Source organism: Rhodococcus sp. NPDC057135, assembly GCF_042670865.1.
GTDB lineage: Bacteria > Actinomycetota > Actinomycetes > Mycobacteriales > Mycobacteriaceae > Rhodococcus_F.
In genome coordinates, this window is record NZ_JBHUUU010000019.1 from 1 (window position 1) to 57,671 (window position 57,671).

Sequence of the window (57,671 nt, forward strand, 5' to 3'; positions counted from 1 at the left end):
CCGCGCCAACCGATTCACCCGCACACCGAACTCGGCATACGTCAACACCACATCACCGAACACCACAGCAACACGACCCGACGACACCTCAACCGCAGCCGCCACCAAACCCGCCAACGTCACATCATCAACACAACGATCCGTAACATTCACACCCCCCAACACCAACCCACGCTCAACCACAGACTCCACGGCAAACAGTTCCACTCGCCGATCCGGTTCTGCGACAGCGGTAGTCAAGACCGACTCGAACGCGAACATGAGACGTGAGGCAGTGGATTCCTCGAACAGATCCGTGGCGTACGTCAGCGCAACGACGAGCCCGGAAGGTCGACCGTCGTTGTCGAACTGTTCGGCCGCAACAAAATCGAGGTCGAACTGAGTGCTCACCACCGCAGGTTCGATGCTCTCGATATGCAGCCCGTTGAGAGTCAACTGTGAATCGAGATGGTTCTGTAGTGCGAGGCCGACCTGAAAGAGCGGTGAATACGACTGCGAACGAAGCGGATCGAGTACCTCCACCAAGCGCTCGAACGGAACGTCACTGTGGGCAAAAGCCTGCAGATCGGCGTCGCGGACTCGGGAGAGCAAGTCGGTGAACTGCTCACCTGGGTCGACAGTGGTGCGCAACACGACGGTCCCCACGAACATGCCGACCAGATCGTCGAGCACGCGTTCTCCGCGGCCGGCCGTCGGCGTCCCGACGGCAAAGTCGAGATCGCCGGTGAACCGCGACAGTACAACAGCCAGAGCCGCATGCAACACCATGAACGGCGTAGCGCGGTGCCGCCGGGCCAGTTCGGAAATCGCCTGTTGCAGTGCAGGTTCGAGACGAGCGCTCAGAACCGCTCCACGATCGGAAGCCACCGCAGGGCGGGGGCGATCCAACGGGAGTTCGAGGACGGACGGCAATCCGTCGAGTGTGTCCGACCAGAACGTGAGCTGTCGCGAGATCAGCGAGGTCGACGATTCTTCCGAACCCAACGTCTCGAGCTGCCACAACGCGTAATCCGCATACTGCACCTCCAGCGGCGCCCACGACGGCACCTCACCCCTGGACCGCGCCTCGTACGCCACCATCACATCACGCGTCAACGGCCCCATCGAGAAACCGTCACCCGCAATGTGATGCACCGTCATCGCCAGAACGAACTCGAACTCCGCCAACTGCACCAGCGAGGCTCGAACCGGAATCTCGGACGTGAGGTCGAACGACACACCGAGTACACCGGCCAGCACGTCGTGGAGCGAATCCTTCTCCACCGCAATGATGTCGAGAATGTCGAGAGCGTCAGGTGCCTCGACAACCTCCTGGTATCCCGTCCCGTCATGCTCCGGGTACACGGTTCTCAAGACCTCGTGACGAGCGACCACGTCGGCGATACTTGCGCGCAACGCCTCGACATCCAACGGACCGGCGAATCGAAGAACCACCGGGATGTTGTACGCCGACGAATCGGGATCGAAGCGGTTGAGGAACCACATACGAGTCTGCGCCGGAGAGAGCGGAATCCTTGTCGGCCTCGGCTGTGAGCGCAGCGCGGGTCGGCGCGAAAGCTCGGCGGTTTCCACCACGGCTGCCAACTCTGCGACGGTGGGCGACTCGAAGACCACACGCACCGGCAAGTCGGTGCCTGCGACGGCGTTGATCCGCCCGAGCAACCGAGTTGCACTGAGCGAATTGCCGCCGCGTTCGAAGAAGTCGTCGTCGACACCCACTTCGTCGGTCTTTCCGTCACCGAGGACCTCGGCAAAAGCGACGGCAACCGACAATTCGGCCGGTGTGGTCGGTGCGCGGAAACGACGTGCCTCGAAAACAGGCTCCGGGAGCGCATGTCGATCTACCTTGCCCGTACTCCCCAGCGGCAGGGCGTCGAGTGTCATCAGGACTGTCGGCACCATGTAGCCGGGCAGGGCGGCGCGCAGTCTGGTCAGGATGGTCGACTTCTCGACGGCCGAGCCCGCAGCCGCAGTGACGTAACCGATCAGGTGTTGTTCGCCGGTGTCAGATGTCGTGACTGTGACTACCGCATCCTGAATCGAGGGGTCGGCACGAAGCGCTGTTTCGACCTCACCGAGTTCGATGCGGAAGCCTCGGACCTTGACCTGGAAGTCTGCACGCTCGAGGTATTCGAGACTGCCCGCGGCATTCCACCGAACCAGATCGCCGGTTCGATAGAGGCGCTCACCCGATCCGTTCGGATCGGCGACGAAACGGGTCGCGTTCTGCCCCGGATCCCCGATGTACCCGCGGGCCAGCTGAACTCCCGCGAGATAGAGCTCACCTGCAACACCGACCGGAACCGGGTGAAGGCGGTCGTCGAGTACATGCAGTCGTGTGTTCCACGCCGGAGTTCCGATCGGAACGGTCGCCACGTCGACATCGCTCGTTCGGTGTGCCGTGACACTGACCGCAGCCTCCGTGGGGCCGTACAGGTTGTAGACCTGCGCCGAACTCTGATCTCGCACATGCTTGGCGGTCTGTACGGGCAGGGTCTCACCGATGCACAGAATCCGGGTGAGAGAACTCGGCAGCCGACGCTCGGATGCACTGAGCAGTGACAACATCGAGGGAACGGCATGCAGCGTCGTCACCTGCTCGCGCTCCATCAGCAACGTGAGGTAATCACCGTCCAGCTGTGCTCCTGGCTCGGCGAGAATCAGGCAGGCACCGGTTTGCAACGCCCACCAGTACTCCCAGACGGACAGATCGAAGGTGGCTGCGGTTTTGACGAGCACACGGTCATCGGCACCGAGAGGGAACTGATCCTGCTTCCACAAGAGTTGATTGGTGATCGCTCGATGGGAGATCGCTACGCCCTTGGGCTTTCCGGTGGATCCGGAGGTGTAAATCGCATACGCGATGTTGTCCGGGCTCAGGCCCGCGAGGCGTTCTGAGTCCCGAATCGGCGATCCGTCGATACCGTCCAGCCCGAGAGTATCGATGTTCACGACGTGGTACTGCCCGCCCAGCGAATCATGAGAAGTGTTCAGAACAACTGCGGGCGCTGCGGATTCGAGGACGTGAGCCGTGCGTTCTCCCGGCTGATCCGGGTCGAGCGGAACGTAGGCCCCGCCTGCCTTCACCACCGCGTACATGGCAACGACCAGTTCGACGGAGCGCCGAAGATTGAGCGCGACAGTCACTTCCGGACCGACACCGATTCCGATCAGATACCGCGCCAGGCGGTTGCATTCGGCATCGAACTCGGCATAGGTCAGACGACGGTCACCGAGAACCAGTGCTTCGGCGCTCGGTGTTCTGCGTACCTGGGCGTCGAACAGATCCGCGAGGGTCGTCTCCGGAACGACGGCGTCGGTGTTGTTCCACGTGTCGACGGTGGCCGCGACCTCTTCGTCGCCGAGCAGAGCGATATCGCCCACCGGGACGTCCGGGTCATGACCGATCGAATCGAGAACGCGCAGCAGCCGGTTGGCGAATGTCGCCACCGTGGATTGGTCGAACAGATCTGTTGCATAGGTGAACGACGCCGACATCGAACCCGAGTCCCCAGGGGTGACGGTCAGGTGGAGGTCGAACTTCGCCGTCTCGACTGGGGCGCCAACTGCCGCGATCTGCAGTCCGGGTAGCGCAAACATTGTCGGCGTGAGGTTCTGGAAGGACAGTGCCACCTGGAACAACGGATGGCGGGCTGTCGATCTGACCGGATCGATGATCTCGACGAGCCGCTCGAACGGCAGGTCCGCGTGTGCGAAGGCGGCGAGATCCTGATCGCGGGTGTGGCTGAGCAGTTCCGTGAACGGCGCAGCCGTGTTCACCTGGGTTCGAAGCGCCAAGGTGTTCACGAACATCCCCACGAGTGCGTCGAGCGACTCGTGTCCTCGTCCCGCGATGGGCGAACCGATGGTGATGTCGGCGCTGTCTCCCAGCCTTGCGAGAAGTACGGCGAATGCGGCGTGGACGACCATGAACAGGCTCGAGCCTGATCCGACGGCAAGATCACGCAGTCGATCGGCGGTGTCCGAGCCGATCGTGAAGTGAATCTCCTTGCCGCGATAGCTCTGACGGGGCGGACGCTGCCGGTCCGTCGGCAGATTCAGCAGGTCCGGAATTCCGGCGAGCGTGGACGTCCAGAACTGAATTTGCGCCTGAGCATCACCCGAGGGTTCGGATTCGGTCCCGAGCAGATCGTGTTGCCAGAGAGCGTAATCCGCGTACTGCACGGGCAGCGGCGCCCACTGCGGCGCGTCACCCCGAGAACGCGAGACGTAGGCACCCATGACGTCGGTGGCCAGTGGTCCGAGTGACGATCCGTCGGATGCGATGTGATGCATCACGACGGCGAGAACATGCTCGGTCTCCGAGATTCGATACAGAGCCGTCCGCAGTGGTACGGCAGTCGTCACGTCGAATCCGGTGCCGGCCAGAGCGAAAAGCCGTTCCAACGCTTCGGCTTCGGTGACGTCCTCCGGTATCAGATCGAGATCCACCGAAGACGTTGACAGGATCTCCTGACGGGGTCCGTCCGCGGTATCGGGATAGTAGGTGCGCAGGGACTCGTGGCGTTCGGCGACGTCGAGAAGCGCGAGCGCCAACGCCGGCGCGTCCAGGGTTCCGCTCAGGCGAAGCGCGAGCGGTAGGTTGTCCGTGGCTGCCGCGGTGTCGAATCGATTGAGGAACCACATCCGAGTCTGCGCCGGCGAGAGCGGAATACGTTCGGGTCGCGGTCGCGCTTCCAATCGAGGCTGATCATCGCGTTCTGCCGAGGCCGCCAGCAGAGCGAGTTCTGCGACTGTGGGTGCCTCGAACAGCGAACGAACACCGAGTTTGATCCCGAACGAGGTGTTGACGCGGGCAATCGCCCGAGTGGCACTGAGCGAATTTCCACCCAGCTCGAAGAAACTGTCTTCTGCTCCGACGGCGTCGGTTCCGAGAACGTCGGCAAAAGCGCTGGCGACACGAATCTCTGCATGTGTGGTCGGCGCCCGGAATGTCGCCGAGGCGATGAACTCCGGAGCGGGAAGTGCTGCGCGATCGAGCTTCCCGGCCGGAGTCAGGGGTAGCGATTCCAGCAGGATGACAGCGGTCGGCACCGTGGCACGGGGCAGGATCGCGGCGACGGCGTCGAGGATGGACTCTGCCGACACCGCGTCCGCGACGGTCACGTAACCGACGAGTTGATCGCCGAGAGAGTCGTGACGATGAACGGCGGCAGCGGCGGCACTCACTCCACGGACGGAGGCGAGCGCTGATTCGATCTCCCCCAGTTCGATGCGGAGTCCGCGAAGCTGAACCTGGGCGTCGGATCGTCCGATGTACGCCAGTTCGCCCTGGTCGGTCCAGGTGACCACGTCGCCGGTCCGGTACATCCGCGCGCCCGGTACACCGAACGGGTTCGCAACGAAGCGTTCTGCGGTCAGCCCCTCGCGTCGGTGGTACCCGCGTGCCAAGCCGGGACCCGACAGATACAGCTCGCCCCTGACCCCGACGGGTACGGGTCCGAGGGCGGAATCGAGGACCAGAACGTGGGCACCTTCGAGCGGAGTACCAATCGTGACGGGCGAGAGTGAACGGTCACGGTGTTGCACACCGTCACCCACCGGAGCCGTGGTACCGAGAAGCGCCCCGGTCTTGGTGATGACGATGGTGCTCTCGGTCGGCCCGTAGCTGTTGAAGAGTCGTGTCTTGCTGTGAAAGCGACCCAGCAGCTGTGGTGGGAAGACGTCGCCACCGAGCACGACGGTTTCGAGGTCGGAGAGCGTGCCTGCCTCGACGGTGGTCATAGCCGCCGGCGCTGTCACCACGTGGGTGACGCGGTGACGGCGGATGACGTCGGTGAGTTCGTCGCCGGCGATGACCGATGGCGGTGTGATCACCATCGTCGCACCGGCGGTGAACGCGAGGATCATCTCGAACATGGAGGCGTCGAAGCTCGACGACGAGAGTCGCAGCACCCGTGAGTGTCGAGATGCCGCCAGATCGGTGCGGGTCCGAGCGGAGAACACAGACAGTCCGCGGTGGGTGACAGCGACACCCTTCGGCAGACCGGTCGAGCCTGACGTGTAGATCAGGTAGGCAACATGATCCGCATGTAACGTGCGGATCCGATCGGCATCGGTGACCTGCGCCGCGGAGTAGCGATCAAGATGGAGATCGTCGATCTCGATCGTGTCGATACCACTCGGAAGTGTTGGTGCTGTCTCCGAGTCGGTGACGATGACCAGCGCGGCTGAGTCTCGAAGCATGTGAGCAATGCGCTCGTCGGGGTACGTCGGATCCACCGGAACGTACGTTGCGCCGCTCTTGGCAACGGCCCACAGCGCGAGAATGGACTCAGCCGACCGCGCAAGAGAGACAGCTACGGCCATTTCGGGGCCGGCGCCGCGCTCGATGAGGATCCGCGCCAGCTGGGAGGACCGCGAATCCAGTTCGCTGTACGTCGTCTCACCGCACGACTCGGAGACGATTGCCACATCTGCGGATTCCGAGTGTGTGGTCAACAGATCCGCGAGAGTGAGGATCGGCGTGGCTGCCGGACCGGATACGGAGGTGAGCCTGGTGTATTCGTCCTCGTCCAGTAGGTCGATATCCGCGATTGCCGTCTCGGGGGCCGCGACAATCTGCGCGAGAATCCGTCGGAACCGCTGTGCAAATCCGTCCACGGACGCGCCGGTGAAGAGATCTGTGGCGTACGTCCAGGTGAGATTCATCGAATCAGCGTGCTCGACCATCGTGATCTGGATGTCGAACTTTGCCGGAACGACTGCGGTGTCCACAGCTTCGATCTCGAGACCGGGCAGTGCGAACGCAGCGGTTCCCTCCTGCTCCTGAGAAAGCGCCACCTGAAAGATCGGCGCGTGGGCCTGGGATCGAGCGGGCTGCAGTATGTCGATCAGCCGCTCGAAAGGTAGGTCCGCATTTTCGAATGCAGCGAGGTCGGTGGCTCGCACCTGCGCCAACAGATCCAGGAACGACAACGCCGGCGTAAGACGGCTACGCAGGGCCACCGTGCCAACGAACATTCCGACCACGTCGTCGAGCGCCGGTTCGCCGCGTCCGGAAATCGGTGTCCCGATCACCACGTCATCGGTCGCACCGAGGTTGGACAGAAGCACCGCGAGGGCGGCATGGAGCACCATGAAGGTTGTGGCGCCGTGTGTGCGGCCCACCTGCTGGAGCGCACTGACCATCTCGGGCGTCAACACCAATTCGGTGCTCGCTCCGCGCAGCGACGCAAGCGCTGGGCGCGGGAAATCTGTGGGCAGTTCGAGAAGCTCCGGCGCTCCGGCCAACTGGTCACGCCAGTACTCGGCCTGCGCGGAAGCAACACTGGTCCGGTCACTTTCCGAACCGAGGACCTGGTGCTGCCAGAGGCTGTAGTCGGGATACTGAACAACCAACGGGGCCAGTGACGGCTCGGTTCCCGAACGCCGTGCCGAGTAGGCGAGAACAAGATCCCGGGCGAGCGGCGCCACTGAGGCACCGTCCGCGGCGATGTGGTGAACCACGGCGACCAGGATGTGCTCGTCAGCCGAGAGTTCGAACAGGTTTACCCGCAACGGAATTGCTCGGGTGACGTCGAAGCCCTCACGCACAGCGTCGACAATCCGCTCGGCAACCTGTTCGGGAGAAACCACCGTGTGATGGAAGGGTACGTCTACGGCTCCGAGAATGGACTGGTAAGGCCCAGCGGTATCTTCGGGAAAGATGGTTCGCAGGGACTCGTGACGAAGAACGATGTCCGACAATGCTTCTCGGAGAGCACGGGAATCGAGCCGCCCTCGCAGACGAAGGACGAGCGGGATGTTGTACGCAGGTGACTCTGGATCGTATCGATTGAGAATCCACATACGCGATTGCGCCGGCGAGAGCGGGATACGCTCTGGTCGAGGCCCGGCCGTCAGAGCGGGCCGGGTACCACTCTGCGCACCGTCGACTGCCGCGGCAAGGGCAGCGACCGTCCTGGCGTCGAAGAGGACCCGAACCGGGAGGGAAACTGAAAGTTCGGTGCCGATCCGTCCCATCACTCGGGTAGCACTGAGAGAGTTTCCACCGATGTCGAAGAAGTCGTCCACCACGCTCACCTGGTCGACGGCCAGAACGTCACCGAAGATCCGGCTGATCACCTTCTCCGTCTTCGTGATCGGTGCGACGAACGCGTTCCGGCGCGCCGTCGGCGCCGGCAGTGCGCGGTAGTCGACTTTGCCGGCCGGCGTCAGCGGGATTTCCTCGAGAACGATCACTGCGGCGGGAACCATGTGTGCAGGAAGTCGGCCGGAGACGAAGGTGCGTACCTCCTCCGGATCCAGATGCTCACCGACCACGTACGAGTTCAGCCCGACGGTGTCGTCTGCAGTCGTCACCGCAGTTCGCACTCCCGCGTGGGCGGCGAGCACCGCGTCGATCTCTCCGAGTTCGATGCGGAATCCACGAATCTTGACCTGTGAATCGCTGCGGCCGAGATACTCGAGTTCCGTTCCACGTCGTCGCACCAGGTCGCCGGTGCGATACATTCGCAGCCCCGAACGTGCGGGATCGGCAACGAACCGAGCAGCCGTCAGGTCGCCGCGATGGTGGTAGCCGCGGGCAAGTCCACGACCGCTCAGATACAGCTCACCTGTCACACCGTCCGGAACGGGACGAAGGCGAGAGTCGAGAACATGTGCGACGGTACCGAGAACGGGAGTACCGATGGTGATCCGATCAGTCGCCGACATGGGCCCAGCGAGGGTTGCCATGACGGTGGACTCGGTGGGACCGTACGCGTTGAACATCTTTCGCGTCGGCGCCCACAGCGCGACCAACGCGGCGTCGCAGGCTTCGCCGCCGACGATCACGACACCGAGATCGGGAACATCTGACGGCTCGACCGTGGCCAGAGCTGCCGGGGTCACAAACGCGTGGGTGATCTTCGATGCCCGCATGAGATCTGCAAGCTCACTGCCACCGTAGATGCCAGTGGGGACAACAAGCATTGCGGCACCAGCACCGACAGCCATGGCCAATTCGAGGACCGAAGCGTCGAAGCTGGGCGAAGCGAAATGCATCGTGCGACTGTGGTTGTCGAGTTGGTATCGCTGAATCTGTTCGTCGACCAACGCCGCCAGCCCCGCATGCGAGACGGCGACGCCTTTGGGGGTGCCGGTCGATCCCGACGTGTAGATGACGTACGCAGTGTGATCCATCCGAATCGGTGACGTGCGATCGGAATCGAGAATTCCAGCGTCGCTGACGTCGGCGCGATCCAACGACTCAGCCGTTTCTTCCGTCAGCGTCAGGGCCGCGCCCGAATCGGTGAGCATGTGATCGATCCGCTCGGCCGGATAGCTCGGGTCGACGGGTACAAAAGCGGCTCCGGTCTTGGCGACGGCCCAGGTCGCGAGAACGGACGTCGCTGATCGCGGAATGGCGATCGCCACTACAGATTCGGGGCCGATTCCTTGCGCGAGGAGTGCCCGCGCCCACCGATTGGTTCGCCGGTCGACGTCGTCGTACGAGAGTTCGAAGTCGCCGTACAGCATGGCCGAACCGCCGTTCGACTTGGTAACCCCGGCGGCAAGAATCTCGGGCAGCGTCAGTTCCGTCAGCGCGACCGTAGAGGCAGCTCCCTGACGTCCGATCTCTGGCATCGTCCGCAGATCGAGGTCGCCGACCACTGATTCAGGTTCGACAACAACCGTGTCGAGAATGGCGGCAAACCGAGCCGCGAGCTCGCGCACAGTCCGCTCTTCGAAGATGTCGACGGCATAGGTCCACGTCGCGGTCGCCGATCCGTCCGGGCCTGGCGACGAAACATCCAGTTGAAGATCGAATTTCGAGATCGGCATGTCCAGCTCAACCTGCGAGACGACAAGGCCCGGAAGCTGCACGGATGGAGTCGGAAGATCGCCGGTCGCGAGTACCACCTGGAAGAATGGGTGGTGCGCCGTCGAGCGAGATGGGTCGAGTACCTCCACCAGACGCTCGAAGGGAATGTCGGCGTGGGCAAATGCCGAGAGGTCTGCGTTGCGGGTCGCCTCGAGCAAAACACGGAAAGTTGCAGCCGGATCCACCTGTGTCCGAAGAACCACGGTCCCGACGAACATGCCGACGAGGTTGTCGATGGCCTGATCCCCACGTCCACTGACCGGGGTGCCGATCGCGATGTCGGTCTCCCCCGCCATCCGAGACAGCAACACCGACAGGGCAGTGTGCAACACCATGAACGGTGTTGACCGCGCGCGACGAGCCAGAGATTCGACAGAACTGTACGTCTGCGCGGAAATGACCGACGACACCGTCGCACCTCGATAGGACGCGACCGTGGGGTGCGGCCGATCCGTCGGGAAATCGAGGCGGGTCGACATGTTCGCCAATGCACCGCGCCAGTAGTCGATCTGGCGCGACGCCTCCGATTCCGGATCGTCCTCGGCGCCGAGAGAATCGATCTTCCAGAGCGTGTAGTCCGCGTAGTGGACGCTCAACGGCGACCATTGTGGTGCAATGCCCGCGAGCCTTGATGCGTACGCCGCCATCACGTCCGCGGCCAGTGGCTGCATCGACCATCCGTCGCCACCGATGTGGTGGACGACAAGAACAAGAATGTGCTCCGACGCAGCAGTCCGCAGGAGCGCGACCCGCAGGGGGACTTCAGCGGTGACGTCGAACCCGGCGCCGACCAATTCCCCGATCGTCGCAACAGGGTCGCTGACATCAACCGGTTCGAGCACCACCGGCACATGCTCGAGAATGTGCTGGTACGGCCCGCTCGAAGAATCCGGGTAGAGAGTGCGCAGCACCTCGTGCCGGTCGACGACGTCACTGATCGCCTGGCGCAGAACATCGATGTTCACGTCGCCGGACAACGAGAGCGCTGCCGCGATGTTGTAAGCACCGGAATCCGGATCGAATCGGTTGAGGAACCACATTCTCTGCTGAGCCGGGGAGAGCGGAATCCGTTCCGGTCGCGGGCGCGGGCCGAGACCGGGCAATCCGGGTCGGTCGCCGTCTGCGACCAATTCAGCCAGCGCACCGACCGTCGGAGCATCGAACAGTTCTCGAACACCCAGCGAGGATCCCAGCGTCGAATTGATTCTCGCCACGACCCGCGTAGCCATGAGCGAGTTGCCACCGAGCGCAAAGTAATCGGCGGTGACGCCGATGTTGTCCACTCCGAGCAGCTCGGAAAAGATTGCGGCAATCGTCTTTTCGGATTCGGTGGACGGAGCAACGTAGTCGCCCACCGCCACATCCGGTTCCGGCAGTGCTCGCCTGTCGAGTTTTCCGTTGGGGCCGAGTGGCATCGAATCCAGGAACACGAAGACGGAAGGAACCATGTAGGCGGGCAGCTTCGCCTGCGAATGACCGGCGAGACGCGCTGTGTCGGTTGCCGAATCAGCCGTGACGTAGGCGACGAGGCGTTCCTCACGTACGACGGTGACGGCGGAGAGAACTCCCGAGAGTTCCAACAGGACAGCGTCGATTTCGCCGAGCTCCAAGCGCTGTCCGCGAAGCTTCACCTGAAAGTCGGTACGGCCCAGATACTCGATCTCGCCGATGGGATTCCACTTGACCAGGTCGCCGGTCCGGTACAAGCGCCCGGAACCGAAAGGGTTGGCCACAAAGCGATCTGCTGTCAGATCAGGACGGTCGACATAGCCACGAGCGAGCTGCACTCCCGCGAGATACAGCTCCCCCGGAACGCCGATCGGACTGGGCGCCAGGCGGCGATCCAGCACGTAGGTCCGCGTGTTCCAGACCGGAGCGCCGATCGGCACCGGGCCTGCCACGGCGGAATCCGTCTCGTGGAACGTCACGTCCACGGCAGCTTCGGTGGGACCGTAAAGATTGTGCAGACGTGCACCGATTCGCTCGTGGAAACGAACGACCGTCGCACGCGAAAGTGCCTCGCCGCTGGCGAACACCTGACGAACGGAGTGAAGCTGCTCGAGGTCTCCGTCGACGAGGAAGACGTCGAGCATCGACGGGACGAAGTGCAAGGTGGTGACACCTTCGCGAGCGATCAGCTCGGACAGGTACCGAGCATCGCGGTGTCCGTCGGGTTCGGCCACGACCAGTCTCGAACCGGTGACGAACGGCCAGAACAACTCCCACACCGAGACGTCGAAGGTGGCCGGTGTCTTGTGCAGCACGACATCGCGCGGCGCGAGCGGGTATTGATGTTGCATCCACAGCAGACGATTGACTATCGCACGGTGCGATACTGCAACGCCCTTGGGCTTCCCGGTGGAGCCGGACGTGAAGATCACGTAGGCGATGTGATCCGGAGATACGCTGCCGAGGTGCTCGACGTCTTGGATCTGCCCGGTGGAGTACCGCGAGAGATCGATCTCGTCGAGGAGCACCGGCTTGATCCCCGCAGGCAGAGAAGCCGCATCCTCTCTCGTCGAAAGGACTACCGACGGTGCTCCGATGTCGAGCACGTGCCGGATCCGCTCGCCGGGATGCTTCGGATCGATCGGAAGATAGGCTCCGCCGGCTGCGATGACGGCGTGGACCGCGACCACGTAGTGTGCACTCCGTTGCAGGGCGATCGCGACCAGAGACTCGGGTCCGACCCCACAGTCGACGAGGTGACGAGCGAGGGCGTTGACCTGCGAACGGAATTCGCGGTGGATGACTGTCGTGTCTCCGAACGTCAGTGCACCATCAGACATCTCGACGACGCCCGCGTCGGCGAAGAGTAGATCGAGCAGCGTAGCGTCAACCAGGGTGTGGGACGTGTCGTTCCACTCGTCGAGTACGAGCCGACGCTCGGCATCGTCGAGATAGTCGATGTCGCGGATGCGGATACTCTCGTCGGTCATCGCAGCGAGAATCAATGCGAGGCGCCGGCCCAGACGCTTAGTGGAGTCGCGGTCCATCGCATCGGGTGCGTACTCGATGGTGAGACGAAGGCTCGGTTCGAGGACGGTGACCAGCGCGAGCGGGTAGTGAGTCGCGTCTGCGACCTCGATGCCCGTGACACGCATACCTGCGATATCAGTCGCGGATTCGAGCGCCGAACGGTCCACTGGGTACGACTCGAACACCGTCAACGTGTCGAACATAGCGCCGGCACCCACCGCCGACTGCACCTCGGCAAGGCCGACGTGATGGCTGTCGAGCAACCGAACCTGCTCGGACTGAACTTGTTCGAGCAGTTCGGATACCGAATCATCCAGGTTCGCTCGAACTCGAACCGGAACAGTGTTGATGAACAACCCGAGAATGTCCTCGACCCCGGTCAGCGACGCGGGTCGACCGGACACGGTGGCGCCGAACACGACGTCGTCGCGCCCGAGCATTCCGCCCAGCAGCAGGCCCCATGCAGTCTGGACGACGGTGTTGACCGTGACCCCGGTGCGCCTTGCCAACGCGACGATCGCCTCGGTCGACGAGGCTGCCAACGGAACGTCGACGTCCACGGGAACTGCGTGCACGGAGGACTCTGCGCGCTGTGGTGCAATCACCGTCGGTTCGTTTGCCCCCGACAGCGCGCCGATCCACCGTTCCAGTGCCTCGCCGTTGTCCTGTTCGGCAAGCCAGTCCAGATAGGTGCGGTACGAGCGAGCGGGAACCGACAGCGATGTGTCGGCGGCGTAGAGCGAAAGCAGGTCGCGCACCAACAACGGCATGGACCAACCGTCGAAGAGAATGTGGTGATTGGTGACGATCAGGTGCGCGGAGTCCACACTCGCGCGAACCAGAACTGCACGAAGCAGCGGGGGCGCGCTCAGATCGAACGGCGTTGTGCGCTCGAGTCCCGCGACCGCGTGCGGATCACTGCCGAGCACCTCCCGCCATGGAGTCGTCACGGAATCGAGAACGAGCTGTGCTGCAACGCCGTTCGAGTCGTACACGAAGGCGGTCCGAAGTGCGGCGTGTCGCTCGAACAATCTCGCGAGCGACCGGTGAAGTCGTTCGCTGTCGACGATCCCGCCCAGGGAAAGAACGATTTGCCCGGTGTAGACATCGACGGTATCGGCGGTGAGGCTGGCGTGAAACTGGAATCCCGCTTGCAGCGGTGACAGCGACCAGATGTCCTCCAGGTAGCCGAACTGCTTCTCCCACAGTTCTATTTCGTCCTGTGACGCTGAGACCAGGGGAACGTCGGACGGTGTGAGACCGGCATGATCTCCGACGGAGGCGACAATCTTCTCCAGTTCGACGCGCCACGCCCGCGCAAGCTCCTCGACTGCACCGGGTTCGAAGATGCCTTCGGGGAAGGCAAATGTCGCCGAGAGGAACTCTCCTTGTGGTCCGTCCATGACGGCGGCATTGATGTCGATGGCGTGGCTGACCGCGAGATCGCTTCCACTGCCGTTGTTGAGATCGATTCCGGCATCGGGAATCCAGCCGGCTGCCCTCAGTTCGTCACTGAACTCGGCGGTGGACATCTTGCCCAGATAGTTGAAACCGATCTGCGGCTCCGGACCGGTCAGCAACCCTGCGCGTCGGAGCAGCCCGTAACCGATCCCGGATCCCGGTGTGGCTCGCAGCTGTTCCTTGACGGATTTCACGACCGCAACTGCATCTTCTCCGAGTCCGGTGAGATCCATGCGGACCGGGTACGCCGCCGTGAACCAGCCGACGGTCCGGGACAGGTCCGAGCCGGGCAGCACGTCTTCGTCTCGTCCGTGGCCTTCGAGCGAAACGAGCACTCGCTGCGATCCGCTCCACGTGCGAAATGCCAGGGCCAGTGCGCTGAGTAATCCGTCGTTGACACCGGCCCGATAGTGCGACGGTACCGAGCGCAACAGGTGATCCGTCGTGTCATGGTCGATGTCGACCCGCACGCGGCGGAGGGACGATCCCCGGTCCCGGTCCGAATCGAGAGTTCGTGAACCGATGGGTGACACATCGGTGGCGACGATCTCGCGCCAATATTCGAGCTCCGCCGACGGTGTCACGTCGGTGAGTCCGTGCGACCAGCGGCGCAGCGAAGTCCCAACCGGCATCAATTCCGGAGTGGCACCGTGAATGATCTGTAGCCACACAGCGGCGAAGTCGGGAAGCAGAATCCGCCAGGAGACACCGTCGACGACAAGATGGTGGATGACGATGACCAATCGGCCCGAATCGTGCGCCGAATCGAGCCAGACGATCTGCGCAGTGACGCCGCGGAACGGATCGAGCCGCGAGGCGGCGTCTGAGGCCGCCGAGGTGAGGGCTTCCTCGAACTCCGAGGTACCGGGTTGCGCTTCGGTGACCGTTCGCCGAACCCACGTGTCGACGACACAACTGGGGGCGATGTCGAATCCGGAGTTGTCGGGCAGCAAGCGCGCGCGAAGAGCGTCATGTCGATCGACAACCACTTGAAGAGTCGCGGCGAGGCGCGAGAGATCAAGTCCGGCAGGAATACTGACCGACACTGCCTGATAGAAGGCATCGATGCTGCCCGCCATGCTCAATATCTTGGTTGCGATCGGGGTAAGGGGGACAAACCCCACTCCCCCACCCGGCAGTTCCTCGAGTACAACGGATTCATCTGCCGGGAGCGCAATTTCGGCCAATCGAGCCACCGTCTTGCGTTCGAACACATCGCGCGGCGTGAAGACGACTCCGGCAGCTTTTGCGCGTGAGACGAGTGAGATCGCGACGATGCTGTCTCCGCCCAGCGCGAAGAACGAATCGTCGACACCGACTCGCTCGACGCCGAGGACAGACGCAGCGGCATCGGCGATGATGCGCTCAACCGGGCCGCTCGGCGCCCGGTAGTGCTGAGCCTCCGAACGAAGGTCAGGCTCCGGTAGTGCTCGGCGATCGACCTTTCCAGCCGGGGTCAGTGGTACTTCGGCAAGCGGTACCAGCTGGGAGGGAACCATGTGAGCGGGCAGGAATCGAGAGGCGTGCGCGGTCAGAGCCTCTTCGTCGAGGCTGTAACCCGGCTTGATCTTCACGTACGAGTACACGGTGACGCGGGCCAGCGTCACGACGAAATCGACGGATTCATGTTGTGCAAGTACTGCGTCGATCTCACCGAGTTCGATCCGAAGTCCGTTGACCTGCACCTGAAAATCAGAGCGGCCGACATACTCGAGGGTGAGCTCCCTGCTCCAGCGCACTACGTCACCGGTACGGTACAACCGAGTTCCACCACCGAGCGGATCGGCGACAAAACTCGCAGCGGTCAGAGCCGAACGTGCGTGGTAGCCCTGAGCCAATCCGGGGCCACCGAGATACAGTTCACCGGCCACCCCAACGGGCACGGGTCGCAACCAGCGGTCCAGAACCATCAGATGTGCGCCCTGAATGGGTGAACCGATCGTGATTGCATCATCAGACGACAGCGGAGGCGTCGTGGTGATGACGATGGTCGACTCGGTAGGGCCGTAGCTGTTGTAGAACCGGCAGATCGGGCCGAAGCGCCGAACCAGATCCGGCGGGCACACGTCGCCACCGACAACCACCGCTTCGAGATCCGGCAGACCTGTGGCGTCCACGGTGCTCAAAATTGCCGGTGCACTGATGATGTGGGTGACGCGCTCGCTGCGCAGCAGTTCGGTCAGTTCGTCGCCGCCGTAGACATAGGCCGGAGCGATGACCATCGTCGCCCCGGCACTGAACGCCTGGACCATCTCGAAGACGGACGCGTCGAAACTCGCCGAGGAGAATCGCAGAACGCGCGAATGCACGCCGACCCCGAGTTCGGGACGACCCCAGGCAGTGAAATCGACCAACGCATTGTGCGTGACGGCAACACCTTTCGGCGTACCGGTGGAACCGGACGTGTAGATCAGATACGCGGTGTGATCACTTCGCAGAGGCGCCGTGCGGGCGGCATCGTCGACAACGGACTCGTCACCGACATAGCTGAAACCGTCGATCGAGATCCAGTCCAGATCACCGGTCAGCGCCTGACGGACAGTCGAATCAGTGAGTCCCACAACGGCATTACTGTCGCTCACCATGTGAGCGATTCGTTCGATCGGGTACGTCGGATCAACCGGAACACAAGCGGCGCCGGTCTTGGCAACGGACCACCACGCTATGACGGCATCGATCGATCGGGGTAGCGCGATCGCCACGCCGGCACTGGGGCCGACTCCGCGTCGGACGAGTATTCGAGCAAGGACATTGGAACGTCGATCGAGTTCGCGGTAGGTGAGTTGCTCAGTACCGCAGCGCAGTGCGATCCCCTCCGGCGACGCCGTGACACCGCGGGCGAGAATCGAGGGCAGTGTCATCGGCTTCAACGCTGCCGATCCGCGTGCCGGGACGAGCGACATCCGCTCTGCTTCGCTCAGGATCTCGAGATCGAGAACGCGAGTGCCTGGCAGCGTTTGGTTGTACCGAGTCAGCAGGTCGACGTATCGGCGAACATGCACGCCCAGGTCATCGGCGTCGTACAGATGGGGATTGGCTTCGAAATCGATTCGCGGTGCCTCGCCCGAAGCACTCGGATAGATGTTGACCGACAGGTCTTCCACCGGACCCGTCGACAGCACGTGGAATCGACCGGTCACCGACCCAAGAACCACTTCGGGGTGAAAGTTCATGATGTTGATCGCGGGACCGAAGAATCCACGCTCGGCGCCGACGCCTCGATCACGTCTCATGTCTTCGGTGCGATATCGCTGATGCCTGAGCGCACCGGTCAGTTCCAGCTGGACTGCCGCGCTCAGTTCGGCAACCGTGGTCGTCGCAGTCACCGAGACTCGCAGCGGAACGACATTGGAGATCATTCCACCCGAACCACGAAGAACCTTGTTCGTTCGCGCGGTCACCGGCAAACTCAGGACGACGTCTTCGGTGCCGGTCACCCGGGCGAAGTAGAGCGCGAAGGCAGCCACCGCTGCCGCGGAAGAGAATCCGTCCGCGCTCACCACCGCACTCGCGCCGTCAAGTGGTCGGCCGACCACGACCGCACCCGCCGTGGCGTCCATTCGCCTGCCGGCCAGGCTCCCCACTTCCGGAAGCTCTGCCGTCTTGGCTGCCCAGTAATCTCGATCCCTGACGAATCGCGGCGAGCGCTGATACTCGGCCTCGGTCGCGTACACGGCACCCAGATCATGCGCCGAGGATTCTCGGACCTCGAGGCCGGCGACATCGGCTGAGTACAACTCGGCGATGCGCGTCATGAAGTTCATGGCACCGTAGCCGTCGAGGACCAGGTGGTGGATTCGGCAGTACCAGAAGTGGCGGTTTACGCCCACGCGCAGGACGGCAGACTTCACCAATCGGTCGGTCAGAAGATCAAAGGGGCGGGTGTACTCGTTCCGCATCCACTCGTGTGCAGCAGTTTCCGGCTCGAGCTCACCGCGCAGATCGACGACCTCGACGCTCTGGCTGAGCTCGGGATCGATCTGCTGAAAAGGTTCACCGTCCACCTCGAGCAGTTTCAGCATTCCGGAGCCGAACTCGTGCGCTGCTGTGACGCAGGCCTTTTCGAGCACCGTCGCGTCGAGGGACCCGTCGACGACGACGTACTGCGCGATCGTGATCGGCACATCACTGCTCAGTAGCTGGGCAAACCAGATTCCGCGTTGCGCGCTGGTCAGCGGAAAGGGCTCGAAACGTCGATCAGCATGCACAGCGTCGTTCTCTCATCTGCCGAAAAAAGTACCGACGGCCTGCGTCGATTGCTGTGGTCTTGCGGCGCGAAATGACCGAACCGGCTGCCACTCGACACAGTCCGCCGATTGATCAAAGATAGGGTTGCATAACCTACTCAGTCCGTCAAATGGCAGCGCGAGGTTCCCGAGAAATTCCGCAAAGGATTCCGCGAGGTTTGTTTTTGCTGTTCAGGCCTGCGATCCGCGCGCCGCCTCGAGATTCGGCGAATCATGCCCCGGATAGGCGTGAACAAGGGCAGTCGTGAGCTTGGGCACCGCGTGAGTGAGCGAATGCTCGGCGCTATGCGCGATTGCATGGGCTTCTGCAAGGGTTGCCCGGGGATCGATGTCGAGTTCTGCATCGGCATGCAATCGGTGTCCGATCCACCGCATCTTCAAATCACGTACGCCGAGAACCCCGGGCTCGCGCTGTAGCGCATGTTCGGCATCGTCCAACAACTCCGGTTCGACACCGTCCATCAGTCGCCGGAAGATGTCTCGTGCCGCGGTCCGCAGCACGGCCACGATCGCCACTGTGATGACAAGACCGATGATCGGATCTGCCAACGGGAACCCCAGAGCGACTCCCCCAGCTCCCAGAAGGACTGCGAGCGAGGTGAATCCATCTGTCCGGGCGTGCAGTCCATCAGCGACCAATGCAGCTGAGCCGATCTGCCTTCCGACTCGGATTCGATACAACGCCACGAGTTCATTGCCGATGAAACCGATCAACCCTGCCGCCGCTACCCAACCGAGATGCTCGATCTCTACCGGATTGATCAATCGCCGTACCGCCTCCACACCGGCAATCACCGCCGACAGCGCGATCATCGCAAGCACGAACAATCCGGCCAGGTCCTCTGCACGCCCGAAACCGTAGGTATAGCGCCTGGTCGCAGCTCGCCGACCGAGTGCAAACGCAATCCAGAGTGGAACTGCCGTGAGCGCATCGGAGAAGTTGTGAATGGTGTCCGCCAGCAGGGCCACCGAACCCGAAATTGCCACGATTGCAACCTGAGCCACCGCGGTGACACCGAGAGCGACAAGACTGATCTTGACCGCCCGGATGCCGATCTCACTCGATTCCAGTGCATCGTCGACGCTGTCCGCGGCGTCATGACTGTGCGGAGAGAACACTTCCCTGACTGCCGATCGAAATCCCTTCGGCCCGTAACCGTGACCATGACCATGACCGTGACCGTGACCGTGGGATGTTCTGGGCTCGTGCGTCATGACGCACCTTCTTCTCGATCGGTCCGCTCGGCCTTCGCGGAGCGCTCCGGGTGCATCTCCCGAAGCTCACCCTCACTACGATGATGGCCCGGCAACCCAGGTCCGGCATGCTCGGCATTGAACACCGCATCCGTAACCAGTTGGCGCACATGGTCGTTCTCGAGACGATAGAAGACCGTCGTACCGTCGCGGCGTGTTCGTACCAACCTCGCCATGCGCAGCTTTGCCAGGTGCTGCGACACCGAAGGCGCCGGCTTGCCGACGCGCTCTGCCAGTTCGTTCACCGAGCACTCTCGGTCGATCAATGCCCACAACACCTGCACACGGGTTGCGTCGGCCAGCATGCGGAACACCTCCACAACGAGGTCGACTTGATCATCGGGAAGTTTTCGGCGACAAACACCACTATCTGCGTTCATACGTAGATAGTAGATCATCAGAGGCTCGAAGATGACCTCTCCTCAATTCACCAGTTGTGCAAAGCTTGGCGGCAAAGCACTTCTCCACTCGCAGACAGGGAGACAACAGAGATGAGTCCTGACGACTGGAACGCCGGCATCATTGCGGAATTCCGCGCGAACGAAGGCAAAGTTGGCGGACCTTTCGAAGGTGCGCCAATGGTGTTGGTCCATCACACGGGACGCAAGTCGGGACGCGAGTTCGTGAGCCCGATGATGTATCTGGCAGACGAGCAGGATCCGAACACCGTTTACGTCTTCGCGTCGAAGGCCGGCGCCCCGACCAACCCCGACTGGTACTACAACCTTGTTGCCGCTGACCAGGCCGAGGTCGAGGTCGGCACCGAAACGTACCCGGTCTCCGTCAGCGAAGTAACCGGCGAGAAGCGCGACCGAATCTACGACGAACAGGCCGGCCGATATCCCGGATTTGCCGAATACGCGGAAAAGACAGCCGGAATCCGCACCATCCCGGTTGTGGCACTGACTCGCGTGTAAATCCTGCGATGCGCCGCCCTGCCGTTTCCATCACGAAACGGCAGGGGTCGTTCGACACGGAATCACGACACTGACGACGCTTTGACCTCAGCCTTCGCATGCCGTCCGAGCAGCACGTATCCCACCCAGGATCCGACAACCACCGTCGCCGCGAGCGCTTGCACAAGGCCTTCGATACTCACTGGATAGAACACACCGGTGATGTAGTGCGAGATGAATCCGGTGGACGGCAATTCCGCGATTCCGGCCATCCGGCGGGCCCAATTCTCGAGATTGGTCAGCGGGCAGTCATATCCGACCGCTATCGAGCCGGCTCCCCAGACAACCGCAACAAGATGGAATGCAATGGTACGACGCCACTTCCACGCCACGAATCCACCCAGCACCACATAGAGAACAAACCCGAAGTGGACGAACACCGTCACTACTTCGATGAGCCGATACACCATCGTCGTCTCCGCTCGTGGCGCGGAAGTCCCGCAACAACCAGACTATTCCGATGTTAGTCCCCGTAGCGGCGATCTACCCGGTGTATGCAGCCGTCGTGCGGGCAGCGGCGGCGCGGGCGGCATCCGGGTCGTCGCCCGATGCGATTGCGGCAGCGGCCCATGATTCGCTGCTTCCCGCGATGAATGCCTTGGCCTCGTCACTCGCCGACCATTCGGGTGTCTCGAGCGGCGTCGCAATCCCGAGTTCCACGTGTCGAGCCAACCCGAGCAATGCCATGTCCCAGCCGACGCCGACGGCGCCAGGACCGTACTCGGCCCACCGATCCGGCTCGACGTCCGCGGCGTGTTCGAAATCGAACAGTGTTGCACTGCCGTCTTTTTCGGTGAGGTTCACCGTCACATAGCTCACGTCACCGCCGTATTCCCAGGTGATGCGGAGGGTTCGCAGAGCATCACACACCAGAATTTCGCCGCCGGCGTTGCCGTCGAGTTGGTAGCGCCCGCCGATCCGAGCCTCCCCCGACACCGGCATGAACCACAGCGGGATGCGGTCGAACTCGGTCACCGCCGCCCACACCGTGCCGATGGGTGCCGCGAGCGTCCGCGACATGCGGAGGGTGCGTGTTTTCCCTTCGTCACCGCCGAACGGACTCAGTTCTCGCGCCACCAACTGCAACGAATCAACTGCTTTGTCGACCATGAGGCTCCTCGGTTCGAGCGAAACTTCAGCTCAGTCGCTGCTGTAGATGTACTGATACTTCTTCTCCAGCGGCGCTCTTCCCGATCGCCTTGCAGAGTGCCACGCGCAGCGGAAGCCAGTGAGGTCCGTCGCCGGAGGGCATCAGCGTCGCCTCGAAGGGATGCTCACCATCGAGGGTCCCGACCACTTTGACAGCGCGTCTGGTTCCCAGAAGTTCCGCCGAGCCGGGCACGGTCAAGAACGTTGCGAACGCCCCGTCTTTCTCGATGGGTGAGGTGAACGAGTAGTCGAGCGGTTGTGGAGTCTTGTCAGTGGCCATCTCGCGTCACTACTGAGCGGCGAGCAGGACGTCGGTGTCGAAACACGTGTGAGTGCCGGTGTGGCATGCGGCGCCCTCCTGATCGACGATCAGCAAGACGGAATCGCCGTCACAATCAAGGCGCACCTCGTGTACGTACTGGGTGTGCCCGGAGGTCTCTCCCTTGACCCAGTACTGCTGCCGCGAGCGCGAATAGTACGTCCCCTTACGGGTTTCCAGTGTTCGCGCGAGCGCTTCGTCGTCCATCCACGCGACCATCAGCACATCACCGGTCGACTTCTCCTGCGCAACCGCGCTGAACAGTCCGGCGTCGTTTCGCTTCAGCTTCGCCGCGATTGCGGGATCAAGGCTCATATGACGTTTATACCTTCCACCTGTGACTTCCGTGGAATTCCCCTGCACGGCCGCCCTAGAATGGAAGTTCCTTCGCCGTCACCGTGGAAGAAGATCCGACATGAACCATCAGCATCATGACGGTCCGCACCCGGAGTACACCTGCCATCTCGCGAACCCGAATACCGATCGCGTCCGAACCCGCCACATCGTTCTCGGCATCGGCCCAGGTACTACCAGCAAGAATGTACTCAGCTACGCACTGACGCTTGCCGCCAAGGAGGATTCAGCCCTCCACGTCGTTCACTGCATCACGTCCGAGGACCTGCCTGTCGAAACCGACTCACCACAATTCGAAACACGCCTGCACGACGAGATGGTGGCGCAACGCGAGCAGACAACCTCGACACTCGCCTCACACACCGACACCTGGACGTACGACTGCACCTACGGAGATCCAGCCGGTGTCATCCTCGCGACAGCGGACAAGTACGACGCCTTCACGATCGTGATCGGCTCACCGCGAAAAGGCGCTGCCTCCGCGGTGAGCCAACTGATTCACAGTTCGGTCTCTTCCCGGCTGAACCGGCAGAACCGCTATCCCGTGATATCGGTTCCCGCCGGCGTCAGATCAGCCAGATAGCCGAACGTCGGCACGTGTCCGCCTAGACGATCGAATAGTCGTCGAGCGGAAAGCGTTTCGCTTCGATGAAAGCGTTGCGTGTCGATGTGGGCCGCAGGATCGCAGCCTCACCGTGCTGATTGAAGTAATAGCTTCGCGCGGTCTGGCAACTGCCGCCGTAGAAGACGGAGTCCGCCAAGTTCTCGGTCATCCGGTCGAGGAACTCGGCGTTGGCAGTTTCGGTGACCTCGAATGTTTCCGCGCCGCGCCGTTTCACCTCGCCGAACAGTCGATCCATGTGCTGCATCTGGGATTCGATCGTCGTGAAGTAGGACAAACCGCTGTACGAGTACGGACTGGCGAGCGTGAGGAAATTGGGGAAGTAAGGAACCGCGACGCCTTCGTAAGCCTGGAAACGGTTGTCACGCCACCACTTACCGAGGTTTCTGCCCTCGCGCCCGATAACCTCGATGGCCGGAAAGTTCACGTCCCAGAGGTTGAAGCCTGTTGCCAGCAGCAAGGTGTCGATCTCGGTCTTGCGGCCGTCGGCCGTGACGATTCCGTCGGCAGCAATGTGGTCGATCGACGTCGTTTCGAGATGCACGTTGTCTTTGGTGAACGTACGGAAGTAGCTGTTGGAGAACGTGGGCCGCTTGCACCCGAAGTCGTAGTCCGGTGTGAGTTGCTTGCGCAGGGTCGCATCTCGGACCTGGGACCGCAGGAATGCGCGCGATGCGGCCGACGCACCCTTGTTCAACAGTTTGACCTGCTTGTAATGCAGGACTGCGCTGACCATGATCATTTCGAGAATCGACGAACTGACGGCGCGGGCGATTCGCTGCGTGAGCGGAATGCGCGAGAACAGCTTCTGCACTGCATTCGGGATGGGGACGTCGATCTTGGGTACCACCCAGATCGGCGTGCGCTGGTAGACGGTCAACTCTGCGGCCTGACGTGCCACCTCGGGAATCAACTGCACAGCGGTAGCACCGGTTCCGATGATTGCGGTCTTGGTGCCGGACAGATCGTAGGAATCGTCCCAGGCAGTGGTGTGAATGATCTTGCCGGCGAAGTCGTCGATACCGGAGATGTCCGGCCGATGCGGTTGCGACAGGAAACCCGTCGCAGTCAGGAGGTACTTGGTAGTGATGTCCGGCGCCCCCTCGACGGATACGACCCAGTGCGAGGAATCCTCGTCCCAGCGGGCTCCGTCGACCACGGCACCGAACGTCATGTGCTTGCGCAGGTCGTATTTGTCTGCGACGTGATCGGCGTACTTCTTGAGTTCGGCGCCCGGCGCAAAGAGCCTGGACCAGTTCGGATTGGGCTCGAACGAATACGAGTACGTGACCGACGCGATGTCGACAGCCAACCCGGGATAGCGGTTGACGTGCCACGTTCCACCCAAATCGTCCTCGCGCTCGAGGATCGCCAGCTTGTTCAGGCCCAGCCGCTTGAGTTGAATGGCCGCACCCATTCCGCCGAAGCCCGCCCCCACCACTACTGCGTCGTACTGCACTGCCATCGGAGAATCCCTCTCATGAACTACGCACTCATGAACTGCACATCAGAAAATGACATGCCATTCCGTTATGGAGAACGGTATCATTCCTGACGTGACGAAGGCCATGACCAGAGCGGAACGAAAAAAGGCGGAATTACGCCGCGAGATCATCGACGCATCGTTCGAGTGCTTCGCCGAGCGCGGCTATCACGCAACCGGAATTGCCGACATCGCAACAACTCTCGGAATCGGCCACGGGACCTTCTACCGGTACTTCGAGAACAAGCGCGACATCATCGACCACGTCATCGACGACCTGATCGCCAAGATCATCAGCGCACTGGCCACCGAGAATTCACCTGACGCAGCAAGCACTCTGGACGAGTACCGCGCTCAAGTGGGACGGATCGCCGAAGCGCTCCCCCGCATCTTCTTCGACGACCCACGCATCCCGCGGGTTCTGCTTTTCGAGACGACGGGCGTCGACGCCGATCTCACCGGCCGGATGCTCGATCTACTCGATCAGTCGGCATCGTTGACAGCGGCGTATCTGCATCACGGCGTCGAATGTGGCTATCTACGCGCCGACCTCGACGTCGACAACACTGCACAGGCCGTCAACGGCATGATGCTGGCAAGTGCGATTCAAGGATTGCGAGCCGATTCGTCCGTCGACTGCACGGCATTGAACCAGGCCATCAGCCGCCTCATGTTCGACGGAATCCGCGCCGAGAACGCCTAGCGAACGACGATTCCCTCGGCACGCATCGCATCCTTGACCTGCGGGATGCTCAGATCGCCGAAGTGGAAGACGCTTGCTGCGAGAACTGCGTCCGCGCCCGCTTCGACAGCCGGGGCGAAGTGCTCGACCAGGCCGGCGCCGCCGCTGGCGATCACCGGTACGTGAACCGCTGCACGGACAGCGCGGATCATCAGCAGGTCGAACCCGGCCTTGGTGCCGTCCGCATCCATCGAGTTCAGCAGGATCTCCCCCACCCCCAATTCCGCGCCACGCTCGGCCCACTCCACCGCGTCGATCCCGGTGCCGCGTTTGCCTCCGTGCGTGGTGACCTCCCAGCCCGACGGAGTATCCGGCTGCCCCTGGGGAACGGTGCGGGCATCGACCGAGAGGACGATGCACTGCGAGCCGAAACGCTCACTCAGTTCCTTGAGCAGTTCCGGGCGCGCGATCGCCGCGGTATTGACGCTGACCTTGTCGGCACCGGCACGCAGCAGACGATCGACGTCCGCGACCGTGCGCACTCCGCCGCCGACGGTGAGGGGAATGAAAACCTGCTCGGCAGTACGACTTACGACGTCGAGCATCGTGCCGCGATCCGACGTGGATGCGGTCACGTCCAGGAACGTCAGTTCGTCGGCACCCTGAGCGTCGTACGCTGCCGCGAGTTCCACGGGATCTCCGGCGTCGCGAAGATTCTCGAAATTGACACCCTTGACCACTCGTCCGGCGTCGACGTCGAGGCACGGAATCACACGAACTGCGAGGGTCATGACTGTGGTCCTCCTGAGGACGAAGCGCGCGGATCACCGAGCGCGTTGAGGATATCGAGAATCTCACCGTGGATGCCCGGAGCGGCGGCGAGCACCGACTCCGATTCTACGGTCCACGGATTGCCGGCCAGATCGGTGACCACCCCGCCTGCACCGCGAACGAGCGCGACCCCGGCCGCGTTGTCCCACGCGTTGCGGCCGTAGACGATCGCACCGCCCAGGATGCCGGCCGCGGTGAAGGCCAGATCGACTCCGGTGGAGCCGTGTATCCGGATCCGCGAGGATACCTTGCTGATCTCGGCGAGCAGGTCGAGTCGGAAGCTACCGGGAATCCGGCCACGGCTGTTGACGTTGAGTGCGCCCAAGCCGACGATCGACGACGCCAGATCGGTCGGCTCCAGTGGCGGTACGGCGATTCCGTTGACCAACAACGGACCGCCTGCGCGAGTGGCGTACGTGTGACCGATCAACGGAAGCCAGGTCAATCCGAGCACCGGGACACCGTCGTCGAGCAGCGCCAACAGCGTTCCGGCAGTAGGTAATCCGGCCGAGTAGTTGAAAGTGCCGTCGACGGGATCGAGAACCCAGACAAGTCCCGAACCGACGTCGGGGCCACCGAATTCCTCGCCGTGCACCTCGATGCCGGTCTGCTCGAACAACTCCGCGCTCAACCGCTTCTCCAGCGCGAGATCGACCTCGGTGGCAAAATCGCCCCAACCCTTGCGGACCGCGCTCGGGGCACCGACACCGGAGACGAACTGATCGTGGACGCCGTCGAGAAGCCGACCCGCAATCGCGAGAAGTTCGTCGAGGTCACGCGTCGGAGTCATCTGGAAAATCTATCCGGAAACTGCTGCCAGTGCTTCGGGGAGAGTGAAGCGACCCGCGTAGAGCGCCTTGCCGACGATCGCGCCCTCCACACCCTGATCTACCAGGCTGGAAATAGCGAGGAGATCCTCGATGGTCGACACACCGCCGGAGGCGACGACGTGCGCGTCGGTGACCGCGCAGACCTGGCTGAGAAGTTCGAGATTGGGCCCGGTGAGAGTGCCGTCCTTGGAGACGTCGGTGACGACGTAACGGGTGCAGCCGTCACGGTCCAAACGCGCGAGGGTCTCCCACAGATCCCCACCGTCGGTGACCCAGCCGCGACCACGGGTGCGGTACTGGCCGTCGACGAGACGAACATCGAGGCCGACGGCGATCTTGTCGCCGTACTTGGCCAAGGCACGTGCACACCACTCGGGATCTTCGATTGCGGCGGTACCGAGATTCACGCGAGCACAGCCGGTGGCCAGCGCAGCTTCCAGGGAGGCGTCGTCGCGGATTCCTCCGGAGAGTTCCACCTTGACCGTCAGGTCGCCGATGACGCCGGCCAGCAGTTCGCTGTTGGATCCACGCCCGAAAGCAGCGTCGAGGTCGACGAGGTGCACCCATTCGGCACCGTCGTTCTGCCAGGCAAGAGCGGCGTCGCGGGGCGACCCGTAACCGGTCTCACTTCCCGCCTCTCCTTGCACGAGGCGAACAGCTTCACCGTTGACGACATCTACAGCAGGCAAAAGGACCAGGCTCACGTGCGGTAACCCTAGTAGGTCAGGACCTCGAACCGTCCTCCGGGTCACCGAACGCTTTTCGGGTCATCCGCTTGGATACGACGCCCATTGCCGCAATCGCGGCGACGACCCCCACGAGACCGATCACGAGGCCGACGCCCGGCGATGGTTTGAGCACAACGATGACGACCGTGGCGACCGCCAGCGCAGCCACCGCGGCGCCGAGCGAGAACAACGCCAGACGAGCGAGGGAGAAATCGTCGCCGCGGTTCGATCCGGATCCCCCGGTCACAAACTCTGCACCCAATTGCTCAGCAACTCGGCGCCTGCATCGCCGGACTTCTCGGGGTGGAACTGCGTCGCGGACAACGCACCGTTCTCGACGGCAGCGAGGAACTTTCCGCCGTGATCGGCCCACGTCAGCTTCGGGGGCGCAATGTGCTCGGACGGCGCGAGTTCCCAACTCTGCACGCCGTACGAGTGGACGAAGTAAAAGCGGGTATCGGCGTCGATACCCTTGAACAGGGTGCTGGACTCCGGAGCCTCCACGGTGTTCCAGCCCATGTGCGGCAGGACCTCTGCTTGCAGCCTCTCGACGGTGCCGGGCCATTCGCCGCAACCCTCCGCCTCGACACCGAATTCGACCCCCCGGTCGAACAGAATCTGCATGCCGACGCAGATGCCCAGCACCGGTCGGCCACCGGCCAGGCGTCTGCCGATGATTCGGTCACCCTGGACTGCACGCAGACCTTCCATGCAGGCCGCGAACGCGCCGACGCCGGGCACCACCAGACCGTCCGCCGCCAGTGCCACCTTCATGTCGTTGGTCACCTCCACCTGCGCCCCGGTGCGCGCCAAGGCGCGAGTGGCCGAATGCAGGTTGCCGGAGCCGTAATCGAGTACAGCAATCGTGGAAGCGCTCATGCCCCAACTCTATCGGGCAACCCTGGCGCCGATCACTTTGCCGCCTGCGGCCAGTGCCGGGAGGAGAGCAACAACTACCGCGGACACCGCGAACACCCACGCATAGCCGGCTGCAGTAGCCACGAATCCCAGCGCCAGCGCTCCGATTCCGGTGCCGGCGTCATAGCCGATGTTCCAGATCGCGCTCGCGGATCCGAGTTGCCTCGGGCCGGCAGCCTGAAACGCCATGACCAATGATTCGTTCTGCACCGCACCGAAACCGAGCCCGAAAAGGACCGCCGCGCAGAACAAGACCGGCGTCGAACCGCCGTCCACGTTGATCGCGAACAGCACCAATCCGATGGTCGATGAGGCCAGTGCCGGTGCGAGTGTCCGACCACTGCCGAGACGGTCGGCGATCAGCCCCGCCGAGTATCGGCCGACCAACATGGACCCACTGGCCGTCGCCAACACCACACCTGCAACGGCCGCGCGCTCCGAAATTGCGATCGGCAGTAGCGACGACAATCCGCCGAACGATGCGGACACGCACGCCAAAGCAAGCACCGGAACCAGGACTGCGAACACGCTCAACCGAGCGGATTCCCCGGTGGGCTGGGCGAAGATCTTCGGTAACCGGGCAATGGCCACCAGTGCGAGTGCCGGGATCAGCGCACCGAGAACGAACACCGGTGTCGCCGACCACCGCTCCATGAGCGCAAGCCCCAGCGGCAGCCCAGCCATCTGCGACGCTGCGATCGCGATCCCCTGAGCGCCAGTGGCACGGCCGAGAATTCGCTTGGGCGCCAACTCCGCCACCAGTGCACTCCCGGCCACCGTCAGCATGCCGAAACCGATGCCACGCACAGCCGAAACGGCCAGGACAGGACCGGCGTCTGCCGAGATCAACAGCACCAACGACGGCGGACCGAGGAGCAGACACCCGACCGCAAGTACGCGTCGGTAGCCCTGCGTCCGCAACAACCGAGGCACGAGCAGTTGCGTCAAGACCGTGGCCGCCATGAAGACACCGGTCACCGATCCGGCAAGCGCATCCGATCCACCGGACTGCGCAACCAGCAACGGCACCACCGGCAACAGCAACGACCAGCCGCCGAAAGCCGCTGCCGCCATGATCAGGACACCGACCATGCCCGGAGTACGAAGCAACCCCGGCGATGGAGCAGGTTTTCGCGTCACAGACGCAGTAACTTTTCGCGTCACAGACGCAGTGCGCCCGCTACCGCCGCCAGAACCGCCATCGCGAGGAGGATTCCCGACGCCAACTTGTTGACCTTGAACATCGAGTAGGCGCCGCCCACAGCAATTCCCGCACCGATGAACAGCAGATAGGTGAAGAGGACGCTCACAGTGTGCCCTTCGTCGACGGCACGCCGCTCACGCGCGGATCCGGCTCGACCGCCTCACGCAGAGCGCGCGCAACGGCCTTGTACTCGGCCTCGGTGATGTGGTGCTGATCGCGACCGTACAGAACCCGAACGTGCAGTGCGATACGCGCATTCAAGGCGATCGACTCGAACACGTGGCGATTGATCACCGCGTGATACGGCACGCCCGGGTACCCGCCGATGACGGAATGCACCATGTAGTCGGGCTCGCCGGTGTGCACGCAGTACGGGCGACCGGAGACGTCGACCGACGCGTGCGCCAGCGTTTCGTCCATCGGGATGAAGGCGTCACCGAAACGACGGATGCCCTTCTTGTCGCCGAGAGCCTGGCCGAGCGCCTGGCCGAAAACGATCGCGGTGTCCTCGACGGTGTGGTGAGCGTCGATCTCGACGTCACCCTTCGCCTTGACGTCGAGATCGAAGCTGGCGTGCGTACCCAACGCGTTGAGCATGTGGTCGAAGAACGGAACGCCGGTGGAGACGTCGACGATGCCGGTCCCGTCCAGATTCAGTTCGACGACGATGCTTGATTCCCGAGTTGTCCGTTCGATCCGCGCGATGCGATCGCTCATGCCGTCTCTCCTGAATTCGTGTCGACCAGCTGGGTGCCTGCGATCTCGTCGCTGGCCTTGATGAACGCGTCGTTCTCGGCCTCGAGCCCCACGGTGGCCCGCAGATACCCGGGGATGCCGATGTCGCGGATGAGAACTCCGCGGTCGAGGTATTCCTTCCATGCCTGCGCACTGTCGGTGAACTGACCGAACAAGATGAAGTTCGCGTCGCTGGGAATCACCCTGAAACCGGTGTCCGCCAGTGCCTTCGACACCCGATCACGCTCGGCGGACAATGCGTGGACACTGCCGAGGGTCTCGTCGGCATGACGCAGGGCGGCACGTGCCGCCGCTTGCGTGACCACCGAGAGGTGATACGGCAAGCGCACCAGCAACAGTGCGTCGATGAACGCGGGCGAGGCGGCGAGGTAGCCGAGTCGGCCACCGGCAAACGCGAAAGCCTTGCTCATGGTGCGGGTGACAACCAGCTTGGCCGGGAACTCGTCGATCAGCGTCATCGCGCTCGGCGCAGCAGAGAACTCCGCGTACGCCTCGTCGACGATCACGATGCCCGGCGCCACGTCGAGGATGCGTCGCAGTTCCGCGATGCCGACGCTGTGTCCGGTGGGGTTGTTGGGGCTGGTCACGAACACGACATCGGGCCGACGTTCACCGATTACGGTGACGGCAGCATCCACGTCGAGTGCGAAATCGTCCCGACGGAAGACCTCGACCCACTCGGTATCGGTCCCGTCGGCGATGATCGGGTGCATGGAGTACGAGGGCACAAATCCCATCGCGCTACGTCCCGGACCTGCAAACGCCTGCAACAACTGCTGCAGAATCTCGTTCGATCCGTTTGCCGCCCAGAGGTTGTCGACGGTGACCGGCACTCCCGTCTGCTTCGACAGGTACGCAGCGAGATCCGTCCGCAGAGCCACGGCATCGCGGTCGGGGTAGCGGTGCAGTTCTTTCGCGGCCTCGCGCACGGACTCGGCGACGTCGTCGATGAGCGCCTGCGTCGGCGGATGCGGGTTCTCGTTGGTGTTCAGCTGAACCGGAACCGTCAACTGCGGTGCGCCGTACGCCGACTTGCCACGCAGGTTCTCACGAATCGGAAGTGCGTCGACCGAAATCGATCCTCCAGGAGCACTATTCATCGCAGAGCTACTCATCGCAAAGCCTCGAATCGCAGGCGCACAGCTTCACCGTGCGCGGGCAGGTCTTCGGCATTGGCAAGCGTGATGACGTGTCCGGCAACATCTTTCAGAGCCGACTCGGAGTAGTCGATCACGTGGATCCCGCGAAGGAACGTCTGCACACTCAGACCGGAAGAGTGACGCGCACACCCAGCAGTCGGCAGAACGTGGTTGGAGCCGGCGCAGTAGTCGCCGAGGCTGACCGGCGCCCATGGGCCGACGAACACGGCACCAGCACTGGTGACCTGAGCGGCGACACCGGTTGCGTCCTCGGTCTGGATCTCGAGGTGCTCGGCCGCATAGGCGTTGACGACGCGCAGACCGGCGGAAACATCGGAGACCAGCACGGTGCCCGACTGACTGCCGGTCAGTGCGGTAGTGACGCGCTCGCGGTGCTTGGTGATCTCGAGCTGCGCGGCCAGAGCCTTGTCGACGGCGTCGGCCAATTCGACGCTGGTGGTGACGAGGACGCTGGCGGCCATGACGTCGTGCTCGGCTTGGCTGATGAGATCGGCGGCAACGTGAACCGGATCAGCCGTGTGGTCGGCGAGGATCGCGATCTCGGTGGGTCCGGCCTCGGCGTCGATGCCGACCAGGCCACGGCACAGACGCTTGGCGGCGGTGACGTAGATGTTGCCGGGACCGGTGATCAGGTCTACCGGCACCAACTCGGAGCCATCGGTATCGGTTCCGCCGTAGGTCAACAGGGCGACGCCCTGGCCGCCGCCGACAGCCCACACCTCGTCGACACCGAGCATGGCTGCGGCGGCAAGGATCGTGGGGTGCGGCAACCCACCGAAATCAGCTTGAGGGGGCGAGGCGACTACGAGCGATCCGACGCCGGCAGTCTGAGCCGGTACGACGTTCATGACAACGCTCGACGGGTACACGGCATTGCCGCCGGGGACGTACAGCCCGACGCGCTCGACCGGAACCCACCGCTCGGTGACCGTGCCGCCGGGGACCACCTCAGTGACGGTGTCCTTACGACGCTGATCGGCGTGCACCTTGCGGGTGCGCTCGATCGCAACCTCGAGGGCTTCCTTGACGGCCGGGTCGAGTTCACGAAGTGCGCGCTCGAGCTCTGCGGCCGGAACCCGAACCGAAGACGGACGAACACCGTCGAACTTCTCGCCGAATTCGAGCGCGGCTTCTGCACCGCGATCACGAACGGCTTCGACCATCGGGCGAACCTGATGCAGTACCGCGTCCACATCCACTCCACCTCGGGGAAGCGCGGCGCGAAGTTCGGCCGTGGATGGGGTACGACCACGCAGGTCGGTGCGGGCAAGCATGAGAGTTCCTCTCGTACGCAAACGGGGTGCCTGTGCAAGCGGCAGCAAACCGGTCCGGCATTGCAGGCCTGAACAACGGGCCCGAAACACAGAACTGACGTCAATTATCCAGGATAGGCGCACCCCATTTTTCACCGGTACACCTGCGATGCTCACTGCAGGTCCGGCGCCCGCCGCCTGGCAAGTTCGATCAGCTCGTCCCTTCGAGGTGTCGCCACCGCGATTTCACGGCCGTCATGCAGACGAAAGCGGACCCCGTCGCCGGGAGACGCGAGAATTACCCGCATCCCGGGGCCGGTCATCCGATAACCGATCCCGGAGCCCATCCCGATATGGACCGCAGTTGCCGACACAACTTCGTCCCACCGAAACACCTGACGCAGCCCTGGAGACAGCGCGATCGTCACCCGTTCGGCGTCTGTGGTGATGATCACGCGCACCTTCCACATGTACGTGGCCAACCCGAAGCCCAGGATCGCGGACAACACAGCACCGACGTAACCCGCCGGGTCGCCTTCCACGATCGCCGCGAACCCGCAGACAATCACCATGATAATTCCGAGAACGACGCACAATGCGACCGTCGACCGCCGCAGTAGTGGGCTCAGCGGAATGGACTCGTGAACTTCGTGCACAGCACCCCCGCCTCGATCGCCGACAACCTCACCCCGAGAAACGACACCGGGAACACGACCATCGCATTACTCCCGCTTTTATAACAAATACGTCACGCACAGATAGGGTCCAAAGTCGTGACAGACAGTGACGTGGCCACGACCGCACCTCCGGCCTTGCCGACCCCCGAGCGATCCAGCGGACCGAACCGAGCGCGGATCGTTGCGATCGTCGCATCGATCCTCGGCATAGTTTTATGCGGATCGGTGCCGTTCCTGCCGATCGAACAGGACACCGCCGCCGTCAACTGGCCGCAGTCCGGATCGACGGCGAGCGTCGAGGCGCCATTGGTCTCGTACACACCGCTGCGTTTGGAGGCATCGATTCCGTGCGCGTCGATCAACGAGTTGACCGCCGCCGGCGGAACACTCGTCTCGACTGCTCCCCCGGGTGCCGCCGACGCGCGGCGCTACGGCTTTGTCGCCACGGTCTACCCCGAATCCGCTGACGCCCCCGCCCGGGTGGACGTGGTCCTGCGCGATCAAGTGTTGCTCTCGACGCCGGTCACTGATCTGCCGAGTGGATGCGCGCTCACACTTTCAGCCGAGCCGACTCGAACCACCTTCGATGCCACCGGTTCCGAACCACGCGTCATCGAGGGCGACAGCCGGCCACAGGTGGTCGGCGTCTTCAGTGACCTCGATTCGGCAGCAGCCGGTTTGAACGTCTCGATCGAGACAGACTCTCGCTTCACGTCGAGCCCGTCGGTGATCAAAACCCTCGCCATGATTCTCGGGGCGCTCACGGCTGTCGTTTCCCTCGTCGCTCTGCACCGTCTCGACAACCGCGACGGCCGGGGCACACGCAAATTCCTGCCTGCCCGGTGGTGGAAGTTCACCGTCCTCGACGGCGTCGTGGTCGGAACTCTGGTGCTGTGGCATTTCATCGGCGCTACCACGACCGACGACGGCTACCAGTTCACGATGGCCAGGGCCTCCGAGCAATCCGGCTACATGTCCAACTACTTCCGGTGGTTCGCAGTCCCCGAAACCCCGTTCGGGACTCCGTACTACAACATCCTCGGACTCTTGGCGCACGTCAGCACTGCGAGCCCCTGGGTCCGCCTGCCTGCTCTGCTGGCGGGCATCATCACCTGGCTCGTCATCAGTCGGGAGGTCGCGCCTCGACTGGGCGCCGCAATCCGCGGAAACCGGCTCGCCCTCTGGACCGGTGCGCTCGTCTTCCTCGCATTCTGGCTTCCCTTCAACAACGGACTTCGCCCCGAACCGATCGTCGCTCTCGGCGTCCTGCTGACGTGGTGCTCGATCGAACGCGCCGTCGCGACGAGACGCCTTCTACCGGTCGCTGTCGCGATTCTGATCGCCGGATTCACCTTGACTGCCGGGCCTTCCGGTCTCATCTGCTTCGCCGCACTCATCGCCGGCATACGCCCGATCATGCGCATCATCATCGAACGTGCGCGCACCACCGGTTATGTCGCAGCTGTCGGGCCACTGTTGGCTGCCGGACTCTCGATCCTCATCCCCGCGTTCGGCGATCAGAGTCTGGCCGCCGTCATCGAGATGCAACGCGTCCACTCGATCTCGCCGAATCAGCCCTGGTTCGACGAGTACCTCCGCTATCAGTACCTCTTCAACATCTCCGTCGACGGTTCCCTGACCCGCAGATTCGGTGTGTTCGTCATGGTTCTGTGCCTTGGCGTCTGCACCGCGATGATGCTGCGCAAGGGCGGCCGGATTCCCGGTTTGGCCGCCGGTCCGTCACGCCGCGTCGTGGGGCTGACGATCGGCGCACTGCCACTGCTGATGTTCTCGCCGACCAAGTGGACCCACCACTTCGGAATCTTTGCCGGACTCACCGCAGTTCTGGCGATGATGACGGCCGTCGCCGTGGGAACGAAACTCCTACGCTCGCCGCGCAATCGGGCCCTCTTTGCGGCGGCTGTCCTGTTCCTGCTGGCGGTCGCGTTCACCGGCAGCAACAGCTATTACTACGTGTCCAGCTACAGCGTTCCGTGGTGGGACAAGCCGGTGTCGATCGGCGGACTCGGTGCGAGCACCGTCCTCCTCGGATTGACCGTGCTGATGCTCGGCGTCGCCGCGTGGTACTTCTTCCGTGAGCCGTACACCGCCGGGAAGGAACCGTCCGCGAAGCACGCTCGACTGCTTGCCATCTCGCCACTGACGATCGCCGCAGGCGCCATGGTCCTCTTCGAGGTGCTGTCCATGTCCAAAGGCGTGATCACCCAATACCCGGCCTATTCGGTGGGCCGCGCGAACGTCGACGCCGTTCTCGGCCAACACTGCGGACTCGCCAACGACGTTCTGCTCGAAACCGATCCGAACTCGTCGATGCTGACCCCACTCTCCGGCAATGTGGCCACGGCGCTCTCCGCAGGTGGGGCGACAGGATTCGATCCGAATGGTGTCGCCTCCGACCTTCGAGCCGACAAGGAAGCCACGGCTACCGGCGGCGCGAACACCGTCGACACCTCCGAGGACACCGCCGGTAACTCGGCCGGAACCGGTGGTGGCGCCGGACAGACCGGAGTCAACGGCAGTTCGGTCGCGTTGCCGTTCGGCCTCGACCCGGCGACAACACCGGTCATGGGCAGTTACGGTCAACCCTCCCCCGGCACTCTGATCAGCGACTGGTACCAACTCCCCGACGTGGGTGAGGACGCAACCCGTGGCGACATCATCTCCATTGCAACGGCTGGCCGTGTCCGATCGGTCGACAAGGACGGAATCGTCACCTACGGCCAGAACGTCGAGGTCGAGTACGGCACAGCGCGCGGCGTCGACGACGCAGAAGCAGACGATGTGGAAACACTCGGAAAGATCGCGCCCCTCGACATCGGGCCGGCACCGTCATGGCGGAACCTGCGTGTGCCGCTGGATCAGATTCCCGTCGAAGCCAACAGCATTCGACTTGTCGTCAGCGACTACGACAGCAAGGCCGACCAATGGGTGGCCGTTACCCCGCCACGCGTTCCGAAGACCCAGAAGCTCAACGACGTCGTCGGCTCGCAGACGCCCGTCATGCTGGATTGGGCTGTCGGCCTGGCATTCCCGTGCCAACGCCCCTTCGATCACCGGGTCGGAATCGCCGAGGTCCCCGAGTACCGGATCCTTCCCGACCATTCCGGCGCGCTCGTGACCAGTGCCTGGCAGGACCACTACGGCGGCGGACCGTTGGGGTGGATCGATCTGCTGCTCAGCGCTCAGACCATTCCGTCGTACCTCGACAACGACTGGGCTCGCGACTGGGGTTCGATCGAGAAGTACACACCGATCGATCCGAGCGCAGTGCCTGCCCAGATCGACGAATCGACCGTTCAGCGCTCCGGGACGTGGAACCCGGGATCGATGACCATGGTTTTCTGAGCGGCAGAGTGACTGAGTGACGCGGTCCAGTCGCGGGCGGATCGGACGAAACGCCTGCGACTGGACACTTGTATGACTTAGTCTCCCAGGCATGGGAGCCCTGTCACGGTCTATCGCGCCTGCGCTGATGGCACTGACGTGCCTGCTCGGGGCGCTCGCCCTTCCCACTCCCGCCTCGGCTGAGGTCCCGGATGACTTCCTCTGGGGCGTTGCCACCTCCGGATTCCAATCGGAAGGATCGTCACCGGACAGCAACTGGTCCCGATACTCCGACTCCGGACGAACCCACGACAAGATCGGCGATTCGGTCGACTTCCGCCATCGCTACGCCGAGGACATCGACCGGGCGGCCGATCTGGGGTCGAAGGTTTTCCGCTTCGGCGTCGAGTGGGCTCGGGTTCAGCCCACCCCGGGAAACTGGAACGAGACCGAATTCGCGTACTACGACGACGTGGTGACGCACATCCGCGCGCGAGGCATGACTCCGATGATCACGCTCGACCACTGGGTGTATCCGGGATGGGTTGTCGATCAAGGCGGATGGACAAATCCGAAGACCGAAGCCGACTGGCTGGTCAACGCAGAGAAGGTAGTCGAGCGGTACTCCGGGATCGGTGCGCTGTGGATCACGATCAACGAGCCGACTGTGTATGTTCAGCGCGAATTGACCTACGGCGGAATCGCTCTCACCCAGGCACCGTCGATGTTCGACTCATTGGTTCGGGTTCACCGGGCGATCTACGACCGGATACACGTTCTCGATCCCGGCGCTCGTGTGAGCAGTAATTTCTCCTTCATTCCCGGCGTGTCCGAGGCGATAGATTCGGTGTTCACGGATCGAGTGCGCGACAAGCTCGACTTTCTCGGGATCGACTACTACTACGGTGTGGCCCTGAACAATCCGAGTGCCGCGTACGCCGCACTCGACGAGTTCTACAACGTCACACCTCAACCCGAAGGCCTGTACGACGCGTTGATGCGTTACTCGGGCAAGTATCCCGAACACCCCCTCTACATCGTCGAGAACGGCATGCCCACCGACAACGGAGCGCCGCGCGCCGACGGATACACACGCTCGAATCACCTACGAGATCACATCTATTGGATGGAACGCGCCCGAGAAGACGGCGCAGACGTGATCGGCTACAACTACTGGTCCATCACCGACAACTACGAATGGGGTTCGTACCGACCTCGATTCGGCCTCTACACCGTAGATGTTCTCGACGATCCCACCGCGGCCCGAATCCCGACCGACGGAGTCGACACCTACCGCCGGATCATTCGCGACAACGGCGTCGGCGCCGACTACGTGCCCGTCATGGCCCCGGCTTTCTGCTCGCTCGTCGACCCTCCACGCAGCTGCACGGCGACTCGATGACAGCCGTTTTCCGAATTTCCACCACTCCTCGTCGTTAGGATGCCCCATGCGAACACTGCAAAAGATCGCCGGAACTGCTGCTGCCACTGCTGCCCTGATCCTGGCTGCGGGAGGCGCTGCGACGGCAGCCCCCAACCCGGCCGATTCGCCCCGTGAGGCGCAGGCACGTGCCTACATCGACGCCCTCGTCTCCCATGACGTCTCCGATGTGCATTTCGCCCCGGACGCGACGCGCGTCGAAGCCGGAATCAAGACCGGATTCTCCGGACCGCAGATGACCGCCGACCTCGAAAACGGCATCCAGTACCGCGTCATCCAGGGCATACGCGACCTCGAGATGTCGGAAGCCGGGGACATCGTCTCGACCACCTACCTGCTGGACGCGGGAATCGGTGACACTCGCCTCATGACCGTCGAGATTCGTGAAACCTTCGAAGTCCGTGACGGACTCATCCACGACGTCGTCGCCCACATCATCCCGGTGTCGGTGTCGTGACGCGCGCCCGATAGCTACTGGGCGGTGCACCCGAGACCCGGGTGCACATCGCCGCAAAAGCAGCCGGCGTCGAGTATCCGAGTTCAGACGCAACGGACGTCACACTGACGCCGGCGGAGAGTTTCGGAAGCGCATGAAGAATGCAGGCACGCTGCATCCACGACGACGCGCTCATCCCCGTTTCCGAGATCAGCAAGCGGTGCAGCGTTCGTTCACTGATGTGGAGTCGCCCGGCCCACCGCGCGGGCGAGTCGTGAATCGACGGGCCTGCGAGATACCGCGTGCACAATGCCCGCAATCCCGGGTGCCGAGGCAGTGGGAGTTCCACAGGTAGGGGTGCAAGATCGCGAAGTTCGTGGAGGATCAGCTGAACTACTGCGGTCTCACGTCCGTGAGCAGAGAAGTCGTCCTCCACGTTCAATTCGACATCCATGTCGACCGCAGCGACAAGTAGCTCGCGCAGTAGCGGCGAGACCGCGACCACTCGGCACCTGACCGGAAACCAGGGAACTGCGGACGGTTCGATGTAGAGGCTTCGTGTGCTGACGCCGTCCATCGTCACCGCATGAACGACACCGGCGGGAATCATGACCGCATTGGACGGCAGAACCGTCCACTCACCGTCGTCGGTTTCGACGTTCATCGCACCGTTCACAGCGAAGAGGAACTGGGCTCGCCGATGATCGTGGGCAGCCAGCGCGTGGCCGCGCGGGTAGTCGGTTCCGATGGCGAGAACACTGCGACGTGAGTGATCGACGCGCTTGATCGCAATGTTGCGCACCCGAGAGAACCTACCGAGTCGGTGTCCGATTGACAATGGAATCTGGCGAACCTTCGAATGTGAGCCAGCAGGGAAATCGCTACCGTTCATCACGTGCTTCACTACGCCCTCATCCTGCTCGCTTTCGGCGCTCTGACCGGAGTCACCACTGTTCTGTTCGGATTCGGTGGCGGGTTCGTCACCGTCCCAGTCGTTTACGCTGCGTCCGCACTTCGGCCGAATGTCACCGATCCGATGCACGTCGCCGTCGCGTCCTCAGCTGCAGTGATGGTGGTCAATTCACTCAGTGCCACAGTGGCATTCAGGAAATCAGGACGACTTCGGACGGAGTACATCCGACCTCTGATCGGACCCGTCGCAGTCGGAGCAGCGCTCGGAGCGGTCGCGGCAGGCCACGTCGATGACGGTATCGTCCGGATCCTGTTTGTCCTCTACCTCGTCGTGACGATCCTCGACAGCCTTCTGCGGCAAGGGTTTCTGACGCCTCCCGAACCTTGCGACCGTCTCGGCCCCAATGGGGTCCGCACAGTCGGGATCGGAATCGGTGCCGTCGCAAGTTTCCTCGGCGTGGGCGGCAGCGTCATGACGGTGCCGATGATGCGACGCGGCGGAGTTCCGATGGCCGACGCCGCCGCGAGCGCCAACCCGTTGAGCCTGCCTGTCGCCGTCGTCGCGACTGCGGTGTACGCGGCGGCATCCGGACACATCTCTGCTTCGGATCTGTCGGCGGGCAGAGTCGGCGCTGTCGACCTTCTGGCCGTCTGCGCGCTTCTCGCCGGCTCTCTGCCTGCGATTGTGCTGAGCCGGCGACTAGTCGGTGCTATTGCGGACCGCGTCCATGCCGGCGCGTACATCGCTCTACTCTGCGTCGTCACGGCAGTGATGATCGCGGCCTAGCGAACGGCGTACCGCAGGTAGATCACGCCGCCGTCGAAGGTTTTCTCCTCGAGCAGTTGCAGATCAAGCCGCCTTTCCGGGAGAGCTCGCAATCCGCCGCCGATATTGACCGGACACAGAAACAGTCTCACTTCATCGACCAAACCCGCCGCGAAAGCACTAACCGCAACCGTCGGTCCACCGATCGAGATATCTTGTACCGCTTCACTCTTGAGCAAACGGATGGAGTCTTCATCGAAGCGCGGGACGATCCTGGTGCGCGCAGTCGACACCTCGTTCAGCGTCGTGGAGTACACGATCTTGTCGATTCCACGCCAGATCTGAGCGAACTCGACGGTCGCCGCCTCGATACCGGCAAACTCGTCCGGAACCGACGAACCTCCTGGCACTGACGAACGCCCGAGGTCCTCGGCTGCCATTGTTTCCCAGGGAATCATCGTCTCGTACATCCGGCGCCCGAGCAGGTATGTGCCGACTCCCCTCTCGAGCTCGTTGACAAACAAATGGACCTGCGCGTCGGGAACAGCCCAGTCGAAGTTCCCGTCCCTGTCCGCCACGTACCCGTCGATCGAGCAGATCGCCGAGTAGATCAGGCTCACCATCGGTCCACGTGCAGCACGTTGTCGACGGGTTCGCGCGCGGCAGGTTTGAACGTCTCGCCGGTGAAGTACGCCGTCGGGATCAGAGCCGCCTGATGGAATCCGGACGGAATGCCCAGCAGCTCGGCAACTTCCGCCTCACGCTGCAGGTGCAACGTTGTCCAGGCCGTACCGAGTCCACGTGCCCGCGCTGCCAGCGCGTAACTCCACGCGGCCGGCAGTAGCGAACCCCACAGACCCGCCTGGTTCCCCTCCGGCAACGTCTTACCCGCCTTGATGCACGGAATGAGGAGAACCGGTACCTCGCCCATGTGCTCACCGAGCCACGCGACGCTCGTGCCTACTCGCTGTTGGATCGGCGCGCGATCGGGGTCGTCGGCGAAGAGCTTTGCCGCCGAACCGTGAGAAGCAAGGTACTCGTCGGTGACTTCCTTGTAGATCTGCCCAACTGCTGCTCGCAGTGCCGGATCTGTCACAACCATCCACTGCCACCCCTGGCGATTCGAACCGGAGGGCGCTTGCAGGGCGATCTGGAGACACTCCTTCACCAGATCCAAGGGCACCGGACGGGTCAGATCCAGACGCTTTCGAACCGTTCGCGTTGTGGTCAGTAATTCGTCGGGTGTCAGGTCCAGCACGGGATACGACGTCATCCCCCGATCATTGCACTGTCGCGAGCAGTGAGCAGGGCAGTCCGTCTACACTTTTCTGATCCCGTACGTGGCTGGTGTGTCGGGAGCATTCACGGATCAAAGGACTTTCGACATGAGTTGGCACGTCTGGTTGGCGTTCTTCGGAGCAAGTTGGGTGATCAGCCTGTCACCAGGGGCCGGCGCCATTGCGTCGATGTCGTCAGGGCTTGCCTACGGTCTGCGGCGCGGATACTGGAACATTTTCGGGCTGCAGTTGGGATTGTTGTTGCAGATCGGAATTGTCGCGGCCGGCGTCGGCGCCGTTCTCGCCAGTTCGACTGTGGCCTTTTCCTTGATCAAGTGGTTCGGTGTCGCATACCTCGTCTACCTGGGGATCAGGCAGTGGCGATCGGCGCCCACCGAGGTGGAGACCGACGAAGCCGCCGCGAGCAGTTCCGGTCCGATGATGATGCTTCGCGGATTTCTCGTGAACGCGAGCAACCCGAAAGCCGTCGTTTTCATGCTCGCAGTGCTCCCGCAGTTCCTCGATCCGTCGGCGCCGCTCCTGCCGCAGTATCTGATCATCGCTGCAACCATGTGCGCCGTCGACGTGATCGTGATGACCGGGTACACCGGGCTGGCCGCACGGGTGCTCACCTTGATGCGCTCCCCCAAACAGCAGCGAACCACCAATCGAGTGTTCGCCGGTCTGTTCTTCGGCGCTGCAGGCTTTCTCTCGAGCATCGGCCGTGCGGCGGCTTGATCGGTCACACGGCTTGATCGGTCACACGGCTTGTTCGATCACAGGCCCGCAATCAAGTTGACGACGGACGCCACGATCACCGAACCGAACAGGTACGACAGCAATGCGTGCCCGAGCGCCATCGCACGCATGTCCGACGACTTCAAGTTGGTGTCGGAAATCGCGAAGCTCATCCCGACCGTGTACGCCACGTAGGCGAAATCGCTGTACCTCGGCGGTTCTTCCTGATTGAAATCGATTCCGCCGTCGGGGCCGGAGTAATACAGCCGTGCATATCCGAGGGCGAAGAGCGTGTGGACCGCCAACCACGAGATCACGACGCTGCCGACTGCAACCGATGCCGCCACGACTTGGTAGTGATGTCCGTCGGGTGCCGCCAAGAGCAGGAACGCAATACCGACCAAACTCGCGACGGCGGCGCCGAGAATCAGCAGGTGCGCGACATTGCGGGCCGGCTCTTCGCGCGTTGCGTGGCTTGCTGTGAGCGTCGCATCGAAGGGCCAGACCAGAATCCACGTCCACACCGTGAACACCATCGCCGCCACATCCCAGCCGATCAGAAACGCGAACCGGGGATAGCCGACCAACGCCGTGACGACACCTGCGGCCACACCGAGCAGCAGACCCGTCGACACTCTCAGCGCCGGCCCGGCACCCAGGGCGCTCCGCGGAACCGGGTTGATCGGAAGGTCGTGCGGTCGATCGTTCACGGGCTCAGTCAACCATCGTTCGCAGTCAGACGGTGGTTACGCCGCAGGGCTATTCAGAAGCAGGGTTATTCAGAAGCAGGGTCACTCAGGCGTTGCACGCGCCGACTATCGGCTTGCCATTGAATCTGTCCAGCACGTACTGCAATCCGACGCCGAAGTCCGCCACCGCCGGTGCGAGATGATTGTTGCCGCTCCCAGGATTCACCGCGGGCAGGGTGTCGGTGAACAACGTCGCCTCGGCCCCACGCGCACACCAGTCCTGAACCAGGCGCCGGGTTTGCTCGTACGGGATGAAATCGTCGTTGAGCGCTCCGTTGACAAGGATCGGCGAGGCCGGGGTTCGACGCCCGATGCGTTGTTCCTCGATCACCTGCTGGATCTCCGGTACCGACTCCACCACGTCTGCAAGGGGTCGTCCGTCCGTGGTCCATGACGCCGTCGACTGCTTCCCGTACTTGGTTCGGGAATCGATGAGGCATTGCCCAGCGACGTCTGCGAGCACGGACCGACCGTAGTCGTTCAGTCGAGATTCGATCGGTTCTCGGGCAGCTGGATAGCGGTCGAGGACGCCGTTGATCGTGTAGCCGATCGCGGCCATCAGACCGGTACCGTCGATATGACGCAGAACGCTTGCCAGGTCGGCCGGGGGCGCGCTCGCGTAGCTCCCGACCAGATTCACCTCAGGCGCGTATTCGGGCGCAAGTTCGGTTGCTGCGGCAGTGGCCCCGCCGCCCTGAGAATGCCCCCAGAGCGCTATCGGATCGTCTGCCCCTGCCTTCGCCAGGGTTCGGGCAGCGCGTGCACCGTCCAACATCGCGTGGGCTTCCTCCGCGCGATTGACGTAGGTGTGGACGCCTGGCGTTCCGAGTCCGATGTAATCGGTGACAAACACGCGAACGCCCTGGGCGAGGAAAGCGAATGCGAAGGCGGACTCGTAGTTGACACCGACACTGTCCACACCAGCACCGTAGTTCGACGGATTCCCGGGTTCCGCCAGGCGGAGCTGACCGGCAGTGGGGAACATCCTCGACGGAGCGCACTGATCACCTTGGCCTTGCGTGCCCGGACCGATCACGACTGTCGGGCGCGGCCCCGCCCCTGACCACGGGGCGGCCGGTTCCAGGTACGAGCCCGACACGGCCACCTTGGATCCGTGGGTGTCGGTACTCGAATACAGGATCCGAGTCCCCACACCAGGCACTGCGCCGACGGCGCCGGCAAGCGGAAGGGGTTCCGTCCGGATCACCGATCCCGGATTACCGACGTCGTCTGGACTCGCGTCGTAGAAATCGCTCACCGGTTCGGCATTCGATATCGGCGTGAACAGCAGCGACGTGGGCAACAGTGCCGAGATCGCCACGGCTGAAATCTTCACTGCCGCGAGGACGACCTTTCGGGTGCTCATGGAAATCCAACGTATAGGCCTCAGTCGATGTGCGGACCGGTTTCGATCTGCGGGACTTCAATCGATCGGTACCAACTCTTACGCGAGCGGGCCATACCGCTGGCCCCCCGATCCCCTGGTTTCACGGCCAGAACCTGATGAATCGTAAGCCTGTGTGACTCCTCGAAACCCAGCGCACTGGCAGCGAGGTACAGCAACCAGGTACGCACCCGGGGAGCACCGACCTGTAGGACTGCCGCGTCCCAGTTCTCGCGAAGGTTCTGCACCCACGCTCGCAACGTCAGTGCGTAATGCTCACGCAACGCTTCGCTGTCACGTGTCTCGAAACCTGAAAGTTCCAGCGCATCAATGGTTTTACTCAGCGGAAGTATCTCGCCGTCCGGGAAGATGTAGCTGTCGATGAAACTGGGTCCGTCTTCGGCCTTGTCCGACAACGACTTCACCGCTGCGATGGCGTGATTGAGCAGACGCCCCTGCGGCACGAGAAGGTCGTAGAGTTTTGCCGTGTACACCGGCAAATTGACCAGGCCCACATGCTCGGACATCCCGATACTCGAAATCGCGTCGTACGGGCCGTCATCGACGTCGCGGTAGTCCTGCACCCGAATCTCGATACGGTCGGTCAAACCTGCATCGGCAACTCGCCCTTTGGCGAACTCGACCTGCTCGTTACTCAGTGACACCCCGACGACATCAACCCCGTAGTTCTGGGCAGCGTGCAGTGCCATCGATCCCCAACCACAGCCGACGTCGAGCAGTCGCATTCCCGGCTTCAGATCGAGCTTGCGGCAAATCAGGTCCAGCTTCGCGAACTGAGCGGCTTCGAGGGATTCGACCCCCTCCGGCCAGTATCCGCACGAATAGACCATGCTCGGCCCGAGAAACAGTTCGTAGAAGCGATTCCCGACGTCGTAGTGATGGGAGACAGTCGCAGAATCGCGCGATTTGCTGTGCCGTTTGCCTCGCTTACGACGCATCTCGATCGACGGGGGTGATGGCGGTAGACCCAGCGCCCCCAAGCCGGCAAAAGTACCGGCGGCGCGCACGATCGAGCGCAACGGCAACGCCGACAATCGATTCTCACCGAGCCGCGTGACGAGGTCCGGGACGTCGAGGAGCGCAAAGATATCGCCGTCGACGTCAAGATCCCCGGACACGTACGCCCTCGCCAACCCCAATTCGTTGGGAGAGTAGAGGACTCGCCGCAATGCACGCCGATTCCGGAAATGCACCTGTGCAGCGGCGTCCGGCGGACCCGCCTCGGAACCGTCCCAACAACGCACTCGAATCGGAAGCGGAACCCCGATCGTGTCCTCGAAAACTGTCAGAATCTTGGTCGCGGCGCCAGTCACAAATCAACCCTCCGACAAAAGATGGTTAGCCGATGACAGAAAACTTACGCCCGATGCGCGAATCTTTCGCGCCATTTGTCCGAGTTTAGGCAGTGTTCATCACGGTTTCGGTATTCGTCGCTGAGTTCAGGGCTCCACCAGTCCGGCGAGAAACTCCACCAACAACCGCTTGGTTACCTCGCGTGGCAACGATTCCACTGCCGCCAGCACCGCCGCCATGTCCAGCGGAGACTCGGAAGAGCCCCGCGGATCCAGCCCCGCCGACGTCAAAGCAGCCGCAACTGCGTCACTGGGCAATGCAAGTACATCGGCGACGGTGACATCGCCACGTTCGAATGCTCCGGCCAACTCTGCCAAGGCCGGCGGTGCCTGCGCTGCCACCAACCCTCGAACGTCGTCGGCGCCGAGGACGAGCGCACTTGTCAACTCGCCGAGCACCGACTCGGTCACCGGAGTGACGGTGAGGTGGGTTGTTCGAGGCAACGTCGTCCCGTCGGATTGCGTCGACGCCGGCTGCCCTTGAAGGACGAAACCCCGGGCACCGACAGCGCTCACCCAGCGATGCGGATCCACTCGCCGTTCGAGCGGCACGGAATCGTCGGTAGCGACCGCGAACAGCGGTCCCACCGGCGAGCCCACGACGCGAAGCCCGTCGACGCTCTGGACCGTGTCGATGAGAGCACGGGTCGCCCGCTGCGCGCGGGACACCAATTCGGCATACCCGGGTTGACCGAGGACTTGCGAAATCGCCCACGCCCCGGCCAGGGCAGCAACGGATTTGGAACCGAGAAGAGTGGGATTGACCACCGGATAGCCAGGCCAGTCCGTGAGTCCGAAATACTGCTTGCGATGCAGATCGCGCCCACGGTGCAGCAAAACGGAGACGCCTTTGGGTGAGTATCCGTACTTGTGGAAGTCGACCGACATGCTGGTGACACCGGCCACCCGGAAATCCCAGGGCGGCAGATCACCCCACCACGGCAACGCAAGTCCGCCGATGCAGGCGTCGACGTGCAATGGAATCGACCGTGCACGAGCAACTTCCGCGACTTCGGCGATCGGATCGAGCGCCGCGAACGGGTAATTGGGCGCAGAGACGACGATCAGTACCGTGTCGTCCCGCACCGCTGCCGCAATACCTTGTGCGTCGACGCGCCCCGACGTGGGATCCACCGGCACCAGGATCAGTTCCAATCCGAGCAAGTGCGCCGCCTTGTGGAAAGCAGCATGCGCGGTGGTCGGAAGAACCAGCGAGCCCTCCCCCGGCGGGAGACCACGGAAGTCGCGAGCGGCCTTGACTGCCAACACACAACTCTCCGTTCCGCCGCTGGTGACGTTACCGACGACCACTCCTTCTGCTCCTGCATCTGTATCCGTCGCCGGGGCCGAAGTTCCATGGAGGAAATCGCGCGCGAACGCCACCAACTCACGCTCCATGACCGCAGTGGAGGGAAACACCGTCGGGTCGAGACCGTTGACGGGCTGAACCAATCGAGCTGCGTCCGCTGCCAACTCGTCGAGGGCTGCGAGGCCGCTGTCGTACACGTATGACAGAACCCGGCCGCCGTGCGTCGGAGCATCCTGTTCACGGAGCGAACGCAACCGGCCCAAGATGTCAGCGGCTCGGCTCTCGAGGTTCGCGCTCTCGAGGATTTTGCCCTGAAGTGCCTCGGACTGAGTGGAACTCATCGTTCATCTGCGTTCTCGTGAGTGGATTCTTGTTCGGTGTGGTAATTCCGTAATACGACCAGGCTTATCGCAACCAGGATGGCCGGCACGATCGAGAACCCCAGGGCGATACCGGTGAGCGCCGATTCAGGTTGTACGACGCTCTCCCCCGCTGTTTTCGAGACAAACCCGGTAACTGCGAGAACACCCAAGAACACCGCGGGTCCGAGGGCCAGACCCGCGGTTTCCGAGGCGGTCCAGATACCACTGAGCGAGCCACCACGCTGGCGACCACCGATTCGCGCGTCGTCTTCGATGACGTCCGGGAGCATCGCCAGCGGGAACACCTGCATCCCGGCATAGGCAACGCCGGCAAGGGCCACGGCGCCGTAGATCCACGGGCCGGCGTCGAGCGCCGCGAGCGTCAACAACGCCGTCGCCACGACAAACAGAACCGAAGACACGACGTAACCGCGAAGCTTTCCGTACCGATGAGAGAACCGATACCACAGCGGCATCACGACGAGGGCCGGTCCGACGAGTGCGACGAACAGCCCGGTGAGTGCACCTTCGTTGCCCATCACATACGTCGCCAGGTACTGCGCACCCGCCAACATCACCGCGGTCGCAAGAGCTTGGAGCACGAACACGATGACCAGCAATCGGAACGCGCGTGTCTGTCGTATCGCGTCGAACCCGTCCCGATACTGCGAAAGCAACGAGCCGGTCGGGGCATCCGCGTGAGTCACCGTGTGGCGCGCTGCTCCGCGAACTGCCCAGATCATTGCCCCGCACATCAACGCCGACACCCCGATCGCCATGACGAGATAGCCGCGCGCCCCGCCCCCGGCGGCATCGCGGAGCTCGGGGCCGCCGGCACCGATGACCAGAATGGTCAGGGCCAACACCGCAATTCGAACCGATACCAAGCGGGTGCGCTCGTGATAGTCGCCGGTCAACTCGGTCGGCAACGCGATGTACGGAACCTGAAAGAGACTGTAGGCACTGGCCGCGAGCAGGAAGAAGGCGAGCACCCACAACGCCCCGACTCCAGGGCCGGCAGACACGGGAGCCGAGAACGTGAGAATGAAGAGCAAGGGCAGAGCCAGAGCACCTGCGAGCATGAGTGGCACTCGCGTACCAGTTCGATGAGAGCCTCGATCGCTGATCGACCCGATCAGCGGGTCGATCAGGACATCGGCGATTTTCGGAACGATGACCACGAGCGACGCGAGCGCCGCGGCAACGCCGAGCGTGTCGGTCAGGTAGTACGCCAGTACCAGACCTGGCAGAACACCGAATCCACCCGTACCGACGCTTCCCGCTGCGTATCCGGCCACCACACCACGCGAAAGCCTGTCAGGCGATCTACCTTCACGAAGACGTACCGGTTTGTCTGTAGTCACCGTCCACACACTAATGTCACGACTCCGTACCGCGAGGGCAAAAGAATCTCGATGACCAGAAGTCGCCTACTCGGACAGTCCGGGCATGCCAGACTGTGACCCGATTCGCACACGAACGAAAGTCTGAGCACGATGGTTGATCCACTGAGCGAGATCTGGCCTCCGTACGGAGTAACGATCACGTGTGGGCCCGTCACCTTGACCGCTGTGCGCGACGACCATTTCCCCGAACTCGACGCGCTGGTTCGAGCCGGCATTCACCCTGCCGAACAGATGCCTTTTCTTGTCCCCTGGACAGTGGGCACGCCTGACGAGGTGTCGCGAAGGTTCATCCAATATCACTGGTCGGTCCGCGGAGCGATGAGCGTCGCCGACTGGAAATTCGAAACAGCCATCGTTGTCGACGGAGAAATCGTCGGCTGTCAGGCGTTTGCCGCGACGGACTTCCCCAACAGTCGTACCGGTGAAACCGGCTCGTGGATCGGGCGCGAGTTCCAAGGCCGGGGTATCGGCACTCTCGCCCGCCACGCAATCTGCGCATTCGCATTCGACTCCTTGGGCGCACGCAGCGTCGTGTCGTCGGCGTTCACCGACAACCCCGCCTCGATCACGGTGTCGACCAAAGTCGGGTACCGCGCAGACGGCACGATAGAGGAGTTGGCTGCCGACGGCCGAATGACTGTGCGGCGCCTCTTCACCCTCGGTCGCGAAGACTTTGTCGCACCGCCCTATCCCGTCGAAGTGACAGGCGTGCGCGAGCTCAAGCAGATGCTCGGCATCGACTGAGCGAGATACCCGTGGCACTGCGACAACTTGTGTCGAGGCCCCCGGTTCCGACCTTCTGGTGCCCGCAAAACTCCCGGCCAGTCGACCACAAGATCGGGCTCACCAGTACCGCGGACGTGAATGACGATGTCGCATCTTTGATGGCGATCACATATCAACAGAACGGCCGCTAAGACTCTCAGTCACCAGCAGGCAGCCACTCCGGCAGACAACCACTCACCGGCAGGCAACACGAAAGTCCCTGTTCTCCTCGTCGGAGAACAGGGACTTCTTCACCGCGGGGGAAGGTCGCTGCGATGTGTCAGCTCAGGCCGAAGATCGCGCCGATGATGGTCCGAGCAGCCTCGAAAAGCGCGTCGACGGACGGGACACCGATTTCAGAGCTGATGGAAAAAAGGGAACCCAACATACGATCCTCCGGAGATAGTTTCTGAATGGCTTACTGCCACAAGGAAAATGCTACGGGTTCTACTTGCGGAACGGAAGGACGGAGGACCCCGGGTGTGACAACTCCGGACCAAAGTCCCGGCGCCGCAGATCTACTGCACCCCAGTATGATTGCGCTCCCCCGCTTCGGATACGACGCTTCGGCGACTGTCGACGAGAACTTTCGCGACGCTCGCCAAAACCTCCATGCTCGACATTTCCGAGTGAGAGCAGTCGACCAGATACGTTCGCAACGGGCCCACCAGTTCAGACCACTTTTCGACCAAGTGACGATGTTCAGGCAGATCATGCTGCGCCACAAAGAGTTCCACTGACCCCGAAAATGGTCTCGGCCGGTGATCCCGGACGATTCGCGACAGTTTTTCCACCCGGCCCACAACCGATTCGAGAACCGTATCGGTGAGGAAATCCATACCGGTCTGCCTTCGGATCTCTGCTGCGACGTCCACGAAAGTCACTGCTGCAGTCGCCGTTTCAACCTCAGTCAGCCCGATCTGCGCGAACAGTTCGGAAGGCTCCGGGGCTGCTTGTACCGACGGCATCATCTCCGGCAGCAGTGCGTCGAGCATGGCAACCGAACCGACCAGGTCGCCGGCCTCTTCGAGCTGGCTCGCCATCTCGAGCGCGATCGTTCCGCCGGCAGACCACCCCAGCAGATGGTATTCACCCGACGGTTGCACCATCCGTACGGCATCGACATACCCCGACGCCAACTCCGCCACCGTGCCGGGTAGCTCACCTGCTCCCGTTGCCTGGATGCCGTACACCCGTCGACCTTCGAGCCGACCGACGAGTCCGGCGTAGCACCAGGCAATTCCACTGACCGGATGCACGCAGAACAACGGCGGCCGTACGTCGTCAGGATTGCCGCCCAACATGACGATCGTGTCCAGCGGATCCGAACGAGACGAATCACCCTCCAAGATATCGGCATGATCGAGATCCAACCGAGAGGCAAGCTCGGCCACAGTTCGTTCGGTGAAAATCCATTGAACAGGGAATTCCCTGTTCAGAGCCTCACGCACTCGCGAAGCCACCTGAACGGCTCCCATGGACGTACCGCCGAGTTCGAAGAAGTCGTCATGACGACCCACCGATACCGCGCCTGTGACACTCTCGAATGCCTGTGCCACTTGACGTTCGGTAGCCGAGACGGGTCGATCTGCACTCGACCCTACCTGCGGTGCAGGAGCAGGAAGAGCCGCGACGTCGATTTTCCCCGATGCGAGCAACGGGACCCGGTCCACCACCGTTATCGAGGAAGGCAGCAGGTGTTTCGGCAGCGAGCCGGAGACAAAATCGCGCAGCTCCCTTTCCGTCACAGAATTGTTCTCTGCCAGAGTTACATACGACCGAAGCTCAGCGGGCCCGCGCCCGTCGTCGGTGACAACGGTAGCCGAGAAGGTCACTGCTCCATGGCTTGACAGAGCCGCGTCGACCTCCGCCGGTTCCACGCGAACACCCCGGACCTTCACCTGTGCGTCGTTGCGGCCCAGATACTCGAGCGCTCGGTCGTGACGCCGACGACGAACGAGGTCACCCGTGCGATACATCCGAGTCCCCACCGCCGCGGGATTTGTGACAAAGGGATTGGCCACGAAACGATCAGCGGTCAAACCTGGGGATGCGACATACCCCCGCGCCAAATTCTCACCGGAGAGGAAGAGTTCTCCCGTCACCCCATCCGGAACCGGACGTAGCCTCTGGTCGAGAACAAGTGCCGTCGTACCAGGTACCGGAGTGCCGACAGTGACGTCTCCATCGATGATCGGGTGCGAAATCGATGCCGCGACCGTTGATTCGGTCGGTCCGTACCCGTTGACGATGTGATGTCGGCTCGACCAGGCCGACGCAAGGCGCGCAGAGAGCGGCTCACCCATCGATTCGACGATCAACGGTTGCACTGAATCCGGAACGACCGTGGCCAGGACGGTCGGCGTCACGATCAAATGCGTGACGTCGGCAGTCACCAGCAGACTCGTGAGTTCCTCTCCCCCGTAGACGAAGTCGGGAGCCAGAATCAACGTTCCACACCCCGCAGCCGCCAGAAGAATCTCTATCACCGACGCATCGAAGGTCGACGACGCCAATTGCAGGACACGGGGGCCGCGATCGAGCTGGGCGATCTCGGCGTGCGCGGTGTAGACATTCATGATTCCGCGATGCGAAACCTCGACGCCCTTGGGTCTTCCCGTCGAACCCGACGTGTAGATGACATAGGCAAGGTTGTCGGGACGAGCCGGCGTTGCCGATACCTCGGTAGCCTCACTCGCAGTGCGTGATTCATCCATCGACAACCACTCGACGCAATCGGGCAAACTCTCGGCTGCACCTTCTGCTGTCAAACCGACAACCGAACCGCACTCCTCGACCATCGTCTGCCGGCGCACTGTCGGCAGCGCCGGATCGAGCGACAGCCACGCTGCGCCTGCCCGCGCCACTGCCCACAACGCAACGATCCACAGATGTCCGCGACCGAGCGCAACGGCGACGACGTCGTCAGGCCCGATTCCCCGGCCCACCAACTCGCGCGTCCAGTGCGACGACGCCTCGTGCAGGTCGCGGTAAGTCCAGATTCGGCCGTTCTCTTCCAGCGCTACTGCATCGGGTGCCTGACGCAGAGCACGTTCGAAAATGTCGGCAATCGTCAAAGGATCGACGTTGCGGGGATTCGCAACGGTCAACGCCGAGCGTTCGGATCCGGACAACAATTCGATCTCGCCGACCACTATCTCGGGTTCGGCTGTCACCGATTCGGCGATACGTGTCACCCGCTGCATGAACAGTTCCGCGGTCGACGTCCGGAACTTGTCCGTGGCGTACAACAATCGAATGGTCAGACTGTCACCGGCGTCGACCAGATCCCACGTCAAGTCGTAGCCCGTCGATGCCCCTGCGATGTCGAGGTCGAAGACAGATACCCCGTCGATCTGCGGCAACTCGAGCGCTCGTCGATATGCCAGCATGACCGTGAACAGTGGATGCTCGTTCATCCTGCGCGGCGGATCGACCTTCGCGACTACATCGTCGAACGAAACGTCCGCGTTCGCCATCGCTTCCAGATCGACGCGGCGAACCTCGTCCAAGACTGCCGTGAAGTGGTCGGCGGAGTTGATCCTCGTGCGCAACGCGACGGTGCCCACCATCATGCCGGCGACATTGCGAAGCGCCGGATCGTTGCGCAGACTCACCGCTGCTCCCACAACGACATCATCCGTGACGCACTCACGAGCGAGCAGCACGGCAATCACGCTGTGGACGACCATGAATACCGTGACGCCGTGCGAGCGGGCCAACGCCGACAACGCGTCGTAGGTGGTGCCGTCGAGGACTTCCATCACCATCTCGTCGGATCGTGAGGACAGCGGACTCCGGGGTGTGTCGACGGGTAGAGCCAACACATCCTCGACGCCACGAAGGACGTTCGACCAGTAGTCGAGCTGCCGGTGAGCCACGCTGAGAGAATCCTCGGGATCACCCAAACTCTCTCTCGCCCACAGACTGTAATCGCCGTAGCTGATCCCGTCGGCGGAGCGATCCCATTCTCTTCCAACTGCCTTGGCCTCGAAGGCTGCCGCGAAATCGGCCAGGATCGGGCCCATCGAGGCACCGTCGATTGCGATGTGGTGAACAACGATGACCAGGACAGTCGATCCTGCAGAGACGACTCCTGCATCCTCGGTGAATACACGCACTCGGAACGGAAGGTCTCGTTCGAGATCGAACTGCACATTCGCGAAGGCTCGAGCGCTCGCACGGATATCGTCGACCTGCACCGGGGTGAGATCGAATGCAACAGAATCTATTTCGACCTGTTGTGGACCGAATTCACCTGGAACCAACACAGTTCGCAGTACGGCGTGGCGATCGACGACGTCACCGAGTGCGCTGCTCAAGACCAAACGATCGATGCCGTCTGCCAGGATTACTGCAAACGTCAGGTTGTACGCGGTCGATTCCGGCTGCAGCTGATTGATCAGCCAGAGTCGCTGTTGAGAGGGCGCCAGCGGCGCGGGCGTCCCGGGATCGCGTCGAGTCAATTCGCGGCGCGTGCCGTCGGATGCGCTCGACGAAAGCCATTGAGACATCGCTCGCGGTGACGGATTGTCGAAGACCGCTCGAACAGGCACGTCCCGGGCGAAGATCGAGGCGAGTCGACCTGCCACCGCGGCCGCGGCCAACGAATCACCACCCGATTCGAACAGGTTGTGCAGAGCGCCGAAGCTTCCGGACACGTGTTCCGACATGACAGCGGTGACGAGTTCCTCCGAAACCGTCACTGCTGCGTCGGGTACCTGGCTCTCGAACACATGGCGCCGCAACGCGTCTGCGTCCAGCTTTCCGTTCGACGTGAGCGGGATCGACTCCAGCACGACTACTCGGCCGGGCATCAGATATGCAGGCAACATCGCTGCCAACTCGATTGTCAGCTGATCCGACTCCAATGACTCACCAACCGCACATGCCACAGCGATCTCGTCGACGAGGACAACCGCAGCGGCCTCGACGCCGAGGCACCGACGCAGGGCCGATTCGATCTCGGCAGGCTCGACGCGGATTCCTCGCACACTCATCTGGCGATCGGAGCGTCCGACAAATCCGAGCGTGTCATCGGTGCGGCGGTGAACCAGATCACCGGTCCGATAACGGCGGCGCCCACCTGGTGCAGCGACAAACGAACTGGCGGTGCCGGCGGGATCTCCGGCGTAGCCCATCGCCAGCCCGGGTCCGCTGACGTACAACTCACCGATCCCGGCCCACGGCACCGGATGCAGTCGCGTATCCAGTACCTCTGCACCGATTCCGGTGAGCGGAACTCCGATGGTGACCCGATGATCCACCTCGGCGACAGTCGTGACGACGGTGCATTCAGTCGGTCCGTACGCATTGAGCATTCGTGCACGGCGACTCCACGCGCGCGCGGTGGAAGGTGAGAGCACATCGCCTCCGACTGCCACTACCTCGAGCGAGTCGAACCGCTCCGGTGCCATGGTGTCGAGTACGGCCGGAGTCGACAACATATGGGTAACGCCGCGTTCTGCGACAAACTCTTCGAGTGCCCTTCCGCCGAAAGCCTCACGAGGCGCGACCGCCAAGGTAGCCCCGGCACCGATCGCCAGCATGATCTCGAGGATCGCTGCATCGAACGTCAGTTTGTATCCGTGCAGCACAACCGAGTCCGAAGTCACCCCGTACTTCCGGATTGCGTCGTCGGTCAGAAGGCCCAGTCCTCGGTGGGTGACTGCAACGCCTTTCGGTTCACCGGTCGACCCGGAGGTGTGAACGACGTACGCAACTGAATCCGGATACTGCCGGCCGGGAACGACGCTGCGGTCGGAGAGCACTGTGCGTAGCTGCTTCAACCGTGCCGTCGGCAGGTCAGGGTCGATCGGCACGAATGCCGCGCCCGTTTTCGTGATGGCCAACATTCGGACCAGGTAAGCGATAGTTCGCACTGCCGGAATCTCGTATACAGCGCCCGGCCCTGCTCCCCGAGCCACGAGTTCCCAGGCTTGAGCATCCGAGGCAGAGTCGAGTTCGGCATACGTCACCGTGCTCTGTCCGTCGTCGAGAGCAATGTTGTTCGGGAATCGCGCCGCTGTGGAGGCAAAGATCTCGGTGAGTGTCCGAGACGAATCGACCTCGACAGCAGTCCAACTGGGCGCCGCGCCCACCGCGAGATCCGAAACGAGTACTGGCACATCCTCGGCAATCGAGGTGAGCACTCTCGACAGATGTCGAGTGACCGCGTCGGCGCTCGACGGATCGAACGCGCTCGCGGCATAGACGACAGCGCCGGTCAATGATCCGTCGACAGCGGGTGCGAGCGAGACATGCATGGGGAACTTCGTTGTTGCGGTCTCGATTTCACGAGCCTCGATCGTGAGACCGGCCACCTCCACGGCAGGGACCGCAAAATTCTGCAGACCCAGCGCAACCTGGGGAGTTCGTCCACCGAGCAACTCACCAACCAATTCGGCAGGAACAGAACTGTATTCGAACGCTGCCACGTCAGCATCGAAAGCTGTAGCCAACAGAAGATCAATCGGCATGTTCCCATCGATCCGCAGGCGCAGAGGCACCGTATCCACGAACATTCCGACCACGCCGTCGAGTTGGGGCGTACGCCGTCCGTCGACCGCGGTCGCGATCACGACGTCGGGATTCCCGCTCAGCTTGGCAAGCACCACGGACAGCGCCACGTGAACCACCGCGAACAGCGAGACCTTCAACCGGTCCGCTCGCGCCTGCAGTGCCGAGGTGACGACGGCTGGTATCAAAAAGTTCACTCGCTGCGCCGCGGAAATCGGTCCGTCGTCAGTGTGATCCACCGTCAGCGGAGACACAGATGTCACGCCGTCGAGTGCCCGGCGCCAGAACTCTTCGACGACAGGGGAAACGTCACTCGCTGCCTCCCACGCGGCAAAATCCCCGTACTGGATCGGCAGCGGAGGCCACTGCGGGTCCAGTCCGGCTCGGCGCTTGCCGTAAGCGGTCAGGAGGTCGCCGACCACAGTTCGCATCGACACCCCGTCGACTGCGATGTGGTGAAAACTTACCGCCAGAACATGTCTGACCGGCGACAGTTGGAGCAGCATCCAGCGCACCGGCAGGTCTGCGGCTACGTCGAAACCGCGCGAGCCGAACTCTCGCAGCAGCACTTCGACCTCGACGTCGCCGACCAGTCGCGTTTCCACTGCCACCGAAGACGGAGGATCTACGACCTGAACCGGTGGAGTGCCCGGATACCGGGTTCTGAGGACCTCATGCCGGCCGACAAGATCAGTCGCGGCTTGACATAGCGCGGACACGTCGAGTTCACCGTCGATCTCGATGCAGATCGGCAGGTTGTACGCACCGCTCGCTGTGTTCCGCTGATTGAGTACCCACATCGCACGCTGGTTTCGTGACAGGGGTGCGGGCGTGGGATCGCGGCGCGGCTCCAGTCGGACAAGATCGGTCACCGAGTCGTTCTGCTCGAGCGAATCGAGCCGGGCTGCCAACGCCGCAACCGTCGGATGCTCGAATACGGTCCTCAGCGGAACAACCTGTCCCAGAGAACTACTCAAGAGTGACGTGACCTCCGCGGCCGAGAGCGAATTGCCCCCGAGCGAGAAGAAGTCTGCATCACGATCGTCCCCGTCTCCGCCCAAAACGGCGACAAAAGCCGCAGCAACCAGGTGCTCAGTGTCAGTCTCTGGGCCCTCTGTGCGGGAAGCGTCGAGTGCCGGCAACGGTAGACCGGCGAAGTCGACCTTGCCGTTCCGCATCGGAATGTCGCCCTCGATT

37 protein-coding genes (1 of these 37 running past the window's edge) are annotated in these 57,671 nt (G+C 62.8%); 9 read left to right on the forward strand and 28 right to left on the reverse strand.

Annotation, left to right across the window (positions count from 1 at the left end):
- From ACFT1A_RS27465 to ACFT1A_RS27475, 3 genes are all read right to left on the reverse strand, one after another.
- Positions 1-18,477, reverse strand: an 18,477-nt coding sequence (locus ACFT1A_RS27465) for a non-ribosomal peptide synthase/polyketide synthase (protein ID WP_378449576.1), incomplete at its 3' end; no start/stop codon positions are given.
- A 210-nt stretch (positions 18,478-18,687) separates the two neighbouring features.
- Positions 18,688-19,731: a cation diffusion facilitator family transporter gene (locus ACFT1A_RS27470; RefSeq protein WP_378449577.1), complete on the reverse strand. Its 1,044-nt coding sequence runs from the start codon at positions 19,729-19,731 to the stop codon at positions 18,688-18,690.
- Positions 19,728-20,150: an ArsR/SmtB family transcription factor gene (locus ACFT1A_RS27475; protein ID WP_378449578.1), complete on the reverse strand. Its 423-nt coding sequence runs from the start codon at positions 20,148-20,150 to the stop codon at positions 19,728-19,730. Before ACFT1A_RS27475 ends, ACFT1A_RS27470 begins: the two co-directional genes overlap by 4 nt.
- A 111-nt stretch (positions 20,151-20,261) precedes the next feature.
- Between ACFT1A_RS27475 and ACFT1A_RS27480 the strand changes: the two genes are divergently transcribed.
- Positions 20,262-20,687 carry a nitroreductase/quinone reductase family protein gene (locus ACFT1A_RS27480; RefSeq protein WP_378449579.1) on the forward strand — a complete coding sequence of 142 codons (426 nt, stop codon included), beginning with the start codon at positions 20,262-20,264 and terminating at the stop codon, positions 20,685-20,687.
- A gap of 62 nt (positions 20,688-20,749) precedes the next feature.
- Here ACFT1A_RS27480 and ACFT1A_RS27485 read toward each other — a convergent pair whose 3' ends face one another.
- The 4 genes from ACFT1A_RS27485 to hisI form a co-directional block, all read right to left on the reverse strand.
- Positions 20,750-21,136 (reverse strand): DUF2784 domain-containing protein, encoded by a 387-nt coding sequence (locus ACFT1A_RS27485; RefSeq protein ID WP_378449580.1) that lies wholly within the window; start codon positions 21,134-21,136, stop codon positions 20,750-20,752.
- A gap of 73 nt (positions 21,137-21,209) precedes the next feature.
- Positions 21,210-21,836 (reverse strand): SRPBCC family protein, encoded by a 627-nt coding sequence (locus tag ACFT1A_RS27490; RefSeq protein ID WP_378449581.1) that lies wholly within the window; start codon positions 21,834-21,836, stop codon positions 21,210-21,212.
- 25 nt (positions 21,837-21,861) lie between these two features.
- Entirely contained in the window at positions 21,862-22,155 is a 294-nt protein-coding gene (locus tag ACFT1A_RS27495; protein WP_378449582.1) for a DUF1905 domain-containing protein, read from the reverse strand.
- A gap of 9 nt (positions 22,156-22,164) precedes the next feature.
- On the reverse strand, positions 22,165-22,509 hold the full coding sequence (gene hisI, locus ACFT1A_RS27500) for a phosphoribosyl-AMP cyclohydrolase (RefSeq protein ID WP_378449583.1): 345 nt from the start codon (positions 22,507-22,509) through the stop codon (positions 22,165-22,167).
- A gap of 100 nt (positions 22,510-22,609) precedes the next feature.
- On the opposite strand from hisI, the gene ACFT1A_RS27505 reads away from it, so the two are divergent.
- A complete protein-coding gene (locus tag ACFT1A_RS27505; RefSeq protein ID WP_378449584.1) occupies positions 22,610-23,131 on the forward strand; it encodes a universal stress protein in 522 nt (173 codons plus the stop codon).
- Positions 23,132-23,153: 22 nt separating this feature from the next.
- On the opposite strand, the gene ACFT1A_RS27510 is transcribed toward ACFT1A_RS27505, so the two are convergent.
- Positions 23,154-24,635: a flavin-containing monooxygenase gene (locus ACFT1A_RS27510; protein WP_378449585.1), complete on the reverse strand. Its 1,482-nt coding sequence runs from the start codon at positions 24,633-24,635 to the stop codon at positions 23,154-23,156.
- Positions 24,636-24,738: 103 nt separating this feature from the next.
- On the opposite strand from ACFT1A_RS27510, the gene ACFT1A_RS27515 reads away from it, so the two are divergent.
- On the forward strand, positions 24,739-25,356 hold the full coding sequence (locus ACFT1A_RS27515; RefSeq protein ID WP_378449660.1) for a TetR/AcrR family transcriptional regulator: 618 nt from the start codon (positions 24,739-24,741) through the stop codon (positions 25,354-25,356).
- Here ACFT1A_RS27515 and hisF read toward each other — a convergent pair.
- The 11 genes from hisF to ACFT1A_RS27570 form a co-directional block, all read right to left on the reverse strand.
- Complete coding sequence (gene hisF, locus ACFT1A_RS27520; RefSeq protein WP_095969965.1) at positions 25,353-26,126, reverse strand: imidazole glycerol phosphate synthase subunit HisF; 774 nt, start codon at positions 26,124-26,126, stop codon at positions 25,353-25,355. The two genes, ACFT1A_RS27515 and hisF, sit on opposite strands and share 4 nt — an antisense overlap.
- On the reverse strand, positions 26,123-26,956 hold the full coding sequence (locus ACFT1A_RS27525) for an inositol monophosphatase family protein (protein ID WP_378449586.1): 834 nt from the start codon (positions 26,954-26,956) through the stop codon (positions 26,123-26,125). The genes hisF and ACFT1A_RS27525 overlap by 4 nt, the downstream gene beginning before the upstream one ends.
- 9 nt (positions 26,957-26,965) lie before the next feature.
- Positions 26,966-27,700, reverse strand: a complete 735-nt coding sequence (priA, locus tag ACFT1A_RS27530; protein ID WP_003942371.1) for a bifunctional 1-(5-phosphoribosyl)-5-((5-phosphoribosylamino)methylideneamino)imidazole-4-carboxamide isomerase/phosphoribosylanthranilate isomerase PriA — start codon at positions 27,698-27,700, stop codon at positions 26,966-26,968.
- A 19-nt stretch (positions 27,701-27,719) separates the two neighbouring features.
- Entirely contained in the window at positions 27,720-27,971 is a 252-nt protein-coding gene (locus ACFT1A_RS27535; RefSeq protein WP_378449587.1) for a hypothetical protein, read from the reverse strand.
- Positions 27,968-28,603 (reverse strand): imidazole glycerol phosphate synthase subunit HisH, encoded by a 636-nt coding sequence (hisH, locus tag ACFT1A_RS27540; protein WP_003942389.1) that lies wholly within the window; start codon positions 28,601-28,603, stop codon positions 27,968-27,970. The genes ACFT1A_RS27535 and hisH overlap by 4 nt, the downstream gene beginning before the upstream one ends.
- 9 nt (positions 28,604-28,612) lie before the next feature.
- On the reverse strand, positions 28,613-29,734 hold the full coding sequence (locus tag ACFT1A_RS27545; RefSeq protein ID WP_378449661.1) for an MFS transporter: 1,122 nt from the start codon (positions 29,732-29,734) through the stop codon (positions 28,613-28,615).
- A gap of 68 nt (positions 29,735-29,802) precedes the next feature.
- Positions 29,803-29,952 (reverse strand): hypothetical protein, encoded by a 150-nt coding sequence (locus ACFT1A_RS27550; protein ID WP_230813421.1) that lies wholly within the window; start codon positions 29,950-29,952, stop codon positions 29,803-29,805.
- Positions 29,949-30,563 (reverse strand): imidazoleglycerol-phosphate dehydratase HisB, encoded by a 615-nt coding sequence (gene hisB / locus ACFT1A_RS27555; protein ID WP_003942383.1) that lies wholly within the window; start codon positions 30,561-30,563, stop codon positions 29,949-29,951. Before hisB ends, ACFT1A_RS27550 begins: the two co-directional genes overlap by 4 nt.
- A complete protein-coding gene (locus ACFT1A_RS27560; RefSeq protein WP_378449588.1) occupies positions 30,560-31,702 on the reverse strand; it encodes a histidinol-phosphate transaminase in 1,143 nt (380 codons plus the stop codon). The genes hisB and ACFT1A_RS27560 overlap by 4 nt, the downstream gene beginning before the upstream one ends.
- 11 nt (positions 31,703-31,713) lie before the next feature.
- The gene (gene hisD / locus ACFT1A_RS27565) at positions 31,714-33,036 is read right to left on the reverse strand and encodes a histidinol dehydrogenase (RefSeq protein WP_378449589.1); all 1,323 of its coding nucleotides are present in this window, start codon (positions 33,034-33,036) and stop codon (positions 31,714-31,716) included.
- 152 nt (positions 33,037-33,188) lie between these two features.
- On the reverse strand, positions 33,189-33,671 hold the full coding sequence (locus ACFT1A_RS27570) for a hypothetical protein (RefSeq protein ID WP_378449590.1): 483 nt from the start codon (positions 33,669-33,671) through the stop codon (positions 33,189-33,191).
- 132 nt (positions 33,672-33,803) lie between these two features.
- On the opposite strand from ACFT1A_RS27570, the gene ACFT1A_RS27575 reads away from it, so the two are divergent.
- From ACFT1A_RS27575 to ACFT1A_RS27585, 3 genes are all read left to right on the forward strand, one after another.
- Positions 33,804-37,058: an arabinosyltransferase domain-containing protein gene (locus ACFT1A_RS27575; RefSeq protein ID WP_378449662.1), complete on the forward strand. Its 3,255-nt coding sequence runs from the start codon at positions 33,804-33,806 to the stop codon at positions 37,056-37,058.
- A 127-nt stretch (positions 37,059-37,185) separates the two neighbouring features.
- Positions 37,186-38,439 carry a glycoside hydrolase family 1 protein gene (locus ACFT1A_RS27580; protein ID WP_378449663.1) on the forward strand — a complete coding sequence of 418 codons (1,254 nt, stop codon included), beginning with the start codon at positions 37,186-37,188 and terminating at the stop codon, positions 38,437-38,439.
- Positions 38,440-38,485: 46 nt separating this feature from the next.
- Complete coding sequence (locus ACFT1A_RS27585; protein ID WP_378449591.1) at positions 38,486-38,935, forward strand: hypothetical protein; 450 nt, start codon at positions 38,486-38,488, stop codon at positions 38,933-38,935.
- Here the strand turns inward: ACFT1A_RS27585 and ACFT1A_RS27590 are convergent.
- Positions 38,913-39,716, reverse strand: coding sequence for an AraC family transcriptional regulator (locus tag ACFT1A_RS27590; RefSeq protein ID WP_378449592.1), 804 nt, complete (start codon positions 39,714-39,716; stop codon positions 38,913-38,915). The two genes, ACFT1A_RS27585 and ACFT1A_RS27590, sit on opposite strands and share 23 nt — an antisense overlap.
- A 93-nt stretch (positions 39,717-39,809) precedes the next feature.
- Between ACFT1A_RS27590 and ACFT1A_RS27595 the strand changes: the two genes are divergently transcribed.
- A complete protein-coding gene (locus tag ACFT1A_RS27595; protein WP_378449593.1) occupies positions 39,810-40,613 on the forward strand; it encodes a sulfite exporter TauE/SafE family protein in 804 nt (267 codons plus the stop codon).
- Here ACFT1A_RS27595 and ACFT1A_RS27600 read toward each other — a convergent pair.
- Complete coding sequence (locus ACFT1A_RS27600) at positions 40,610-41,215, reverse strand: dihydrofolate reductase family protein (RefSeq protein ID WP_378449594.1); 606 nt, start codon at positions 41,213-41,215, stop codon at positions 40,610-40,612. The genes ACFT1A_RS27595 and ACFT1A_RS27600 overlap by 4 nt on opposite strands.
- On the reverse strand, positions 41,209-41,865 hold the full coding sequence (locus ACFT1A_RS27605) for a nitroreductase family protein (RefSeq protein ID WP_378449595.1): 657 nt from the start codon (positions 41,863-41,865) through the stop codon (positions 41,209-41,211). The genes ACFT1A_RS27600 and ACFT1A_RS27605 overlap by 7 nt, the downstream gene beginning before the upstream one ends.
- Before the next feature lie 112 nt (positions 41,866-41,977).
- Between ACFT1A_RS27605 and ACFT1A_RS27610 the strand changes: the two genes are divergently transcribed.
- The gene (locus tag ACFT1A_RS27610; RefSeq protein ID WP_378449596.1) at positions 41,978-42,607 is read left to right on the forward strand and encodes a LysE family transporter; all 630 of its coding nucleotides are present in this window, start codon (positions 41,978-41,980) and stop codon (positions 42,605-42,607) included.
- Between the two features lie 38 nt (positions 42,608-42,645).
- On the opposite strand, the gene ACFT1A_RS27615 is transcribed toward ACFT1A_RS27610, so the two are convergent.
- The 5 genes from ACFT1A_RS27615 to ACFT1A_RS27635 form a co-directional block, all read right to left on the reverse strand.
- A complete protein-coding gene (locus tag ACFT1A_RS27615) occupies positions 42,646-43,317 on the reverse strand; it encodes a DUF1345 domain-containing protein (protein ID WP_030537075.1) in 672 nt (223 codons plus the stop codon).
- An 85-nt stretch (positions 43,318-43,402) separates the two neighbouring features.
- The gene (locus ACFT1A_RS27620; RefSeq protein WP_378449597.1) at positions 43,403-44,722 is read right to left on the reverse strand and encodes a lipase family protein; all 1,320 of its coding nucleotides are present in this window, start codon (positions 44,720-44,722) and stop codon (positions 43,403-43,405) included.
- 20 nt (positions 44,723-44,742) lie between these two features.
- Entirely contained in the window at positions 44,743-46,074 is a 1,332-nt protein-coding gene (locus tag ACFT1A_RS27625) for a class I SAM-dependent methyltransferase (RefSeq protein WP_378449598.1), read from the reverse strand.
- Between the two features lie 126 nt (positions 46,075-46,200).
- Positions 46,201-47,763: a pyridoxal phosphate-dependent decarboxylase family protein gene (locus ACFT1A_RS27630; protein WP_378449599.1), complete on the reverse strand. Its 1,563-nt coding sequence runs from the start codon at positions 47,761-47,763 to the stop codon at positions 46,201-46,203.
- Entirely contained in the window at positions 47,760-49,157 is a 1,398-nt protein-coding gene (locus ACFT1A_RS27635; protein ID WP_378449600.1) for an MFS transporter, read from the reverse strand. Before ACFT1A_RS27635 ends, ACFT1A_RS27630 begins: the two co-directional genes overlap by 4 nt.
- Positions 49,158-49,280: 123 nt before the next feature.
- On the opposite strand from ACFT1A_RS27635, the gene ACFT1A_RS27640 reads away from it, so the two are divergent.
- Positions 49,281-49,934, forward strand: a complete 654-nt coding sequence (locus tag ACFT1A_RS27640; RefSeq protein ID WP_378449601.1) for a GNAT family N-acetyltransferase — start codon at positions 49,281-49,283, stop codon at positions 49,932-49,934.
- A gap of 539 nt (positions 49,935-50,473) precedes the next feature.
- On the opposite strand, the gene ACFT1A_RS27645 is transcribed toward ACFT1A_RS27640, so the two are convergent.
- Positions 50,474-57,671, reverse strand: the final stretch of a protein-coding gene (locus tag ACFT1A_RS27645) for an amino acid adenylation domain-containing protein (protein WP_378449602.1). It continues 9,044 nt past the right edge of the window; the window shows 7,198 of its 16,242 coding nt (coding positions 9,045-16,242); the start codon falls outside the window, past its right edge; the stop codon is at positions 50,474-50,476.

What these genes read in the sequence shown, in the direction of transcription:
- ACFT1A_RS27525 (WP_378449586.1), bottom strand. Translation starts at nt 26,956, where the DNA reads ATGACTCCGACGCGTGACCTCGACGAACTTCTCGCGATTGCGGGTCGG.
- ACFT1A_RS27485 (WP_378449580.1), bottom strand. Translation starts at nt 21,136, where the DNA reads ATGGTGTATCGGCTCATCGAAGTAGTGACGGTGTTCGTCCACTTCGGG.
- hisF (WP_095969965.1), bottom strand. Translation starts at nt 26,126, where the DNA reads ATGACCCTCGCAGTTCGTGTGATTCCGTGCCTCGACGTCGACGCCGGA.
- hisD (WP_378449589.1), bottom strand. Translation starts at nt 33,036, where the DNA reads ATGCTTGCCCGCACCGACCTGCGTGGTCGTACCCCATCCACGGCCGAA.
- ACFT1A_RS27545 (WP_378449661.1), bottom strand. Translation starts at nt 29,734, where the DNA reads ATGGTCGGTGTCCTGATCATGGCGGCAGCGGCTTTCGGCGGCTGGTCG.
- hisI (WP_378449583.1), bottom strand. Translation starts at nt 22,509, where the DNA reads ATGAGCCTTGATCCCGCAATCGCGGCGAAGCTGAAGCGAAACGACGCC.
- ACFT1A_RS27470 (WP_378449577.1), bottom strand. Translation starts at nt 19,731, where the DNA reads ATGACGCACGAGCCCAGAACATCCCACGGTCACGGTCACGGTCATGGT.
- ACFT1A_RS27580 (WP_378449663.1), top strand. Translation starts at nt 37,186, where the DNA reads ATGGCACTGACGTGCCTGCTCGGGGCGCTCGCCCTTCCCACTCCCGCC.
- ACFT1A_RS27475 (WP_378449578.1), bottom strand. Translation starts at nt 20,150, where the DNA reads ATGAACGCAGATAGTGGTGTTTGTCGCCGAAAACTTCCCGATGATCAA.
- ACFT1A_RS27585 (WP_378449591.1), top strand. Translation starts at nt 38,486, where the DNA reads ATGCGAACACTGCAAAAGATCGCCGGAACTGCTGCTGCCACTGCTGCC.
- hisB (WP_003942383.1), bottom strand. Translation starts at nt 30,563, where the DNA reads ATGAGCGATCGCATCGCGCGGATCGAACGGACAACTCGGGAATCAAGC.
- ACFT1A_RS27560 (WP_378449588.1), bottom strand. Translation starts at nt 31,702, where the DNA reads ATGAATAGTGCTCCTGGAGGATCGATTTCGGTCGACGCACTTCCGATT.
- ACFT1A_RS27640 (WP_378449601.1), top strand. Translation starts at nt 49,281, where the DNA reads ATGGTTGATCCACTGAGCGAGATCTGGCCTCCGTACGGAGTAACGATC.
- ACFT1A_RS27610 (WP_378449596.1), top strand. Translation starts at nt 41,978, where the DNA reads ATGAGTTGGCACGTCTGGTTGGCGTTCTTCGGAGCAAGTTGGGTGATC.
- ACFT1A_RS27495 (WP_378449582.1), bottom strand. Translation starts at nt 22,155, where the DNA reads ATGGCCACTGACAAGACTCCACAACCGCTCGACTACTCGTTCACCTCA.
- ACFT1A_RS27510 (WP_378449585.1), bottom strand. Translation starts at nt 24,635, where the DNA reads ATGGCAGTGCAGTACGACGCAGTAGTGGTGGGGGCGGGCTTCGGCGGA.
- ACFT1A_RS27515 (WP_378449660.1), top strand. Translation starts at nt 24,739, where the DNA reads ATGACCAGAGCGGAACGAAAAAAGGCGGAATTACGCCGCGAGATCATC.
- ACFT1A_RS27480 (WP_378449579.1), top strand. Translation starts at nt 20,262, where the DNA reads ATGAGTCCTGACGACTGGAACGCCGGCATCATTGCGGAATTCCGCGCG.
- ACFT1A_RS27605 (WP_378449595.1), bottom strand. Translation starts at nt 41,865, where the DNA reads ATGACGTCGTATCCCGTGCTGGACCTGACACCCGACGAATTACTGACC.
- ACFT1A_RS27505 (WP_378449584.1), top strand. Translation starts at nt 22,610, where the DNA reads ATGAACCATCAGCATCATGACGGTCCGCACCCGGAGTACACCTGCCAT.
- ACFT1A_RS27490 (WP_378449581.1), bottom strand. Translation starts at nt 21,836, where the DNA reads ATGGTCGACAAAGCAGTTGATTCGTTGCAGTTGGTGGCGCGAGAACTG.
- ACFT1A_RS27600 (WP_378449594.1), bottom strand. Translation starts at nt 41,215, where the DNA reads ATGGTGAGCCTGATCTACTCGGCGATCTGCTCGATCGACGGGTACGTG.
- ACFT1A_RS27630 (WP_378449599.1), bottom strand. Translation starts at nt 47,763, where the DNA reads ATGAGTTCCACTCAGTCCGAGGCACTTCAGGGCAAAATCCTCGAGAGC.
- hisH (WP_003942389.1), bottom strand. Translation starts at nt 28,603, where the DNA reads ATGAGCGCTTCCACGATTGCTGTACTCGATTACGGCTCCGGCAACCTG.
- ACFT1A_RS27620 (WP_378449597.1), bottom strand. Translation starts at nt 44,722, where the DNA reads ATGAGCACCCGAAAGGTCGTCCTCGCGGCAGTGAAGATTTCAGCCGTG.